Below are 42,290 nucleotides of genomic sequence, written 5' to 3'. Positions count from 1 at the left end.
GGGGGGGGTGCAGACCCGCGGCCCCCCGCCCCCCCCGCCCCCCCCGGGGGGGGGCGCCCCCGCCCCCCCCCCCCGGGGGGCGCGCGGGGGGGGGGGGGGCCCCCCCCCCCCCCGCGCCCGCTTGTACCGTCCCTTCCCGGCCACGCGCAAGCCTTGAGACAGAAAATCCTTGATGTCGCACTAGACTGGCGGGTTGTTTGGCGCTGGACCGGAACAACCTGGGCAGACCCGGGCTCCGCCCGGCGACCCGGAGGCTTCCGGGAACACGACGCGAGGGCCGATGGCAGCCACACCAGAGCACGGTGAAGTCACTCTGCTCGACGACGGAACCGGGCTCGACGGGCTCGACGAAGGGGCCGCGCCCGACGCCGGGGACCGGGCCGCCGAGCCCGGCAAGCAGGCCCTGTTCACGGCCGGACCCGCCGCCCCGGCCCGTACCCTCGTCGACGTCTTCGAGGCCTCCGTACGGGCCCACCCCGACGAGCTCGCCCTGGACGACGGAGCCACCCGGCTGACCTACCGGGCGCTCGCCGTCGAGGTGGAGCGCCGGCGGCGCGCCCTCGCGGCGGCCGGAGTGGGGCTGGGGGACCGGGTCGGGGTCCGGGTGCCGTCCGGCACCAACGAGCTGTACGCGGGCATCCTGGCCGTCCTCGCGGCGGGCGCCGCCTACGTGCCCGTGGACGCCGAGGACCCGGACGAGCGGGCCGACCTGGTCTTCGGCGAGGCCGGAGTACGGGCCGTGCTGGGCGCCGACCAGCGCATCGAGGTCGCCGCGCCGGGCAAGGAACCCGCCCCCGCGAGCGCCCCCGCCGCCCGCCCCGGCCCCGAGCACGACGCGTGGATCATCTTCACCTCCGGCTCCACCGGCAAGCCCAAGGGCGTCGCCGTCAGCCACCGCAGCGCCGCCGCCTTCGTGGACGCCGAGGCCGCGCTGTTCCTCACCGAGGAGCCCATCGGCCCCGGTGACCGGGTCATGGCCGGACTGTCCGTGGCCTTCGACGCCTCCTGCGAGGAGATGTGGCTGGCCTGGCGCTACGGAGCCTGCCTGGTCCCCGTCCCGCGCTCGCAGGTCCGCAGCGGCGCCGACCTCGGCCCCTGGCTGGCCGAGCAGGAGATCACCGTGGTCTCCACGGTGCCGACCCTGGCCGCCCTGTGGGAGCCCGAGGCGCTCAACGAGGTCCGGCTGCTGATCTTCGGCGGCGAGGCCTGCCCGCCCGAGCTCACCCAGCGGCTGGTCACCGAGGGCCGCGAGGTCTGGAACACCTACGGCCCCACCGAGGCCACCGTCGTCGCCTGCGCCTCCCTGCTGACCGGCGAGGAGCCGATCCGCATCGGCCTCCCGCTGAACGGCTGGGAACTGGCCGTCGTCGACGAATCCGGCGAACCGGTGCCCATGGGCGGCAGCGGCCAGCTCGTCATCGGCGGCGTCGGCCTGGCCCGCTACCTCGACCCCGCGAAGGACGCCGAGAAGTACGCCCCGCTGGAATCCCTCGGCTGGGAGCGCGCCTACCGCAGCGGCGACCTCGTCCGCGCGGAACCCGAGGGCCTGGTCTTCCTGGGCCGCGGCGACGAGCAGATCAAGCTCGGCGGGCGACGCATCGAGCTGGGCGAGGTGGACGCCGCCCTCCAGGCCCTGCCCGGGGTCGCCGGCGCGGCCGCCGCCGTCCGCACGGCGCGCAGCGGCAACCAGCTCCTCGTCGGCTACCTGGTCACCCAGGACGGCTGGGACCACGCGGCTGCCGTGACGCGGCTGCGCGCCGAGCTGCCCGCCGCCCTCGTACCGCTGCTCGCACCGGTCGACGAGCTGCCGACCCGCACCTCCGGCAAGGTCGACCGCAACGCACTGCCCTGGCCGCTCCCGGAACTGGAGACCAGCGGACCCACCGAGCAGCTCTACGGCACCGAGGCCTGGCTCGCCGAGCAGTGGAGCGAGACCCTGGGCGTGACCGTCACCGGCGCCGCCGACGACTTCTTCGCGATCGGCGGCAGCAGCCTCGCCGCCGCCCAGCTCACCACCCGGCTGCGCACCCGCTACCCGAGCGCCGCCGTCGTCGACATCTACCAGCAGCCCACCCTGCGCAAGCTCGCCCGGCACCTGGAGAAGTCCGCACAGGACGACGGAGCGGTCCGGACCATCGCGCCCGTGCCGCGCCGGACCGCGGTCATCCAGTCCCTGCTGCTGATCCCGCTGTTCACCCTGGTCGGACTGCGCTGGACGGTGGCGGTGCTCGCCCTGGGCAACGTCCTGCACTGGTTCGGGGCCTACCCGTGGGCGCCCGCCGCCTCCTGGTGGCTCGTCGCCGCCGGCGCCGCGCTGCTCTTCAGCCCGCCCGGCCGCCTCGCGATCGCCGCCGGCGGCGCCCGGATGCTGCTGCGCGGGGTGAAGGCGGGGCGCCACCCGCGCGGCGGAAACGTTCACCTGCGGCTGTGGACGGCCGAGCGGCTGGCCGAGTACTCCGGCGCGACCTCGCTCACCGGCTCCTGGCTGGAGCGCTACGCGCGGGCCCTGGGCGCCAAGATCGGCCCCGAGGTGGACCTGCACTCGCTGCCGCCCGTCACGGGCATGCTCAAACTCGGCCGCGGCTGCGCCGTGGAATCCGAGGTGGACCTCTCCGGCCACTGGCTGGACGGGGACCGCCTGGAGATCGGCGCCGTGAAGGTCGGCGCGGGCGCCGTGGTCGGCACCCGCAGCATCCTCTTCCCCGGCGCCCGCGTCGGAAAGCGGGCCGAGGTGGCCCCCGGCTCCGCCGTGGTCGGCCAGATCCCGACCGGCCAGCGCTGGGCCGGAGCCCCCGCCGGCAAGCTCGGCAAGGCCAAGCGGAACTGGCCCAAGGAGCGCCCGCCGCGCGGTCTGCCCTGGCGCGCCGCCTACGGGGCGGCCGGCTTCTGCCTCACTTCCCTGCCCGTGCTCGCCGCCCTGCCGGCCCTCCTGGTGGCCGCCCGGTTCGTGCCCGCCGACGCCGGAGCGGGCCGGGCCCTGGCCGGAGCGCTGCTCGCCGTGGTGCCCGGGGCGCTCGCCTTCGGGTTCGCGTACGCGGCCCTCATCCTCGTCTCCGTACGCCTCCTCAGCCTCGGTCTGCGCACGGGCGTCCACCCCACGCACAGCAGGATCGGCTGGCAGGCCTGGACGGTCACCCAGCTGATGGACCTCTCCCGGGAAACCCTCTTCCCGCTGTACGCCGGGCTGATCACACCGGTGTGGCTGCGGCTCCTCGGCATGAAGATCGGCCGGGGCGCCGAGGTCTCCACCGTGCTCGCGCTGCCGAGCCTCACCACCGTCGGCGAGGGCGCCTTCCTCGCCGACGACACCCTGACCGCCCCCTATGAGCTGGGCGGCGGCTGGCTGCGGATCGGACACTCCGAGATCGGCCGCCGGGCCTTCCTCGGCAACTCCGGCATGACCGCGCCGGGCCGCTCCGTGCCGGACGACGGGCTGGTCGGCGTCCTGTCCGCCACCCCGAAGAAGGCCAAGAAGGGCAGCTCCTACCTGGGGCTGCCGCCGGTCCGGCTGCCGCGGTCCACCGCGGACTCCGACCAGAGCCGGACGTACGATCCGCCCGCGCGGCTGTTGTGGGCGCGCGGGCTGGTGGAGCTGTGCCGGCTCGTCCCGGTGTTCTGCTCGGCCGCGCTGGGCGTCCTGACCGTGGCCGCGTTCTGCACGCTGGCCGCGGCGGACGGGCCCGGCCCGTGGGTGACCGCGCTGCTGTCCGGTGCGGTCCTGCTCGCCGCCGGGGCGGCCGCGTGCGTGGTCTCGGCGGCCGCGAAGTGGCTGCTGGTCGGCCGGCACCGGACGGGCGAGCACCCGCTGTGGAGCGGCTTCGTGTGGCGCAACGAACTGGCCGACACCTTCGTCGAGGTGCTGGCCGTGCCCTGGCTGATCGGCTCGGTGCCCGGCACGCCGGTGCTGTCCCTGTGGCTGCGCGCACTCGGTGCCCGGATCGGCCGGGGCGTGTGGTGCGAGAGCTACTGGCTGCCCGAGACCGACCTGGTCACCCTGGGTGACGCGGTCAGCGTGAACCGGGGCTGCGTGTTGCAGACGCACCTCTTCCACGACCGGATCTTGAGGACGGATACTGTGGTCCTGCGTGAGGGCGCCACCCTGGGCCCGGGCGGAATCGTCCTGCCCGGGAGCACGGTCGGGGCCCGCAGCACTCTGGGTCCCGCCTCCCTCGTGATGGCCGGGGAATCCGTTCCCGCCGACACCCGCTGGCTGGGCAACCCGATCGAGGCGTGGCGGTCCTGAACGGCGGGTCCGGGCGATCGGAAACGGGCGTCCGGGCCGGGCGGCACCAGCACGTCGTACGAGCACAACGCAGGGAGCGGAAGCGGCAGTGAACGGCCAGAAGACAGCGGCATCGGACCCGTACTTTCCGGCCAACGGCGACCACCGTTACCGCGTGCACCGGTACGAACTCGCTCTGGAGTACCGTCCCGGCCCCAACCGGCTCGCCGGGACGGCCCGCCTCAGCGCGATCGCCGGGCGGGCTCCGCTCACCGAGTTCCACCTCAACCTGGCCGAGTTCAAAATAGGCCGCGTCCTGGTGAACGGCCGCGCCCCGCACTACAGCCACCGCGGCGGCAAACTCCGCATCCGGCCGCCCAAGCCGCTGCCCGCCGGCGCCGCCTTCACCGTCGAGGTGCACTGGGCGGGCAACCCCACACCGGTGCGCAGCCCCTGGGGCGGGCTCGGCTGGGAGGAACTGACCGACGGCGCGCTGGTGGCCAGCCAGCCCGTCGGCGCGCCCTCCTGGTACCCCTGCAACGACCGGCCCGCGGACAAGGCCTCGTACCAGATCTCGGTCAACACCCCCTCCGCCTACACCGTCGTGGCCGGCGGCAGGCTGCTCACACGGACGACCCGGGCCTCCACGACCACCTGGGTGTACGAGCAGCCCGCGCCGACCTCCACGTACCTGGTCGGGCTGTCCATCGGCATGTACCAGACGGTGCTGCTCGGCGACCCCGGGCTCGGCGGGGTCCCGCAGAGCGCCCACGTGCCGGCGCACCTGCTGCCCCGGTTCTCCCGCGACTTCGCGCGGCAGCCCGCCATGATGCAGCTCTTCGAGGAGCTGTTCGGCCCCTACCCCTTCGGCGAGTACGCGGTGGTCGTCGCCGACGAGGAGCTGGACGTGCCGGTGGAGGCCCAGGGGCTCTCGCTGTTCGGCGCCAACCACGTGGACGGCGTACGGGGCTCCGAGCGGCTCATCGCCCACGAGCTCGCGCACCAGTGGTTCGGCAACAGCGTGACCATCGCCGACTGGCGGCACATCTGGCTCAACGAGGGCTTCGCGAAGTACGCGGAATGGCTCTGGTCGGAGCGCTCGGGCGGCCGCACCGCGCACGAACTGGCCGCCGCCGCGCACCGCTTGCTGTCCGGGCAGCCGCAGGACCTCCTGCTGGCCGACCCGGGACGCAAGCTGATGTTCGACGACCGCCTCTACCAGCGCGGCGGCCTGGCCGTGCACGCGATCCGCTGCGCACTGGGGGACGGCCCGTTCTTCCGCATGCTGCGGGAGTGGGCCACCGTGAACCGCCACGGCGTGGTCACCACGGCCGGCTTCACCGCGCACGCGGCCCGCTACGCGCACGAACCGCTGGAGGACCTCTTCAGGGCCTGGCTCTGCGAGCCGGCCCTCCCGCCGATGCCTTCGCGGGTCGGGACGTCCTAGGCCGGGGACTCGTAGGACATGGCCCGGCGGCCGGCTCAGGTTCCGGGGAGGATGCGGCGCGTTTCGTAGGCCCACATCGCGATCTCGACCCGGTTGCGGGCGCCGAGTTTGGCCATCAGGCTGGCCAGATGCGTCTTCACCGTGCTGAGGCTGATGTGCAGAGCGTCGGCGATCTCGGTGTTGGTCAGCCCGCGAGCGACGGCGAGGAGCACCTGCTCCTCGCGGGCGGTGACGGGGGCGACCGGCTGGGTCGCGGGCCGGCCGGCGGGCAGGTCCGCGAAGGCCCGGAGCAGACGGACGGTGACGCTGGGCGCGATGAGCGCCTCACCGTCGGACGCCGACCGGACGGCCTGCGCCAGAAGGTCCGGTCCCGTGTCCTTGAGGAGGAATCCGCGGGCGCCGGCACGCAGGGAGCCGTAGACGTACTCGTCGAGGTCGAACGTGGTGATGACGACCACGGCCAGCGGGTCGGCGACGCCCGGGCCGGCGACCAGCCGGGTGGCCTCGAGCCCGTCGAGCACGGGCATGCGGATGTCGAACAGGCAGACGTCGGGGCGTAGTTCGCGGGCCAGGCGGACCGCTTCCCGCCCGTCGGCTGCCTCTCCGACCACCTCGATGCCGGGCTGGGCGTTCAGCATGATCCGCAACCCGGTGCGGATGATCGTCTGGTCGTCAGCGACGAGGACGCGAATGGACACCGCTCGCGCTCCTCGCTCTCGGCAGTTCGGCTTCGACACGCCAGCCCCGGTCCGGACCCGGGCCTGCTCGTAGTGTGCCGCCGAGCAGGGTCGCGCGCTCGCGCAGTCCGGTAAGTCCGTATCCCTCGCGACCCCGGCCGGTGCGCCGGCCGTTGTCGCGCACGCTCACCCGTACCGTGTGCCGTTCCGCGGCGACCCGAACCACGAGCTCGGTCGCGTCGACCGCGTGGCGCAGCGCGTTGGTCACCGATTCCTGCACGATCCGGTAGACGGCCGCGTCCACGGCCGGGGGCAGCGCGTCCAGTTCGCCGTCGAGCCCCAGGTCGACCCTGAGACGACCACCCGGGGTGCGCACCAGGCGCTCCAGATCCGCGACTCCGGCAGGGGGCGCCAGCTCGGCGCCGACCCCGCGGTCGCGCAGCGCGGCGACCATGGCGCGCATTTCCTCCAGCGTGCGCGCCCCTTCCTCCTCGATCCCCTCCAACGCCTCGACGGCGGCGGACGGTTCGGTGCCCGCGACGACCCGGCCCGCCTGGGCGATGATCACCATGGCCGACACGTGGTGGGCCACCGTGTCGTGCAGTTCCCGGGCGAGCTGCTCGCGCTCGCGGGAGCGCACCTGCTCCAACAGCCGCTCGCGAGCGGTCACCCGGAACCGCACGGCGGCCCCGACCACGCCGGGCAGCAGCAGGAAGAGCAAGGCCAAGACCTTTTCGAGGACCGGGATCTCTTCCGTGACGACACACAGCGCGCCGGCCGCGAGGATCACCGCGCCGCCCAGCACGATCTCGCGTCCCGATCCCCACCGGGTCAGCGCGTACACCAGTACGAGCACGACCGCGCTGGTGTCCAGGCCGACGGGCTCGAGCGGTGCGGCGACGAGCGAGGCCACCGGAAGGAGGATCACCGAGCCGAACGCCAGCGTCACCATCGCCAGCGGGCGGCTCCGGCGCCACAGGGTCAGCAGGCACAGCCATACGGCGACCACCACCGCCACCGGCCGCCACACGAGGTTCTCGCGCAGGCCGGCCTCCAGCGCCACACCGGCAAGGCCCGCGGCGAGCAGCGCCCAGTCCCGCCGCACCCGGGCGGGCGCGTCGGGCGGCCGGGGTTCGGTCCACAGGGTTCGCAGGTCGTCTCGGAGCACGGTTCTCAGCCTAGGGACCGCGGCGCGGCGCGCATCGGCCGAAAGGACGGGTCGTCACTCCGCCCCGGGGCCGGGGGATTCGCGGCCCGCGGGCCGATGCCGCGGAGCGCCGTGGCGACGAGCCTCGGCATCGGTGGCCGTACAAGGACGGCCACCGAGGTGGTTGGAGGACCCGATGCTCTCGAAAGCCCTGTTGCGCCTGGGCGCAAGCGCCGCCCGCCATCCCTGGCGGGTGATCGCGGCATGGCTGCTCGCCGCCGCGCTCGCCGTCCTCGCCGCCGTCGCCTTCGGCGGGCGGACCGCGGACTCGATGACCGTTCCGGGGCTTGACTCCCAACGGGCCGCGGAACTGATCGAACGGGCAGGCACCGGGCAGGAGGGGATGACCGCCCAAGTGGTCGTCACCCCCCTCGGCGCCGGTGCGACGTTCTTCGACGACGGCGCGCGCACCGCTCTCACGCGGCTGCGGGCCGAGGTGCAGCGGCTGCCGCACGTGCTCGGCACGAGCGACCCGGCGGGGGCGCTCGACACGGGCGGGGACACCGCCGTGCGCGGCGGCCTCGTCTCGGCCGACGGGCGGATCGCGGTCGTCCGGGTGCAGTACCCCGACCAGAGCCGGCTGTCGGCCGAGGACCTCGACGCCCTCGTCGATCTCGGCGACCGGATGCGCGCCGAACTGCCCCTGCGCATCGAGATGGGCGGGAACCTCTTCTACGCCTTCTCGGACCCCGACGGCGGCGCGAGCGAGCTGATCGGCCTCCTCGCCGCGGCCGCGATCCTGTTCCTGGCGTTCGGTTCGCTCGTCGCCGCCGCGCTGCCGATCGGCATGGCGGTCTTCGGGCTGACCATCGGGGTCGCCACGATGACGGTGCTGGCGGGGGTCACGGACGTCCCCACCTTCGCACCGGTCCTGGGCAGCATGGTCGGGCTCGGAGTGGGCATCGACTACGCGCTGTTCGTGCTCGCCAGGCACCGGGAGTACCTCGCGTGCGGGCTCGATCCGCAGACGGCGGCCGGACGAGCGGTGGCCACGGCGGGTCGGCCGGTGGTCTTCGCCGGCGGCACCGTCGTCGTGTCGATCCTCGGCCTGGCGGTCGCGAACGTGCCGTTCATGACGGTGGGCGGGGTCGCCGTCTCGATCGTCGTCCTGACGATGGTGCTCGCGTCGGTGACGCTGCTGCCGGCCTTCCTCGGCGCGGCGGGCCCGCGCCTGGCCCGGACCGGCCTGCTGGGCCGGGCCAGGCGGACTGGGAAGCCGGGCCGACTCGCACGGCGGCGGGACCGGGAGGCAGGCGCCGACCGAGCCGCCGGGTGGCGTCGCTGGATCGGGCACGTCAGCCGGCACCCGGTGCCGTACGCGGTCGGCGCGGCAGGGCTGCTGCTGACCGCGACGCTGCCCGTGCTCGGCCTGCGAGTCGGCCTGCCCGACGACGGCTCGATGCCCCCCAGCCGTACCGAGCGCCGCGCCTACGACCTCGTCGCCGAGGGGTTCGGCCCGGGCACCAACGGTCCCCTCGTCATCGCCGCGAACGCCGCTGGTGATCCGGGAGCGCTGGACCGGCTCGTCGGGGCGGTCGCGGCGGATCCGGGCATCGCATCCGTCGCGCCGACGCACATCGACCGGGCCACCGGCATCGCGACCCTCGTGGTGTTCCCGACCACGAGCCCGCAGGACAAGGCCACGGCCGACACCATCGCCCGGCTGCGCGCCGACGTGCTGCCCACGGCGATCGGGCACGGCCCGGCCAAGGCCCACGTCGGCGGCGCCACCGCGAGCCTGTCCGACGTGGGCCGACGCACCAGCCAACGCCTGCCGGTGTTCGTCGGCGCCGTGCTGGCGATGTCGTTCCTGCTGCTGATGCTGGTCTTCCGCTCGATACTCGTACCGCTCAAGGCGGTACTGCTGAACCTGCTGAGCATCGGCGCGGCCTACGGCATCATGGTCGCGGTCTTCCAGTGGGGCTGGGGAGGAGCACTCATCGGGCTGGAAGCGACGGTTCCGATCGTGTCGTTCATCCCGATGTTCCTCTTCGCCATCCTGTTCGGCCTGTCGATGGACTACGAGGTGTTCCTCCTCTCCCGCGTCCGCGAGGAGTACCTGCGCACCGGCGACAACGGCACGGCGATCGTCGAGGGCGTCTCGCGCACCGCCCGGATCATCACCTCGGCCGCCCTCATCATGGTGGCGGTCTTCCTGTCCTTCGCCGTCGCCGACGACCCCTCCACCAAAATGTTCGGGCTCGGCCTGGCCACCGCGATCTTCATCGACGCCACAGTCGTGCGCATGGTGCTGGTACCGGCGACCATGACACTCCTCGGCCGGGCCAATTGGTGGCTGCCGAAGTGGCTGGACCGGATGCTTCCCCGTGGCCCGGTCGGCACCGACGGCACCGACGCGGAATCCACGGGTGGGCGTCCTAGAGCCACCCCTTCTTCTTGACGAAGACGAAGGTGCCCAGCGAAGCGGCGAGGACGGTGCCGAGGAGGACCGGCAGGGCGAAGAAGTTGTCGAAGCCGTACTCGTTGAGGTGCTCGAAGTTGGCGCCCGGGATCGCGGCGAAGGTGGACGGAATGACGAACATGAGGGTCAGGGCCGTCAGCTTGCGGTTCTCGACGGTGGACTTGACCTGATCTTCCGTCAGCTCGTTCAGGCGGTCCATGTCCCGGTTGAAGTCCCGCAGTTCGTCGCGGATCTCGTGCAGCACGGCCAGGGCCTGAGCCTGCTCTTCGGCGGTCGTGGAGGTCGTCGCGGTCGTGTCGGTGATGGCGTGGGTGTTGATGGTCATGAGGGAGCTTCCTTCTGGGTGGTGAGGAAAGGAGAAGGGGAAGAGGGCATGCCGGTGCGCGAGACGTCGCGCGGAGGTGTTGGGGGCATGCCCGGGGAGCCCGCCGGAAGGGCTGGGCGCGGCGGTGCCGGAACGGGCCGGAGAACCGGAAGGGGTGTGACGGCCGGGCGCGGAACGCCTGCGGACCGCCGAGGGGTGGAGAGGGAGCTCCGGCTACGCGAAAACGCGGGTCAGAGCGCGGCGGAGGACGAGGCGACGCGGCGCGGGTGGGTCAGCGGACTCGGACTGTGATCCATGGGGCGATCGCCTCCTCTCGGCAGGGCGTAGGTCATACGCGGTCGCGGCCATCGGCCGTCGAACGGGCGAGCGCAGGGGGCTCACGGGCGGCGACACCTCAACGCTAACAGCAGCTCAGGGGCGCGATCCGGGCCTTTGGTCCCGTCGGCCGGGCCGAAGGTCCCTCCCGGTGGGGGCGCGAAACGCCCCGCCCGGGAGCGCGAAACGCCCCGCCCGGCCCGCCGGGCCCTTGGGGGCGCGGGGGTCGGGCGGGGCGTACGGCGGGCCGGGTCAGTACCTGAGCGCGGTGCCGAGGGAGGCGCGCACCTCGCCCGAGAGCTTGTGGGTGCTGCGCGCCGTCGCGTCCTTGGGCTGCCCGGCGGGCACGTCGGAGACGGTGACGACCACCGTGTCCAGCGGGTTGCCGGAGGCGTCCTTGTAGTCGACCTGGACAGCGAAGGACTTCGTCGACGCGTCGGTGTTGCGGGCCGTGACGGTGACGGCCGACAGTCCGTCGCCGTCGGTGGTGACGCCGCCGAGCGTCACCGCGTCCTTGGCGTCGACACCCTCCTTGACCTCGTCCAGCTTCTTCTTCGCGGCCGCGGTGGCCGAGTCGACCGCGTCGGCGGCCTCCGACTGGACCGAGGCGGCGGCCGAGGCCGCCTTGGACACCCCGCTCGACACGTCGCCGTCCGAATCGGAGCAGCCGGCCGTCGTCGCGAGTAGCGCCACCGCGAGCAGCGCGCCGCAGGCGCCGCGGATCGCCTTCTTGTGGTGCGCGCGGGTCTTGTGGTGCACGGGGGTCAGGGGCATGTGACGCCGACCCGGGCCGCGACGAGGGTCTCGTCGAACTTCTGGATCTGGGGCTTCAGCTGGGTCAGGGCCTCGGATCCGGTGGTGTCGCCGGGCAGGTTCCCGAAGCCGGACTTGAGGTCGCCGACGGCGGTGCCCACCGCCGACTTCTTCGCGGCTTCCAGGTCCTTCAAGGAGGAGGAGACGTTGTCCCAGTCCTTCTGGACCGCGTCGACGGCATCCTTGACCTGGTCCTTCGTCGCGGAAGCCGGGTCCAGGGCCGCCAGTTTGGCCTGGTCGGCCTTCAGGGTGGAGAAGCCGGTGCAGAGCTCCGAGGCGGCCTGGGTCGCCTGCGCCTTGGGGCTCGGGTCGTCCGAGGAGCAGGACGTGAGGAACAGGGCCGCGGTCGCGCCCAGGGCCGCGGTCATCGGGAGACGCTTCATGGAAATCCTTCCCATTCGGAACTTCTGCTCAAAACCTGACATACAAACTAATGAGCTGCATCCGGGGGGAGTTCGGGCAGCCGGCTCCCGGCGGCCGATACCGCCTCGTCCACGGTGCGGTGTATCCCGTGTGCGGCCAGGTGATCGCCCAGCGGATGGCGGGACAGTTCGGCGGCGGCCGGTGAGCGCAGCCGGGCCAGGTGCAGGGCGACGCCCTGCCGGTCGAGTTCCTCGCGGAGTTCCTCCAGGGTGTCCAGGACGGGAACGCCGAGCCGGTAGCAGGCGGTGAGGTCCAGGACCACGGCCCGGGGCGCCACCGGGGCCCCGCGCGTCTGCTCCAGTACGGCCAGCCGCACCCGGTCCACGTTGCCGAAGAAGAGGCTGCCGTCGGGGCGCAGGACGCGTACGGCGGGGTCGGTGGCGGCGTCCTGGTGCCCGGCGGTGTCGCCGTACAGCCGGGTCCCGGGCAGCCGGCCGAGGAGGGCGACGTTGCGCCGGCCGGCCGCGCCGATGAACAGCGCGAGGGAGAGCGCGACGGCGAGCAGCAGCCCGGGCAGCAGGTCGAAGAGGAGCACGCCGAACAGGGAGGTGAGCGCGACCCACAGGCTGCGCCGGTCCAGGCGGAAGTAGCGGCGCAGCTCCCCGACCCGCAGGAAGCCGCGTACGGCGAAGATGACGATGGCCCCGAGGACCGGCTCGGGCAGGTCCGTGAACAGCGGGGTGAGGAAGGCGCCGGTCAGCAGGATCAGCCCCGCCGCGATCAGCGAGACCATCGGGGTCCGGCCGCCCGCTCCGGCGGCGGCCGCGCTGCGCGAGGCGCTGCCGGAGACGACGAAGCCGCGGAAGAACCCGACGGCGATGTTGGCGAAGCCGATGGCGGCCATCTCCCGGTCGGCGTCGACCTCCTGGCCGTGTTCCCGGGCGAAGCGGTTGGCGATGCTGAAGGCCTCGGCGAAGACGACCAGGGCCACGCCCAGGGCGCCGCCGAACAGTGCGATCCAGTCGGCGGCCGGGATCCCGGGCAGGTGGGGGACCGGGACGGCCGAGGGGATGTGCCCGACGGTGTCGACGCCGTGGCCTTCGAGGTCGAGGGCCGCCGACAGGAGGAGCGCCGCCACCAGGACGATCAGGGAGGCGGGCAGGCGCGGGACGAAGCGCTCCAGCAGGAACAGCACGGCGAGCGCGCCCGCGCCGACGGCCAGCGTGACCAGGGACCAGTGCGGGGCTCCGGACAGGACGGTCCACAGCCGCTCGAAGAAGTCGCCGTCACCGCCGGAGACTCCGACGAGCTTGGCTGCCTGCCGGACGACGATGGTCAGGGCCATCCCGAACAGGAAGCCCACCAGGGCCGGTTCGGCGAGGAAGGCGGTGAGGAACCCGAGCCGGGCCAGCCCTGCCGCCAGCAGCACCGCGCCCACGATCACCGACAGGGCGGCCGACAGCCCCACGGCGTCCTCGGGGGCGGCGCCGACGGCCGAGACGGTGGCGGCCGACAGTACGGCCGCGGCCGAAGTGGCCCCGATGAGGAGGAAGTTGGAGCGGCCGAGCAGGGCGTATACGAGCAGGGCCACCGGGGCCGCGTAGAAGGCGTTCTGCGGGGGAACTCCGGCGATCTGCGCGTAGGCCACGCACTCGGGCACGATCAGCGCCCACGCGGTGAGGGCCCCCAGCGTGTCGCCCCGCAGCAGCCTGCCGCGGTAGCGGCGCAGCCAGGGGGCCACGAGGCCCGCCGCTTTCCTGTCCTCGGGTCCTGCCGTCCGCGGAACGCTCACCGCTCGGGCCCCTTCCTCAGCTCGGCGAAAATCCCGCACGGGGCGGCGGTCGCGCCGCCGCGGCCCGGGACCGGGGGAGGGGCCCCCGGTCCCGAGCCGCGGCGGTGTCTCGATGGGTGCCCGCTCAGGCCGCGAAGACCTCGCGGAGCTGCTGCTCCTGCGTGCCGGAGAGGTTGGAGCGGATCAGCTGGGCCTGTCCGCCCGGGAAGGCGTCGCGGACCCGCTCGACCACGGCGTCGGAGGAGAGCAGGAACAGCGCGGAGGTTCCGGGCTTCACCTCGGACTTCACCTCGTCGATGAACTGGTCGTCGATGCCCACGTCGGAGAGGGATCCGCCGATGGCCCCGGCCGCCGCACCCACGGCGGCGCCCAGCAGCGGCACGAAGAACAGGAGCCCGAAGAGCATGCCCCAGAAGGTGCCGGAGAGCGCGCCCGCTCCCGTGAGGCTGTTGAGCTGCTGGGTCTTCGGCTTCTTGGCCTCTTCGTGCCAGGTGACGACGGCCGCGTCGTGCACCTGTATGAGCTGTTCCTTCTGCAGGGCGAGCAGGGCGGACTCCGCCTGCTGCGCTCCCTCGGGAGTGGGGAACTTCCAGACGGTGAGAGTCGTGGATGCCACGTAACGCTCCAGTTCATGGACGGTGTTGCCGGCGTCCAGTACAACCCAGAATCAGACAATTCACCACAATTCCCATAAAGTGACTTGCTGTCACCTGTCGAGTCGTCAGAGTGATTCGCCCGTTCGGCGTACGGGTCGTCGGGGCGCTCGACCGCGAGCGGGTGCCCGACGCGCAGGGTGCGGGCGGCCGGTAGGTAGGCCGTGCGGCGCTGTTCGTCGTAGTCGAAGAGCTTGGGGATCACCGCCGTCAGGGCGCCCCAGTCGGTGCGGTTCCAGATGCCCCAGGTGTCCAGGCGGGAGAAGTGGCCGGTCACGACGGGCGCTCTCCCCGTGTCTCATTTCACCGTCCGACATGTGGGAAGCCGTGCCCGTTCCCCGGTCGGTCGATCTAGTGTGGGCCGCGCAGCTGGTTCGCCCCCGTCCGCCAGGCGGGAGGCGTCGTAAGAGGGAACCCGGTGGGAATCCGGGACTGCCCCGCAGCGGTGAGTGGGAACGACCGCCGTCATACGCACTGGGACCGGAAACGGTCCTGGGAAGCGACGGCCAGTAGGTGCGGACCTTCGTGGTCCGCGCGCCCGCGAGTCCGAAGACCTGCCCGTTGCCCGTGCGCGATCGACCGCGCGCGGTTTCCCGGTGACCTCGTGGGCGGGTCGGCGTGCACCTCAGGCGGGTCCTTCCGTCGCGTACCCCGTCGTACGCGACCCCGGCGGCCCGCCCGTTCCGGCACCCTTCGCCTCCGCGACCCGTCACCGGGTTCATGGAGACACGCTCGCGAAGGAGAGTTCCGTGACCACCGAGTCCGCAGCCGCGCCCGTACGGGCCACCGTGTACGGCTACCCCCGCCAGGGACAGAACCGGGAACTGAAGAAGGCGATCGAGGGCTACTGGCAGGGCCGCGTCACCGCCGAAGCCCTCCGGGAGACCGCCCGCGACCTGCGCCGGGCCAACTGGGCCCAGCTCGCCGAGGCCGGCATCACCGAGGTTCCGACCGGCGACTTCTCGTACTACGACCACGTCCTGGACACCACGGTCATGGTCGGCGCGATCCCCGACCGCCACCGGGCCGCCGTCGCGGCGGACGGCCTGGACGGCTACTTCGCGATGGCCCGCGGCACGCGGGACGTGGCCCCGCTCGAGATGACCAAGTGGTTCGACACCAACTACCACTACCTGGTCCCCGAACTCGGACCCGACACCGTGTTCACCGCCGAACCGGCCCAGCAGGTGGCCGAGTTGAAGGAGGCCTTGGCCCTCGGCCACAGCGCCCGCCCGGTCCTGGTCGGACCGGTGACCTACCTCCTCCTCGCCAAGTCGGCCCCCGGAGTGCTTCCCGGCTTCGAGCCGCTCGCCCTGCTCGACCGGCTGCTGCCCGTCTACGCCCAGGTCCTCGCGGACCTGCGCGCGGCGGGCGCCGACTGGGTCCAGCTCGACGAGCCCGCCCTGGTCCAGGACCGCACCCCGGCCGAACTGAACGCGGCGGCCCGCGCCTACCGCGAGCTCGGCGGCCTCACCGAGCGCCCCAAGCTGCTCGTCGCCTCCTACTTCGACCGGCTCGGCGAAGCCCTGCCCGTCCTGGCGAAGGCGCCCGTGGAGGGGCTCGCCCTCGACTTCACCGACCGGGCCGCCGCCAACCTCGAGGACCTCGCCGCCGTCGGCGGCATCCCCGGCAAGCGACTGGTCGCGGGCGTGGTCGGCGGCCGCAACATCTGGATCAACGACTACCAGAAGTCGCTGACCACCCTCGGAACCCTGCTCGGCCTCGCCGACCGGGTCGACGTGGCAGCCTCCTGCTCCCTGCTGCACGTCCCGCTCGACGCCGACGCCGAGCGCGACATCGATCCGCAGATCCACCGCTGGCTCGCCTTCGCCCGCCAGAAGACCACCGAGATCAGCACGCTGGCCCGGGGCCTCGCCCGCGGCACCGACGCGATCGCGGCCGAACTCGCCGCCAACCGGGCCGACCTGGCCTCCCGCGCCGCCTCCCGGATCACCCACGACCCGGCGGTCCGGGCCCGCACCGCGGCGATCACCGAAGCCGACGTCCACCGCGCCCAGTCCTACGCCGAGCGGGCCGCCGCGCAGCGCGCCCACCTGGGCCTGCCGCTGCTCCCCACCACCACCATCGGCTCCTTCCCGCAGACCACCGACCTGCGCACCGCCCGCGCCGACCTGCGCGCGGGACGCATCGACGCGGCGGCCTACGAGGACCGCATCCGGGCCGAGATCCGCGAGGTCCTCTCCTTCCAGGAGAAGGCGGGCCTCGACGTGCTCGTGCACGGCGAGCCCGAACGGAGCGACATGGTGCAGTACTTCGCCGAGCGGCTGACCGGCTACCTCGCGACCCGGCACGGCTGGGTCCAGTCCTACGGCACCCGCTACGTCCGCCCGCCCGTCCTCGCCGGCGACGTCTCCCGCCCCGACCCGATGACCGTCCGCTGGACCACGTACGCCCAGCAGCAGACGGCCAAGCCCGTCAAGGGCATGCTCACCGGTCCCGTGACCATGCTGGCCTGGTCCTTCGTACGCGACGACCAGCCCCTCGGCGAGACCGCGCGCCAGGTCGGACTCGCCCTGCGCGACGAGGTCGACGACCTCGAAGCGGCCGGCACGTCCGTCATCCAGGTCGACGAGCCCGCCCTGCGCGAAACCCTGCCGCTGCGCGCCGCCGACCACGCCGGCTACCTGGCGTGGGCCACGGAATCCTTCCGCCTCACCACCAGCGGCGTCCGCCCGGACACCCAGATCCACACGCACATGTGCTACGCGGAGTTCGGGGACATCGTCGGGGCCATCGAGGACCTCGACGCCGACGTCATCAGCCTGGAGGCGGCCCGCTCGCACATGCGGGTCGCCGACGAGCTCGCCGGCGCGGGCTACCCGCGCGAGGTCGGCCCCGGAGTCTGGGACATCCACTCCCCGCGCGTCCCCTCGGCCTCGGAAGCGGCTGCCCTGCTGCGCAGGGGACTTGGGGCGATCCCCGCCGAACGGCTCTGGGCCAACCCCGACTGCGGTCTGAAGACCCGCGGCTGGCCGGAGACGAGGGCCTCCCTGGAGAACCTCGTCGAGGCGGCCCGCCGGGTGCGGTCGGAGATCTCGCCGAGCGCCTGAGCCTCAACAGGGCGGCGGGCACACGGAGTTCCCGTGTGCCCGCCGCCCTCCTGTCGCCGGGTCAGTGCACGGACCCGGCGGCAGCCGGCTCCCTGTCCGGGGTGTCGTCCTGGTCGGTGCGGCCGATGTGGTTGAAGGCGAGGTTGAGCAGCACCGCGGCGACGCAGCCGGTGCTGATCCCGGAGTCGAGGATGATGCGCATGCTCTCCGGGAAGCCGTGGTAAAAGCCCTCGCTGGCCATGGGGATCACGCCGACGCCGAGGCTGATGGCCACGATGAGCACGTTGTCGCCGCGCTCGAGCCCGGCCTGGGCGAGGGTCTGGATGCCGCTGGCGGCCACGGTGCCGAACAGGGCGAGGCCGACGCCGCCGAGAACGGGCTGCGGCACCAGGGAGACGACCGAAGCGAGGAACGGGCACAGGCCCAGCAGGATGAGGATGCCGCCGCTCGCGGCCACGACGTAGCGGCTGCGGACCTTGGTGATGGCGACCAGCCCGACGTTCTGCGCGAAGGCGCTGGCGGCGAAGCCGTTGAAGAGGGGGCTCAGCGCGGTGCCCAGGCCGTCCGCGCGCAGCGCCGCGGCGAGGGTCTTCTCGTCCGCGGGCTTGTCGACGATCTGGCCGAGGGCGATGACGTCGGCGGTGCTCTCGGTCATGGAGACGACCATCACGATCATCATGGAGACGATCGCGGCGACGGCGAACTGGGGGGCGCCGAAGTGGAAGGGCGTGGGGAAGCCGATCACGTCGGCGTCGGCCACGGCGCTGAAGTCCGCGAGGCCCAGGGGCAGGGCGATGAGGGTGCCGGCGACGAGGCCGAGCAGGATGGATATCTGCTTGAGGAATCCGCGCAGGACCCTGCGGAGCACCACGGTGATCAGCAGGGTCACCGCGGCGAGGGCGATGTACTCGACGTCTCCGTAGTCAGGGGCCTGCGGGTTGCCGCCCTGGGCCCAGTTGAAGGCGACGGGCAGGAGGGACAGGCCGATCAGCGTGATCACGGTGCCGGTGACGACGGGCGGGAAGAACCGGATGAGTTTGCAGAACCAGGGGGCGAGCAGGAAGCCGAACACTCCGGCCACGATCACGGCGCCGTAGATCACGGGCAGCGCGTCCTCGGGTCCCTCCGCCTTGGCGATGGCGAGCATCGGGGCCACGCCGGCGAAGGAGACGCCGTTGACGAAGGGGAGGCGCGCGCCGATGTTCCAGAAGCCGAGCGTCTGCAGCAGGGTGGCGATGCCGGCCGCGAAGAGGCTGGCGCTCATCAGGAACGCGATCTCGCCCTGGCTCAGTCCCACGCCGATGCCGACGACCAGGGGCGGGGCGACGACTCCGGCGTACATGGCCGCCACGTGCTGGAGGCCGGCGCCGAGGAGCTTCCCGAAGGGCAGGGTCTGGTCGACGGGATGCTTCCCGGCGGGGGCCGCGTCCGGGTCCGGGGCGGGTGCCGGGGTGGGGCTGGGTGCGGCGGTGGACGACATGGAAAGGACCTCCAGGACTGCTGTGGCACGGCGATCGCCGGGGGGAGGGCGCGCTGGGGCGCGGCCTGTGCCTCGGGGGGCCGTGTGGACTGGTTCGAGGACGCAGTCGAGCGGGCGGCAGAAGGGCCCGGGGGCAGGGAAGTGCCCTGAGGTGACGGGGCGCGGAAGAGTTGCCCGAACCGGGGTGCCGTGGGGTGAGCGAGCCCCGACGGCCCTGCCGAAGACTGCATGAACGGATCGTCCACGATGCGGAAAGCAGTTTCCGTATGGCTGGGTGGCTCTAGTGCCTCACGCCGAGGGGGTCGTGTCAAGACCCGGGATCGAGGAGGCGGGTTGAGGCGAGAGGGGGTGGGAGGAGACGGGAGGCGGTCGCGGCGGGATCAGGCCGTCGGCTCCCGCAGTCGCTGCCACAGCTGTTCGTCGATCCGGTCGAGGAAGGCCAGGGCCTCGTGCTCGACGGTTTCGGCGGCGGAGCCGGTCCGGCCGTGGTTGTCGATCCGCTGGTACTCCCAGTGGAGTTGTTCCAGGGCGCGGTGGATCTCCGCCGGTTCCACGGGAGCGATCTTCGCGACGGGGCCCACGTAGTTCGGCCACCACCCGGTGACCGCCTCGCGCAGCAGTACGCGCAACTGCCCCGTCCTGCCGCACGCCGAGACGAAGCAGGCGGGCGGCGGCCGGAGCACCTCGAACAGTGCCTGGGTCTGCCGTCCCGACCCGCGCCAGCGATTGCGCCGTTCCGCTTCGGCGTAGCGGTCGCGCGTCATGCCGACCCCCACGGCAGCCTGCTCCACCGTCAGCCCGAGCAGCGTCCGGCACTGCAGGAGCGTGGCCGGTTCGCCGAGCAGTTCGCCCGGTGAACACCACAACGCGGCGGCCAGCGCCTTGATCTGATGGCCCGTCGGGACCTCTGTGCCCTGCTCCCAGGCCAGCAGCGTGTCGGGGTGGAGTGGATGTCCCTGGAAGGCCGATACGGCCCAGGCGACCTGGCCGGGCGTGAGTCCGAGCCGCTCGCGCACGCCGACGGCGCGGCGCGGGTCCAGCGGGGGGTAGGGGGATATTTCGCCCACGGAGGGGCTGTGGAGATCGTCTTGGGGTGGCATAGCCGCACACCGTAGGGCGAGGGAGCGCCCCCGCCAAGGCCCGGGAGTCCGGCAGGCGCTCGGGGCGGGGGTCCGTGCGCGCCGAAAGGGCGTGGTCAACGGCGATTGTGCGTACATCCAAAGAATCGGAGGAATCGATTCACCGCCCTGGAGGAGTTGACGGCCGGGGGGTCGGTTCGTAGGGTCGCTGTCGTCCACAGTGGAAAGTAAATTCCGCAATGAGGAATCGAGTCGTTCTCCGTACCCCGGAAACCGGCACGACTTCCGTATCCCTCCGGGCAAGTCCGTCCACTTGTCCGGCTCTTCCGGCCGTGCTTCGCCCCCGACCATCCCCGCCGCCCGCCGGCCGGGAGGTCTCTCGGAGGGACTCTCCCCTTGCGCTCCCGTACGCCCTTCCCACACGAACGATCCACCCCGCCCGACCCGCTGCACCCGTCCGGCCGGCCCGTCCCGCCCGACCTGTCCGCGCCGCCCGCCCCGTCCGCCCCCGTCCATCCCGCCGACGAAGTGCTGCCCATGCGGCGGATGGTCCCCGCCGCCCTGCAACACGTGGCCAGCATGTACGCGGGCCTCGCGGCGCCTCCGCTGATCATCGGCGGCGCCCTGGGGCTGACCGCCGCCCAGCTCACCGCCCTCCTCGCCGCGAGCCTGGTGGTCGCGGGCCTGACCACCGTCGCCCAGACGTTCCGCTTCTGGGGCGTGGGGGCCGGACTGCCCGTCACCAACGGCGTCTCCTTCGCCGTGGTGTCCCCGCTCCTGGCCGCCTCCGTCTCGCGGGGGCAGGACGCCCTGCCCCTGGTGTTCGGTGCCACCCTCGTCGCCGGGGCCGTCTGCTTCCTCCTCGCGCCGGCCTTCTGCCGGCTCCTGCGCTTCTTCCCGCCCGTCGTGAGCGGCTCCGTCATCACGCTGGTCGGCCTCTCGCTGCTGCCGGTGGCCGGGGAATGGGCCCGGGGCGGCGATCCGGAGTCCGCCGGCTACGGCTCGCCGTCCAACCTCGCGCTCGCCGCCGGAACCCTCGCCTTCACGCTCCTGCTCCACCGGCTGCTCAGCGGACGCTTCTTGCAGCGGGTGGCCATCCTGCTCGGCCTCGTCGCCGGCACGGCCGCCGCGGCGGCGATGGGCAAGGTCGACTTCCAACCGCTGTCCCAGGCGCCGCTGTTCGCGTTCCCGGAACCCTTCGCCTTCGGCGCACCGCAGTTCGAGGCGCCGGTCATCGCCACCATGCTCGTCATCATGCTCGTCTCCATGACGGAGTCCACCGCCTCCCTGATCGCGGTGGGATCGGTCGTCGACCGCCCGGTCGACGCCCGCGTCATCGCGGGCAGCCTGCGCGCCCAGGGGCTGGGCACCGCACTCGGCGGCGTCCTGGGAGCCTTCGTGAGCACCGCCTACGCACAGAACGTGGGCCTGGTCGCGATCAGCCGCATCCGCAGCCGGTACGCGGTCACCCTGTGCGGGGCGATCCTGGTCCTCATGGGCCTGGTGCCGGTCCTGGGCTCGCTCGTCGCGCTCGTGCCGCTGCCCGTACTCGGCGGGGCGGCGGTGGTCTTCTTCGGCTCGATCACCGTCGCCGGGATCCGGACCCTGACCAAGGCCTCCCTGGCCACCGGGCACAACGGCATCATCGTGTCCGTCGCCCTCGCCTTCGGTCTCTTCCCCGTCACATCGGCCGACTTCTACGAACGGCTCCCCGCGCCCGTCGCCATGGTGCTCGGGTCGGGCATCACGGCGGGCTGCCTCGTCGCCGTCCTCCTCAACCTGCTCCTGAACCACTTCGGACGGGGCAGCGAGGCGAACGAGAGCCACGTCCCCACCGCCCAGGTCGACGCCTTCGGCGGGATGGGCGGCTCACGCGGGGCCGGGGGAGGGGCTGTTCCGTTCCGCTGACGGCGCTTCCGGTCCCGCTGCCGACGGCGCTCTCGGTCCCGCGGCTCACGGCGCTCCCGGTCCCGCCGTTCACGGCGTTCCGGTACGGGCCCAGAGCAGCGGAAACCTCTCCCGGCCCGTCCGATCGACCCACTGGAGGCGCTCCCGTACGACCTCGCGCCGACTTTCCGGGATCCGCTCCGCCAGCCGGCCCAGCAGGTCGTGCATCCTGCGCAGCGCCATCGGGGAACCGGCGGCGGGGAAGAGGAGGTCGTCGACGGCCGTGCGCACGTACCCCTCCCAGTCCGGCACCGGGATCGTCACCCGCAACCGGCCGTCCTCGCCGGTGAACCGGCCGATGTCCAGGTCGTGTCCGGAGAGCCGGGTCAGCAGGTCTTCGAGGCGGTCCAGGCTGTCCGCCGCCGTGGCCGGGTCGTTGATCGCCGGGGAGAGCGCGCGCAGGGCGATGTCGGCGAGGAGCCGGAAGGGCAGATCGGGGTCTTGGTCGAAGGTGCGCTCGACCCCGGTCTCCAGGGCGTCGCGCAGAACGGCCTCGGACAGCTCGCCTCCGGTCACCTCCGCGAGCGTCACGCCCCGGGACACGGTCGCTCCCGGGGCGACGAGGAAGGTGAGGGAGCAGTCGTGCCGCTCGGCCAGACCGACCAGGGCGCGCGCGTCCATCCGCTGCACCACCACCGCCGGGCCGGACCACCGTACGGCGGTGGTGACGGCGCCCGGGGGCGGTGCGGGCGCGGCCGTCGCCGCTTCCGGGTCGTACGGCCGGACGTACAGCTCGTCGAACAGCCGGTGCGCGCGCGTGGCGATCGCGGTCAGGGAATGGCCGAGCTGGATCGAGTGGAAGGCCCTCGTCTGCAGCGTCCGCATGAGGGTGAGCGCGATCAGGGTGAGCACCATGGCGGTACCCGGAACGAGGGTCGAGACGGCCGTCCGGCGGGCACCGATGGCCAGCCCCGAGGTGATGCTGAAGACGAACACGCCGACGGTGAAGGCGAAGGTGCGCCACACGATCGGGTCGTCCCGGAACAGGCCGAGGCGCGGAGTGAAGGTGCTGGCGGAGAACTGGATCACCAGGAACAGCATCGAATAGATGATGCTCACCAGGCTGATGACACCGAATCCGAGGGTGAACAGGAGCGTCACGACGGGCCCGGCATCCACCTCGGGCCCGAGCGAGAGCCTGGGGAGGGCCACCCCCAGGGCCCCTCCGCCGACCGCGCAGACGAGCTGGGCCAGATCCCTGCGCATCGCCCGCGGCGGAGGGCGGAAGATCGCACGCCACCCGCGGCGGCGTTCCCGCCCGCGGAGCCGTGCGGGGTCGTCGGCCGAGCCGGACATCCAGCCTCCTCCAGGTCCCGGTGAACGCACCCCTCTGCTGAGGATGCAACCACGGGAGCCGCGGCAGGTGGCGGCGGCGCGCGACGGAAGACGGACCACGCCCGTACACCTCGCGGCACCGGGGCTGCCGCACGGCGGATCCCGGCCGCCGGATAGGGTCTCGGCATGATCACGGCCCCCGTCGCATCCGGCGCGAAGCGGGCCCGCCGTCCGGCGGGTGCGCTGCGACTGGTGTGGCTGGCCGCCCTGTTGTTCGCGTTCCTCTACACGCACGCCGCCGGAGCCGACAGTGCCTCGGCGCACGTCGCCCGCGGTGCGGTTCCGGTGGCCCACCTGGATGTCATCGGGCTCGACGGCGCGGGCGCGGGCGCGGGCCTTCACGACGAAGCGGCGTCCCGCGGGCAGGATGTCGGCACCGGCCGCGATGACGGCACCGGGCACGGGCATCCCGCCGAGGCGTGCGCCTCCGGTCACCCGCAGCAGGGTGCGGAGCTGCCCGCGCCGCCGCTGGTCCCCCTCGGCGAGCTGTCTCCCGCCGTCGGTGCGATGCGGAAGGCCTCGTGGGAACGGACCGTTCCGTCCGGCCTTCCCCCCTTGCGCAGTGTCCTCGGCTCGGTGGTGCGCCGGGTATAGATCCGGGCCCTTCGCCCCGATCCGACCCGACCCTCATCGAAGACCCGGTCCGCCCCCTCGTGGCCGGCCGGGCGATGAGCCGCGCACGCAGCACCAAAGGAACTCGCACGTGACTTCGCCCCAGCTCTTCGGCACCCGTACCGCGGTCGCCTCACCCGGCTCTCCCGCCACGGGACGCGCCGCCCGCCGCAAACGCCACGCCGGTCCGGCGCGGACCCGGCCCCTGGCCGCCCGGTACCTCGGCTACGTCGGCTATTTCGTCGGCGCCGGCCTCATCAGCGGCGCTGTCGTCCACCACCCGCTCGACCCCGACCGCTACACCCGCATCGCCGCGTACGGGGCCCTCGTCTTCCTCGCCGCCACCGTCCTCAACGAGTTCGTGCTCACCAGGGAGCGTCCGGGACTGCCCCGTCTGCTGCTGGTGATGGGCGCCTCGCTGCTGTTGTCCTTCGGCATCGGCATGCTCAGCGGCGGCCTCCAGCACTTCGACGACTTCCCCGCCCGCGGCGCCGTTCTCGTCCCCGCCGGACTCGTCGTCTCCTTCGTCGCCTACGTGATCAAGGACGCGGACACTCCGGCGCGCCGGGTGTTCGGCCTCGTCGGCCTGGCCGTCCTCGTCACCGCGGCCCTCGCCTTCCTCGGCCTGCGGGAAGTCGCGGCCTCCATGGAGAACGCGCCCGCCGGCGGCCACAGCCACGGTGGGGCCGAAGAACCCGCGGAAGACGGCCACGACCCCGCCGCCACTCCGGCGAGTCCGGCGGCCCCCGCCCCCGGAGCCTCGCCCACCGCGAAGCCCGCTCCTTCGGCGGCGCCGCACACCGACGGCCACGCCCACTGAGTGACCGGGCGGGGTGGGGCGGGATCATCTGCCCTGCCCCGCCCGGCCCCGTGAGGTCGCGGGGCGGGCGGGCGTCGCACGATGTGATTCCGGACGCACACCTTCCGCTTCCGTACGGCTGTGTCCGACTGTGTCCGGCTTTGGCTCGCGATCGCATGGCGAGACGGGCTGGCGGGCGACCCCGGGAATAACTTAGGTTCGCCTTGCCTAACCTTTATCTTGTTCTTACGGAAGAAATCAGCCATGCGAAGATCGCCCGGACGTCGGAATGTCCTCAGTCACCGCCCCGCCGCGTACAAGGCGGCGAGCTGACTCATGGCCCTCTCCGTCGACACGCAGATGGCCGTTCCGGTCGCGCCGGCGCACCGCTCCGAGAGGGACGGACCGCAGCCGACCCCGGTATGGGTGCTCGGAGCGCTCGGGGTCTTCAGTACCGCCGCTCTGACCGGCGCGTGCTGGGTGTCCGGCCATGTCCACGCGGACCCGACGCTCCAGACCACCGCCCGCTTCCTCCACTTGGCCGCCATGGTCGTGGGCCTGGGCGCCGTACTGGCCGTCGACTGGTTCGCCATCCTGTGGCTGCGCGGGCGCCGCCGCCTGGCCGACATCCTGAACACCGCCACCACGCTGCAGGTTCCGATCTGGGGCGGCCTCGCGGGGCTCCTCGTCACGGGTCTCTTCCTGAGCCCCAACATGGAATCGAAGCTCACCCTCACCAAGATCGCCCTGGTCCTGGCCATCACCCTGAACGGCCTCTACGCGCACTGGCTCGGCCAGCGCCTGGAGCGCTACCGGGACACCCGTGTCCCCGTTCGCTTCCTCGTCCAGTCGGGAGCGGCCGCCACCGTCAGCCAGGCCGGCTGGTGGGGCGCCTGCGTCATCGGATTCCTCAACAGCCAGTCCTGACCGGCGCCCCGCCGCGCGCCGGGCGAAGGGGCCCGTGGGCGGGCAGGGGCCACCTCAGACGTCCCGGCGCCGTACGACCGTCACGGCCGTGACCACCGAGACGAGCGCCCAGCCCGCGAGCGCGATCCAGGAGCCGGTGAGCGTGCCCGGGTGGGCGCCCAGAGAGGTGGGGGAGTCCGGGTTCAGGGCCAGCCGGGCCTGGGCGGCGAGCGGCAGGTGGTTGCCGATCTCCTTCAGGAACCGGTACCGATCGCCGCCGAAGAGCAGGGGCATCAGGAAGAGCAGGCCCACGACCGCGACGATCGAGGCCGTGGCGTGGCGCAGGACGGCCCCGAACGCCATGCCGGTCAGCGCGCACACCGGGACGACCAGTGCGTAGGCCGCGACGGCCCGCAGGCAGCCGGGGTCGTGGATCGAGAGCCCGACGTGCCGGGAGGACAGCATCGCGTTGACCGTGAAGAACGAGCTCACGGAGACCACAACGCCCAGCAGGAGCGTGGTCGCGGAGACGAGGACCACCTTCGCGGTGATCACCGCGCGCCGGTCGGGAACGGCGGCGAAGGTGGTGCGGATCATCCCGGTCGCGTATTCGCCGAAGACGGTGATGGCCCCGAAGGCGGCCGCGGCCAGGGCCATGACGTCGGCGGCGACGCTGCTCAGGCCGTGGAACAACGGGTCGTACGCGTAGGGGGTTTCGCCGGGAACCGGGGGATGTGACTGGTCGATGTACGGCAGGTCGGAGTGGACGCCGTTCACGTTGATCGCGATCGCCACGACGGCGCTGAGGGCGAGCACCCAGTAGGTCGACCTGAGCGACCGCATCTTGATCCACTCGGCGGCGAGCAGATCGGTGAAAGCGGCCCGCGCGGGCTCGGCCGTCCGCGCGGACCGCCTGCTGCCGGACGGGGCCCGGCTGCCGGGTGTGGTCATCGGGGGTCTCCCGCGAGGTATTCGGCGTTGTCGGCGGTGAGGGACAGGAACACCGCCTCCAGGGACGAGGCGTGCGGGGCCAGTTCGTGCAGCACGATGCGGTGCCGGTGGGCGAGGTCGCCGATCCGGGCCGCGGTCAGACCGGTGACGCGGACGGCCGGGCCGCCTTCCCGCCGCACGGACCCGCCCGCGCCGACCAGTACGGCCTCCAGGGCCGCCGGGTCGGGGGTGTGGACCGTCACGCCCCGGGAGCCCTGCCGCGCCGAGAACTCCGCCAGGCTCTCGTCGGCGATCAGCCGGCCCCGGCCGATGACGATGATCCGGTCGGCGGTGTGCTCCATCTCGGCCATCATGTGGCTGGAGACGAGGAGGGTGCGGCCCTCGGACGCCAGCCGCCGGAACAGCCCGCGCACCCACAGCACCCCCTCGGGATCCAGGCCGTTGAGGGGCTCGTCGAACAGCAGCACCGGCGGATCGCCGAGCAGCGCGCCCGCGATGCCGAGGCGCTGCTTCATGCCGAGGGAGAACCCGCCGATCCGGCGGCCCGCCGCCTTTCCCAGCCCGACCTCCCGCAGGACCTCGTCCACGCGGGACGGGGGGATGCGGTTGCCGCGGGCCAGGGCGGACAGGTGGGCCCGTGCGCTCCGTCCGCCGTGCACGTCCTGGGCGTCCAGCAGCGCGCCCACGTGGCGCAGGCCCCGTGGGCGGCGGCCGAAGGGGACCCCGTCCACGGTGACACTGCCGCCGGTCGGCGCGTTCAGGCCCAGGATCATGCGCAGGGTGGTGGACTTGCCCGCGCCGTTGGGGCCGAGGAAGCCCGTCACCCGGCCCGGTTCCACGGTGAAGGTCAGGTCGTCGACGGCGACGGTGTCGCCGTACCGCTTGGTCAGCCGAGTCGATTCGATCACGGGCTCCACGCTGCCGGTACGGGCACCGCCCGTGCATCGGCCGGGGGTTCACACCGCCGGGTCCCGCAGGTGGCCCGGGGGATTAGGTCCGTGGGCCAATGCCCCCGCGGGCGGGCGCGGTTACGATCGGCCGATGACCGCAGCCCCTCCTCCACCCCTGCTCAGACGCGTACCACCGGGTGCGTGGGTGGGCGCCTTCTGGGTGACCCTCATCCTCGTTCGCATGCTGCAACGACCGGACGAGCTGAGTCACTTGGTCCAGTACGACGGCAACATCGAGGACGCGCCGCTGCTGGCCACCGCCATCGTCACCACCCTGGGTGCGCTGCTGCTCTTCCGGGCACCGCTGGCGGCCGTGGCCGTCGCGCTCGTGGGCACCGTGTTCTCGATCGGGATGGCGGTGCGGGAGACGACCTTCGTCCTGTTCCTGCTGGCCGACGCGGCCGTGGGCTACACCGCCGCGACCCGCTCACGAAGGCTCTCCGTGCCCGCCGCCGGGCTCTGCCTCGCCACGCTGGCGGGCTACTCGGTCTGGCAGTTGGCCCGAGGCACGTTCTTCAACGCCTCGGCGCCGGCCGGGCTCGCGTCGACCGTCGCCATCGCCTGGCTGATCGGCAACACGATCCGCCAGGACCGGGCCCACACGGAGACGGTGCGCGCCCAGGCCACGCGCCAGGCGATCACCGCCGAGCGGCTGCGGATCGCCCGGGAACTGCACGACATGGTCGCCCACGCCATCGGCATCATCACCATCCAGGCGGGCGTGGGCAGCCGGGTCATGGACACCCAGCCCGCCGAGACGCGCAAGGCGCTCGAGGCCATCGAGGCCACCGGCCGGGAGACCCTCGCCGGCCTGCGGCGGATGCTCGGCGCGCTGCGCAAGGGCGAGGAGGAGCCGGCGCCGCTGGATCCGGTCCCCGGCCTCGCCGCCCTCGGCCACCTGGTGGGGCGGAGCGCGTCCGCCGGTGTCCGGGTCGACGTCCGCCGGCGGGGGGAGCGGCGCGAACTGCCCCCGGACGTCGACCTGGCGGCCTTCCGCATCGTCCAGGAGGCGGTCACCAACGTGGTGCGGCACTCCGGCACCCGGGAGTGCACGGTGACCGTCGACTACGGCCGGAGCGAGCTGGCCGTCGACGTGGTCGACCGGGGCCACGGCCGCGGCGCCGCCGCCGGGGGCTCCGGATACGGCATCGTCGGCATGCGGGAGCGGGTCGGACTGCTGCACGGCGAGTTCAGCGCGGGACCGCTGCCGGACGGCGGCTTCCGGGTGGCGGCCCTGTTCCCGATACCGGTGGAGGCGGAGCGATGATCCGGGTGGTACTGGTCGACGACCAGCCGCTGATCCGTACGGGCCTGCGCGTCCTCATCGCCGACACCCCTGACCTGGAAGTGGTCGGCGAGGCCGGGAACGGCGCCGACGCCGTGGAACTGGTGGCGCGGCTGCGGCCCGACGTCGCCATCATGGACATCCGGATGCCCGGCACCGACGGCATCGAAGCCACCCGCCGGATCTACGCGGAGACCTCGCCGACGGGGACGACGGGGGCGGCGACCCGCGTCCTGATCCTCACCACCTTCGACGACGACGAGTACGTCTACGGTGCGCTCCGCGCCGGGGCGAGCGGCTTCCTCGTCAAGGACATGCCCCTGGAGTCCATCCTCGACGGTGTCCGGGTCGTCGCCGCCGGGGACGCCCTCATCGCGCCGGGCGTCACGCGCCGTCTCATCGCGGAATTCGCGGCGCGGCCCGAACCCGAACCCGAACCGGGACCCGCCCCCGCCCCGGCGCGCCGGGCGGCCGTCGGCGGCATCACCGAGCGCGAGCGCGAGGTGCTGACGCTGGTCGGCCGAGGCCTGTCCAATGCGGAGATCGCCGCGGAGCTCACCATCAGCGTGGCCACCGCCAAGGCCCACCTCGCGCGGCTCTTCACCAAACTCGACGCGCGCGACCGGGTCCAGCTCGTGATCCTCGCCTACGAGATCGGCCTGGTCGCGCCCCCGGCGTGAGAACCCGGCGCGTCAGCCCGACGGGCCGGCGCCCCGGCCCCGGCCCGGGCTCCCGGGGCTCCCCGGTGCGGCCGGGGCGACCAGCCCCGTCTCGTAGGCCGCGATCACCGCCTGGGCACGGTCGCGCAGGCGGAGCTTGCCGAGGATCCGGGCGACGTGCGTCTTCGCCGTGGCCTCGCTGACGTGGAAGCGGACGGCCAGTTCGGCGTTGCTGAGGCCGCGGGCCAGGGCTTCGAGGAACTCCAGTTCGCGCGGTGTCAGCGCGGACAGGTCCCGGTGGAGGGGAGCCGTGCGGTCGTCGGCGGAGGCGAACCGTTCGACCAGCCGGCGGGTGATGGCCGGGGCCAGCAGGGCGTCGCCGGAGCGCACCAGCCGGACCGCGGCCGCCAAATGCTCGGGGGTGACGTCCTTCAGCAGGAAGCCGCTCGCCCCGGCGCTCAGGGCGGCGTACACGTACCGGTCGAGGTCATAGGTCGTGAGGATGACGATCCGGGGCGCCGGGCCCTCGTGCCGCAGGATGCGGCGCGTGGCCTCCAGCCCGTCGGTGCCGGGCATCCGGACGTCCATCAGCACGACGTCGGGCAGGGTGCGCCGGACCACGGCGACCGCCTCCTCGCCGTCGGCGGCCTCGCCGACCACCTCGATGCCGTCGGCGGCGAGGATCATCCGGAAGCCGGTGCGCACCAGGGCCTGGTCGTCGACGATCACCACACGCGGTGCCTCGGTCACGGACCCTCCACCGGGATGACGGCGCGGACCCGGAAACCGCCACCGGGACGGGGGCCCGTGTGCAGGCTACCGCCGTAGAGCGCCAGCCGTTCGCGCAGACCGACCAAGCCGTGGCCACCGCCCGGATCCGGGGGCCGGGCACGGCCGCCGCTGTCGGTCACCTCCACCCGCAGCTCCCCGGGCGCGTACTCCACCAGCACCGACACGGCCGTCGCGCCCGCCGCATGCTTCACCATGTTCGTCAGGGCCTCCTGCACGACCCGGTACGCGGCCAGGTCCACACCCCCCGGAAGCCCGGCCGGAGTTCCGCGCACCGTCAGTTCCACCGGAACGCCGCCCTCGCGCGCCCGATCGGCCAGCTCCGGCAGCCGGTCCAGACCGGGCTGAGGCGCCAGGTCCGCTTCGGCGGCGGGGTCGGGTCCGTCGGAGGTCATGGTCAACAGGCCCATCACATGGCGCAGTTCCGACATCGCCGACCGTCCGGCGGCCTCCACCGCCAGCATCGCCTCCCGGGCCTGGTCGGGGGAGGTGTCCAGCACCTTGCGCGCCGCGCCCGCCTGAATGGTCATCATGCTGACGTTGTGGGTGACCACGTCGTGCAGCTCCCGGGCGATCCGCGCCCGCTCCTGCTCCACGGCCCTCCGCAGCGCCGCCTGCTGCTCCTCCTGGAGGGTCCGGGTCCGCTGCCGCCAGGTGTGGACGCCGTGCGCGGCGAGCCCGACCGGAAGCAGGACCAGTACGGGCACCAACCCCTTGTCCACCTCGGGGACCAGGGGGAAGACCGCGTACAGAACGGCTCCGCCGAGCAGGGAACCGGCCACGGCCTTGCGGTGGGAGCTGTACAAGGCCGCGCTGTACGCCGCGATCAGGCCCGAGGCGAAGGTGACCGTGGTGGCGTCCGCGGCGACCGCCCCCCGGTGCAGCAGCAGCGTCGCGCCCATCACGGCCCAGTAGGCGGCCAGCGGGTACCGGCGGCGGACCAGCAGCGGCAGGGCGGTCAGCACGGCGACCAGGAGTTCCCAGGGCTCCGCGGGAGGCAGGAGGTGCTCGACGACCGGTACGGGATGCGGCACGGGGGGCGGCGACGGGAGCCGCGCCGGGGGCGGAACGGCGATGCCGGGGCCGGCCTGCACCTGCACGTACGCCCGGTTGAGGTCGCCGATGACCGTCCACACGGCGAGCGCCAGGGCGAGCACCGCGTCGAAGGCCCACGACGCGTGCGACAGCCGTGCCGGCCGCGGCGGTGCCCCGATGCTCAGCCCCCGGGCCCGCTGGAGGAGGGCGTCTCGTGTGCTCATCGGACCAGTGTGCCCAGCGCCGGACGGCGGCGGATCATCCGCTGGGACCGGTGGCGTACGCCTCCCGCCTACCCCGCGGGGATGACGCCGCGGGGCATCGCCCCGCCGCGGTACCGAAGATCCGCAACCGGGCCGACGCCGCGCCCGGACCCCGACTCCTAGCGTCGGAAGGGCGAACCGGGAACGGGGCGCGGGACGACCTGACCCGGTCGCCGCCGACCGGGGACGCACCGACCGTGGAGGATCCATGACCGAGAACCACCTCATCGACGTGCGCGGGGTGACCAAGACGTACGACGCCGGCCCGGCCGTGCTGGCCGGACTCACCCTGCGGGTGCGGGCGGGGGAGGCGCTCGCCGTGCTCGGCCCTTCCGGCAGCGGCAAGTCCACGCTGCTCAACCTGCTCGCGGGTCTGGACCGGCCGACCGAGGGCAGCGTGAGCGTCGACGGGGTGCGCGTGGACGAGCTGACCGAGACCGCCTCCGCGAAGTACCGGCGCTCCCGGATCGGCATGGTCTTCCAGTTCTTCAACCTCCTGGACGACCTCACCGTCCTGGACAACGTGCTGCTGCCCGCCCAGCTGGCCGGCGCGCCCCGCGGCCGGGCCGCCGCACGCGCCGCCGAACTCCTGGCGCAGCTGGGCATCGACCGGCACGCCCAGGCCTTCCCCGGCCGGCTGTCGGGCGGCGAGCGGCAGCGCGTGGCGGTGGCCCGGGCGCTGATGAACCGTCCGCCGCTGCTGCTCGCCGACGAGCCGACGGGCGCGCTGGACAGCGCCTCGGGCGCCGAAGTGCGCGACCTGCTGCGGGAGTTGAATGCGGACGGTCAGACGATCGTGCTGGTCACCCACGACCTGGCGCTGGCCGAGGCGTGCGCGACCCGCACCATCGAACTCGTCGACGGGCGCATCGCGCGCGATGTCGCGGCGGTGCGGCGATGACCGGGCCGGCGGTCCGGGAACCGGGCGGGCCGACGGCCCGCGGGGGTGGCCGGCGGCGGGGAGGAGCCCTGGGACGCGTGGTGCGGGCCGGGGTGGGGCGGCGGCGTGCGCAGACCGCCGTGATGGTCCTGACGACGCTCGTCTCGGTCGCCGCTTCGGTGCTCGCCCTCGGACTGCTGGTGGCCTCGCAGGCACCCTTCGACCGGGCCTTCGCCCGGCAGCAAGGGGCGCACCTCACCGTGCAGTTCGACGGTTCCGTGGTGACCGCAGGGCAGCTGGCGGACACCGCCCGGCTCTCCGGGGTCGCGGCCGCGACGGGGCCGTTCGCCGTGGCCTCCGTACGCTTCCTGCCGACGGGCGGTGGTACGCCGCCCGGCTTCCGGCCGCCGCCGCTGACCGTGGCGGGACGGCCGTCGGCCGGGGGCGAGGTGGACCGCGCGGCGCTGGTGGAGGGCCGGTGGGCCGAAGCGCCCGGCGAGATCGTGCTGGAGGCCGGCTCGCGGCAGCCGGGGATGCGGCCCGGGACGCGCTTGGAGACCAGCGGGACGGGCGGGACCGGGGGCAACGGGGGGACCGGGAGCGCTACCGGGACCGGGAGCGCCGCCGGGACGGTGGGGGCCGACGTCCCCGGCGGCGCCACGCTCACGGTCGTCGGCATCGCCGAGTCGGTCGGCGAGAGCGCCGACGCCTGGGTCGTGCCCGCCCAACTGGACGGCCTCGCCGGGGAGCGGGCCGGCTACCAGATGCTGTACCGGCTCACCGACGCCGGGACCGCCGCCGCCGTCGGGGGCGTACGCGATTCCATCGCCGCGGCGCTGGCGCCGGGTGCCGTCACCGGCGCCCAGTCCTACCTCGACGTGCGCCGGGCCGCCCAGGAGAACACGGCCGCCTACATCCCCTTCGTGACCGCCTTCGCGGTGCTCGGCCTGGCCATGTCGATCCTGGTGATCGGCATCGTGGTGAGCGGGGCGGTCGGCGCCGCGACCCGCCGGATCGGCATCCTGAAGGCCCTCGGCTTCACTCCGCTCCAGGTGGGCCGGGCGTACGTGGCCCAGGCGCTGATCCCGGCCGCGGCGGGCGCCGTACCGGGCGTGGCCCTGGGCAACGCCCTCGCCGTACCGCTGATGGCGGAGGTGGCCCGGACGTACGGGACCGGGTCGGTGCTGATCCCGGTCTGGGTGAACCTCGCGGTACCGGCCGGCGCCCTGGCACTGGTGGCGGCCACGGCTTCGGTGCCCGCGCTGCGGGCCGCCGGGCTGCGGACCGCGCAGGTCATCGGCATGGGCCGGGGCGCCGGGGGCGGTCGGGGGCGCCGGGTGCGCAACCTGCTCGGCCGGCTGCCCTTGCCGCGTGCGGTCAGCCTCGGGCTGGCGAGCCCGTTCGCCCGCCCGGCCCGCTCGGCGACGATGGCGGCGGCGGTCGCCTTCGGCGCGCTCGCGGTGACCTTCGCGGTGGGTCTGGGCAGCACGCTCGTCGCGGTCCAGCAGGACGGGGACCCGGACCGGGGCGGCGACGTGACGGTCCGTACGCTGGCCCGGCCCGACGGCGAGGGCCCGGCGAGCACGCCCCCGCCCCCCGCCGACCCCGCGGCGGTCGCCGGGGTGATCGGAGCCCGGCCCGGGACCGCGTCCTCGTACCGGACCGCCAGGACCCAGGTGTCGGTGGCGGGCCTGAAGGGCGGCGCCCCCCTGGTGGCGTACGAGGGCGAGGCGCCCGGCGCCGACCACACGATGGTGTCCGGCCGCTGGTTCGCGGCCCGGGGCGAGGCGGTCGCGGCCACCCGGTTCCTGCAGGTCGCGGGTGTGGCGGTGGGGGACACCGTGGTCCTGTCCGAGCAGGGGCGCACCGTCCGGCTGCGGATCGTCGGGGAGGTGTTCGACCTCGGAGACCAGGGGATGGCGCTGCGTACGGGCACGGATTCGGTCGCGGACCTGGGAAGCCCGTACCTGCCGAGCGACTTCAGCGTGCGCCTCGCCCCCGGGACGGATGCCGGGAGCTACGTCGATTCCCTGAACGCCGCGCTGAAGCCGCTCGGCGCGCGGGCGGAGGCGGCCGGGCCGGGCAAGTCGAGCGTGATCCGCGCGATGCAGGCCCTGATCGGGATGCTCACGCTGATGCTCGTGGCCGTGGCCTGCCTGGGGGTGCTCAACACCGTCGTGCTGGACACCCGGGACCGCGTGCGCGACCTCGGAGTGTTCAAGGCGCTGGGGATGACGCCCCGGCAGACGGTCGCCCAGGTCCTCACCTCGGTGGGCGCGATCGGCCTGGCCGCGGGGGCGGCCGGCGTACCGCTCGGGGTGGCGCTGCACGGCTGGGTGATGCCGGAGATGGGCCGGGCCGTCGGCACCACGATCCCTCCGGCGGACGTGGACGTGTACGGCCCCGTACTGCTGGGCGCGCTGACGCTGGCCGGGGTGCTGATCGCGGTGTCGGGTGCGCTGCTGCCGGCCGGGTGGGCGGCGCGGACGCGGACGGCGCGGGCTCTGCGGGCGGAGTGAGACGGGCGGGCCGCGGCCCTACCGGGTCGGGTCTTGGCCGAAACCTGTCGGTCCGACAGGAGCGGTGCGGCCCCGCCGACTTGGACCTGGGGCCGGGGCGGCGGGGCTCTTCCCGTACGCGGTTCTCGTCTGCGGTTCCCGTGGGCGGAGGAGCCGGGGGTCAGGACTTCGGCACGGTGTTGATGAAGTTGGTTCCGGCGCTGTAGAAGCCGGCGACGGTCTTCTGGACATCCGCATGGGAAACGGCCTCACCGGCCTTGTAGTAGAACCAGTTGACCTTCATGTTCCACGTGCGTGAACCGCCGGTGAAGGGGAGGTCGATGAACCAGTTGCTGAAATGCATGTCCATCTTCTCGCGCGGGACGTATTTGCCGGAACTGGTGAACAGATTCTTGCCGTCCAGTGAATAGGTCACTTTCCCGTCCATGAATGTGACCATCATGATGTGCCAGCCCCCCAGGCGCTGCTTCTTCAGCGCGTGGGTGACCCGGTCCGGCGGATCGGCCTTGAACCAGCTCGTGGTGTCGAGCTGCGGGCCCGGGGCGCCCCAGCCGCCGTTCGGCAGGTACTCGTAGTCGAGCTCGCTGTAGTTCGCCGAGGAGTCCGCGGCCGATATCGGGAAGAAGGTCTCGACGACGTGGTCTCCGCCCCGGCCGGCGGCGGGCTTGTCGCTCAGGTAGACCCGGGCGGCGAATGTTCCCGTGAAGAGCGGGGTGCCGGTGGTCTGCACCTCGACCTGCCGCGTTCCCTGCTTGGTGCCGTCGGTGGAGGACTGCAGCTGCAGGACCCTGCCTCCCTGGGCGGTCGAGTCGGAGGGGAAGCTCGCACCGGCGGCGGACCAGGTGTCCTTGATCCCCGGGCCGCCGCCACCGGTACGGACCTCCCAGCCGTGCTCGCCGAGCGAGGGGTCGTCGGGGCCGCTGTACCGGAAGTCGTCGAACAGGGTTCCCGGCGGTCCGGACGGCGTCGGTGAGGCGCTGGGGGTGCGTGCGCCGGATCCGGCGGCGGATCCGGCGAGGGTGCTTCCGCCGGAGCACGCGGCGAGTGCGCACAGGAGGACGGGCAGCGTGAGCGCGGTCCACGCGCGGCGACGAGGGGTGCGGCGGGGCTGACTCACACGGGCTCCTTGGGGCGTACAAAAGATCAGCGGATCAGTGACTGATCGCACGAGAGGGTCATCCTAAGGTTCGCGATGGCCTCTGTTTCCCCGGCCGTATAGGTGCCGACGATTGTCGGGCAATCGCGCATGCGGGCCTACTTGCCGGTACGGCCAATTGGTATTCCAATCCGATTACGGCACCGGAGCAGAACGCTCCAAAACCGCACATCGGGCCCAAGTCGGTTTGGCCCGGTGCACTAGCGTTCGCCCTGCCATCCAACGGTCTACGTACCCTGCAATGAAAGGCCCCGCAAGGTGCGCTCAGTCAACGGTTCCCTTGATCGCGGATCGGCGTACCCCACGCAGCCTGAAATGTCCGGATCGGACGTCGAGGAGCCCGCTCAGACGCCGGTCTTCGTCGACCAGTCGGGCCTGCGCGGCCGTCTGCTGCGGGGCCTCGGCTGGCCGGTTTCGGTCGTCGGCGCGGTGCTGGCGGTCGCCATGGGCAGCAGCCTGATCGGCATACAGGCGGACGCCCCGACGATGGGGATCCCCACACAGCCCTCACGGCAACCCGCGGCACTGCCCTCGGCCGTACCGCCGCCGTCCCCCGGCTCGTCGGCAGTGCCGTCGGCGTCGCCCGGGCCGTCCTCGCCGCGGCCGGCCTCACCGTCCGCTACACCCCGGCCGAAGCCCTCGGCCACGCCGTCGAAGCCGGTGGTCACCCCACCGAAGCCGTCGGCCGCCCCGTCGAAGTCCGCGCCCGCCAAACCGAAACCCCCGGGGGCCAAGCCGAAGCCCACGGCCACCGGCCCCAAGCCCATGGCCACCACCCCGGACGCCCCGGCCACCGTGGCGCCGCCCGGGGCGAGCCCGGCGGGCCGCCCGGTCAACACCCCCTGATCTTCAGCCTGATCCTCTGCTTGATCTTCTGCCTGATCCCCCGCCTGGTCTTCTGCCTGACCGTCCGCACCACCCATCTCCAGGAGCGTCATTGTCCCGCCATCAGCGCCGCCGGCAGTCCCTGCTCAGGCCGCGCCGACTGGCCGCGCCGCCGCTGCGCTTCTTCATGCCGCTGTCGCTGCTGGCGTGCCTGCTCGCGCTTCTCGTCCTGCGCGGCCTCGCCACCAACGAGGCCTTCCACGACGACCGGATCGCGATCTCGGTCGACAAGACGACCGTGCCGAACAACCTGCTCAAGGGTGGTCCGGTCATCGACGCGCGCGGCAGCAAGAACGAGAAGCCCGTGAGCTATCACATCCCGGACCGCACCGCGGTCCTGAGCTTCGACGACGGCCCCTCGCCGCAGTGGACTCCGAAGATCCTGGACGTGCTCGCGGACCGTGACGTCCGCGCGGACTTCTTCGTGACCGGTGCCATGACCACCCGCAACCCGGAGCTGATCCGGCAGATCGTCGCGGGCGGCCACGAGCTCGGCGTGCACACCTTCACCCACCCCGACCTGGTGTACCAGTCCAAGACCCGGATCAGCTGGGAGCTGGCGCAGACGCAGCTCGCGCTGGCCGGCGTCGCCGGCGTGCACAGCGCGCTGTTCCGCCCGCCGTACTCCTCCGACGCCACGGCGATGGACGACTGGAACTACCCGGTGATCAAGTACGTCGGCGCACGCGGCTACCTCACCGCGTTCATCGACCGGGACACCGACGACTGGAAGCGCCCCGGTGTCGAGGAGATCGTCAAGGCGGCGATGCCGTCCAAGCCCGGCGCGGGCGCGCTCATCCTGCTGCACGACGCGGGTGGCGACCGTACCCAGACCATCGCCGCGCTCGAGCAGATCATCGACAAGCTGAAGGCCCAGGGCTACCGCTTCACCACCATCTCCGACGCGCTCGGCGCCTCCAGCGCCACCGTGCCGGTGACCGGGTACCAGCTGTGGGCGGGCAAGGGCTACATCTGGGCCACCCAGTTCGCCGTGCACACCCTGCCGGTGCTGGTCGGGCTGCTGGCCCTCGTGGGCTTCCTCAACTTCGGCCGGTTCGGCCTGATGCTCGTGCTCGCACCGCTCCACGCCCGCCGCGCCAAGAAACGCGACGCCTGGGGACCGCCCGTCACCGGGACGGTCACCGTGCTGGTCCCGGCGTACAACGAGCGCGAGTGCATAGCCAACACTCTCAACTCCCTGGCCGTCAGCGATCATCCGATCGAGGTGATCGTCATCGACGACGGCTCCTCGGACGGCACCGCGGACATCGTCGAGGCGATGAACCTGCCGTTCGTCCGCCTGATCCGCCAGGCCAACGGCGGCAAGTCCAGCGCCCTCAACACCGGTATCGCGGCCGCCTCCCACGAGATCATCGTGATGATGGACGGGGACACCGTCTTCGAACCGTCCACCGTGCGCGAGCTGGTCCAGCCCTTCGGCGACGAGGCGATCGGCGCGGTCGCGGGCAACGCCAAGGTCGGCAACCGCGACAGCCTGATCGGCGCCTGGCAGCACATCGAGTACGTCCTCGGCCACAACCTGGACCGCCGGATGTACGACATGCTGAACGTCATCCAGACCATCCCCGGCGCCGTCGGCGCCTTCCGCAAGGAGGCCCTGCGGCGGGTCGGCGGGATGAGCGAGGACACCCTCGCCGAGGACACCGACATCACCATCGCGGTGCTCTGCGACGGCTGGCGGATCGTCTACGCCGAGCACGCCCGCGCCTGGACCGAGGCACCCGTCAGCCTCCAGCAGCTCTGGTCCCAGCGGTACCGCTGGAGCTACGGCAGCATGCAGGCGATGTGGAAGCACCGCCACGCGGTGACCTCCAGCGGCCCGGCCAAGCGCTTCGGCCGGATCGGGCTGCCGCTCGTCGTGCTGTTCGGCGTGGTCGCCCCGCTGCTGGCGCCGCTGGTCGACATGTTCCTGCTGTACGGCGTGTTCTTCGGGGACGCGGGCATCACCCTCGCCAGCTGGGGCGGCTTCATCCTGCTCCAGGCGGCACTGTCCTGGTACGCCTTCCACCTGGACGGCGAGAAGCCCTGGTACCTGATCAGCCTGCCGATCCAGCAGCTGGTCTACCGGCAGCTGATGTACATCGTCCTGCTGCAGTCCGCGATCACGGCGATGACCGGTGGCCGCCTGCGCTGGCAGAAGCTCCGGCGCACCGGTGAGGTCGCCGTACCCGTGGAGGTCCGACCGTGAGCGCGTACACCGACCCCGGGCGCATCCGGGACACGGTCCAGCTGAGGGTCCTCACCCTTCCGCTCCAGGGGCCGGGTGCGGATCCGGCGCCGGATCCCGATCCGGATGTCACCGCGGATCCGGCCCCGCGCAAGGGCGGCCGGGACCGTTACCTCGACCTGCTGCGCGCACTGGCCCTCGTGCGCGTGATCTTCTACCACAACTTCGGCTGGTTCTGGCTGCCCCTCCTCTTTCCGTCGATGGGCGTGATGTTCGCGCTGGCCGGCTCGCTGATGGCCCGCTCGCTCAGCCGTCCCGCCCTCGGCGTGATCCGCGGCCGACTGCGCCGCCTGCTGCCGCCGATGTGGCTGTTCGGCGCGGTCCTGATCGCCCTCCAGCTCCTCGACGGCTGGGGCCCCGACTCCGACGGCCACCCCACCTGGTGGTGGGCCAAGATGGCGTTCTGGATCCTGCCGCTGAGCACCCCGCCGTACGCGGAATCCCTGCCCGGTCTCGGGCTGACGGAGGGCGGCTGGGCCCTGCAGGTCACCGTCCCGCTCTGGTACCTCCGGGCGTACCTGTGGTACGTGCTGCTCTCCCCGCTGATGCTCCGGGCGCTGCGCAGGCTTCCGTGGGTGACGCTGTTCAGCCCCCTGGCGGTGCTGATCGTCATGAACTCGTTCTTCCCCGACCAGGAGTTCGTCTACGGCCGGGTCTGGGAGACCGCCAACGACTTCGCCATGTTCGGCTCCTGCTGGATCCTCGGCATGGCCCATCAGGAGGGGCTGCTCAAGAGGATCCCGCAGTACGTCCTGCCGTCCATCGCACCGCTGGTCATGGTGGCCGGCCTCTGGTACCTGCAGACCCGGCCGGTCGACCCGACCGTGCCGACCGACATCGAGGCCTGGCCGATCGCCCAGGCCCTGTGGTCCCTGGGCTTCGTCGCCATCCTGCTCCACGTCAGCCCGTCCTGGGACCAGTGGCCCAGAGTTCTGGAACGCTGGAACGGCTTGGTCAGCCTGCTCAACTCGCGCGCGGTCAGCGTCTACTTGTGGCACCAGGTGGCCCTGGTTGCCGCGATCCCGCTGATCGACCCGCTCTGGAGCGTCCCCTTCGTCTACGACAACCTCAAGTGGCTGCTGTCCAGCCAGTGGTTCACGCTGCTGGTGGCGATACCGCTGGTCGGTCTGCTGGTGCTGACCTTCGGCTGGGTCGAGGACGTGGCCGCCCGACGCCCGCCCCGGCTCCTGCCGTACCCGCGCCGCCGGCGGGGCAAGCGCCGGTCCGCCTACTGACGGGGGCCGCCGGGGCGGCCCCCGTCGCCGAACGCGTCACCTGGTCAGCCCGTCACCCCGTACCGCCCGGCCGGCGGCCCGGATCACGCCCGCTCAGCCCGACCGCCCGGTCGAGAAGCGGGGCGTCGTCCGGTACGGGGACGACGGGGCCGAAGATGCCCCCGCCGCCGCCCTCTTCCTCCGCCGTCGCCCGGAGGAACGCGTACGAGCTCCGCAGCGCGGCCTGATCGGGCGCGTACTCCTGGCCGGTGGCCCGCGCCAGGTCCCAGCCGTGGATGACCAGTTCGTTGACGGCCACCCGACCCGCGATCTCGCCCGGCAGGTTCACGCCGCCCGCACGGGTCATGCCGGTCCAGGCCTCCGGATCCCTCCAAGCCTCCGCCAACTCGGCGAGCACCCTGGGCAGTTCCTCCCGCCAGCCGGCGGGCAGGGCGAGTGCGGCCGTGCCGGGGGCCGTGTCCGTCGTGGGGCCCAGGTCCTTGCGGCCGGCGTCACGGAAGGCGACGGCCAGCCCCGTGACGTGGCCCAGCAGGTCGCGGACCGCGTACTCGGGGCAGGGCGTCGGGCCGGTGAGCAAGGCGTCCGGGACGCTCGCCGCGAGCCGGGCCACGATCCGGCACTGCGGTTCGAGGTCGATCATCGTCGTATCGGTCATCTGCCGCTCCTTCGGGGTGCGGTGCCAACGGTCAGGGGCAGCTGACGCGGGTGTCGCCCGGGTCGGTGGCGCAGGTGTCGGTTCCCATGCCGCCGTTGGCGGTGTCGTTGGCGCCGACGCCGTCCGTGGTGGTCAGACGGTCGTTGCCGTAGTAGCCCGTGAGGGTGTCGTTGCCCGGACCGCCGACCAGCGTGTCGTCGCCGAAGCCCCCGTCGATGTCGTCGTTGCCCGGGCCGCCGTGGACGGTGTCGTTGCCGTAGCTCGCGCGGACGGTGTCGTTGCCGCTGAGGCCGCAGATCACGTCGTTGGAGTAGCCGCCGTTCAGCGTGTCCGTACCGCTGGTGCCGATGATCGTGCAGCCGCGGGAGTTGTTCACCGAGGTCGACGCGCCCGCGCTGTTGTTGCCCGCGTTCGGGTCCTGGGTCGAGGCGGTGACGGAGGCGTCGTCCGTCAGGGTGCCCGTGGCACGCGGCTCGGCCGTCACCGTGACCGTGGCGCTCGCCCCCGGTGCGAGGCTGCCCAGAGCGCAGTTCGCCCCGGTCGCCGTGGTCGTGCAGGTGCCCTGGGAGGGAACGGCCGATAGGAGGGTGCCGCCGGCTCCCGAGAGCGTGTCGGTGAGGGTCACGCCCGTCGCGGTCACGGTGGACGTCGCGGCGCTGGAGACCCGCACCGTGTAGGAGGCCTGGTCGCCGATGCTCACGGTCGTCGTGCCGGTCTTCGTCACCGACAGGTCGGCCGTCGGGAGCGGAGGGGGAGTGCCGCCGCCCCCTTCGTAGCGGGCGATGCCGAAGGCCCCCAGCCCGGCCAGGCCCGCCGCCACGGTCTTCCCGTCGGGCTGCACGAGCAGGCCCCGGATCTCCTCCCCGCCCAGCATGCCGGTGTACACCCGGCCGTCACCGCCGCCGAAGCCGGTGTCCAAACTGCCGCCGGGCAGGTAGCGGGCGAGGGCGAAGTCGGAGGCCTCCTGGCTGTCCGGGTCGTCGGCCGTGCCGCCGACGAGGATCTTCCCGTCCTGCTGGAGCGCCATGTCGTACGCCACCGCCGTGCTGAGGGGCCAGACGGTGGTGACCTTGCCGCCGGTGCCGAAGGCGGGGTCGGGACTGCCGCCGGCGGTGAACCGGCCCAGTGCGAAACCGGTGTTGGTCGACCCGGCGGCGACGACCGCGCCGTCGGACTGGACCGCCACGGCCCGGCCGAAGTCCGTGCCGCCGAAGTCCGCGGTGGCCATGCCGTCGCCGCTGAAGGACGTGTCGAGGCTGCCGTCGGACAGGTAGCGGGCCACACCGAAGTCGAAGGCGGTACTGCCCACGTAGCC

32 protein-coding genes and 1 riboswitch (1 of these 33 only partly in view) are annotated in these 42,290 nt (G+C 73.0%); of the genes, 14 read left to right on the top strand and 18 right to left on the bottom strand.

Annotated features, from left to right (window positions below; genetic code table 11):
- Window positions 1-280 precede the first annotated feature (280 nt).
- Complete coding sequence (locus ACFYYB_RS22680; RefSeq protein ID WP_389437062.1) at window positions 281-4,243, top strand: Pls/PosA family non-ribosomal peptide synthetase; 3,963 nt, start codon at window positions 281-283, stop codon at window positions 4,241-4,243.
- An 88-nt stretch (window positions 4,244-4,331) separates the two neighbouring features.
- Window positions 4,332-5,669 (top strand): M1 family metallopeptidase, encoded by a 1,338-nt coding sequence (locus ACFYYB_RS22675; protein ID WP_389437060.1) that lies wholly within the window; start codon window positions 4,332-4,334, stop codon window positions 5,667-5,669.
- A 35-nt stretch (window positions 5,670-5,704) separates the two neighbouring features.
- Here the strand turns inward: ACFYYB_RS22675 and ACFYYB_RS22670 are convergent, their stop codons facing one another.
- Both ACFYYB_RS22670 and ACFYYB_RS22665 read right to left on the bottom strand, forming a co-directional pair.
- On the bottom strand, window positions 5,705-6,367 hold the full coding sequence (locus tag ACFYYB_RS22670) for a response regulator (protein WP_389437058.1): 663 nt from the start codon (window positions 6,365-6,367) through the stop codon (window positions 5,705-5,707).
- The gene (locus ACFYYB_RS22665) at window positions 6,342-7,514 is read right to left on the bottom strand and encodes a sensor histidine kinase (protein WP_389437056.1); all 1,173 of its coding nucleotides are present in this window, start codon (window positions 7,512-7,514) and stop codon (window positions 6,342-6,344) included. The genes ACFYYB_RS22670 and ACFYYB_RS22665 overlap by 26 nt, the downstream gene beginning before the upstream one ends.
- A 175-nt stretch (window positions 7,515-7,689) precedes the next feature.
- Here ACFYYB_RS22665 and ACFYYB_RS22660 point away from each other — a divergent pair, with 175 nt between their 5' ends.
- Window positions 7,690-9,954, top strand: a complete 2,265-nt coding sequence (locus ACFYYB_RS22660) for an MMPL family transporter (RefSeq protein ID WP_389437055.1) — start codon at window positions 7,690-7,692, stop codon at window positions 9,952-9,954.
- Here ACFYYB_RS22660 and ACFYYB_RS22655 read toward each other — a convergent pair.
- From ACFYYB_RS22655 to ACFYYB_RS22635, 5 genes are all read right to left on the bottom strand, one after another.
- Entirely contained in the window at window positions 9,932-10,300 is a 369-nt protein-coding gene (locus ACFYYB_RS22655; protein WP_389437054.1) for a hypothetical protein, read from the bottom strand. The two genes, ACFYYB_RS22660 and ACFYYB_RS22655, sit on opposite strands and share 23 nt — an antisense overlap.
- 567 nt (window positions 10,301-10,867) lie before the next feature.
- Window positions 10,868-11,389, bottom strand: a complete 522-nt coding sequence (locus ACFYYB_RS22650) for a hypothetical protein (RefSeq protein WP_389437053.1) — start codon at window positions 11,387-11,389, stop codon at window positions 10,868-10,870.
- Window positions 11,380-11,811, bottom strand: coding sequence for a hypothetical protein (locus tag ACFYYB_RS22645; RefSeq protein ID WP_389437051.1), 432 nt, complete (start codon window positions 11,809-11,811; stop codon window positions 11,380-11,382). The genes ACFYYB_RS22650 and ACFYYB_RS22645 overlap by 10 nt, the downstream gene beginning before the upstream one ends.
- 47 nt (window positions 11,812-11,858) lie before the next feature.
- Entirely contained in the window at window positions 11,859-13,583 is a 1,725-nt protein-coding gene (locus ACFYYB_RS22640) for a SulP family inorganic anion transporter (RefSeq protein WP_389437049.1), read from the bottom strand.
- Window positions 13,584-13,707: 124 nt separating this feature from the next.
- A complete protein-coding gene (locus tag ACFYYB_RS22635) occupies window positions 13,708-14,199 on the bottom strand; it encodes a DUF1269 domain-containing protein (protein ID WP_389437048.1) in 492 nt (163 codons plus the stop codon).
- A gap of 390 nt (window positions 14,200-14,589) precedes the next feature.
- Window positions 14,590-14,813: riboswitch (cobalamin riboswitch) on the top strand.
- A 172-nt stretch (window positions 14,814-14,985) separates the two neighbouring features.
- Here ACFYYB_RS22635 and metE point away from each other — a divergent pair.
- Window positions 14,986-17,307, top strand: coding sequence for a 5-methyltetrahydropteroyltriglutamate--homocysteine S-methyltransferase (gene metE / locus ACFYYB_RS22630; protein WP_389437047.1), 2,322 nt, complete (start codon window positions 14,986-14,988; stop codon window positions 17,305-17,307).
- A 61-nt stretch (window positions 17,308-17,368) separates the two neighbouring features.
- On the opposite strand, the gene ACFYYB_RS22625 is transcribed toward metE, so the two are convergent.
- Both ACFYYB_RS22625 and ACFYYB_RS22620 read right to left on the bottom strand, forming a co-directional pair.
- On the bottom strand, window positions 17,369-18,787 hold the full coding sequence (locus tag ACFYYB_RS22625) for a nucleobase:cation symporter-2 family protein (protein ID WP_389437046.1): 1,419 nt from the start codon (window positions 18,785-18,787) through the stop codon (window positions 17,369-17,371).
- A 380-nt stretch (window positions 18,788-19,167) separates the two neighbouring features.
- On the bottom strand, window positions 19,168-19,854 hold the full coding sequence (locus tag ACFYYB_RS22620) for a helix-turn-helix domain-containing protein (protein WP_389437044.1): 687 nt from the start codon (window positions 19,852-19,854) through the stop codon (window positions 19,168-19,170).
- 408 nt (window positions 19,855-20,262) lie between these two features.
- Between ACFYYB_RS22620 and ACFYYB_RS22615 the strand changes: the two genes are divergently transcribed.
- Window positions 20,263-21,774 carry a nucleobase:cation symporter-2 family protein gene (locus tag ACFYYB_RS22615; protein ID WP_389437043.1) on the top strand — a complete coding sequence of 504 codons (1,512 nt, stop codon included), beginning with the start codon at window positions 20,263-20,265 and terminating at the stop codon, window positions 21,772-21,774.
- Window positions 21,775-21,843: 69 nt separating this feature from the next.
- Here ACFYYB_RS22615 and ACFYYB_RS22610 read toward each other — a convergent pair whose 3' ends face one another.
- Window positions 21,844-23,109 carry a DUF2254 family protein gene (locus tag ACFYYB_RS22610; RefSeq protein ID WP_389437042.1) on the bottom strand — a complete coding sequence of 422 codons (1,266 nt, stop codon included), beginning with the start codon at window positions 23,107-23,109 and terminating at the stop codon, window positions 21,844-21,846.
- A 165-nt stretch (window positions 23,110-23,274) separates the two neighbouring features.
- On the opposite strand from ACFYYB_RS22610, the gene ACFYYB_RS22605 reads away from it, so the two are divergent.
- The 3 genes from ACFYYB_RS22605 (at window position 23,275) to ACFYYB_RS22595 (ending at window position 25,486) form a co-directional block, all read left to right on the top strand.
- Window positions 23,275-23,742, top strand: coding sequence for a hypothetical protein (locus tag ACFYYB_RS22605; protein ID WP_389437041.1), 468 nt, complete (start codon window positions 23,275-23,277; stop codon window positions 23,740-23,742).
- 109 nt (window positions 23,743-23,851) lie between these two features.
- Complete coding sequence (locus ACFYYB_RS22600) at window positions 23,852-24,580, top strand: hypothetical protein (protein WP_389437039.1); 729 nt, start codon at window positions 23,852-23,854, stop codon at window positions 24,578-24,580.
- A gap of 315 nt (window positions 24,581-24,895) precedes the next feature.
- Complete coding sequence (locus ACFYYB_RS22595) at window positions 24,896-25,486, top strand: hypothetical protein (RefSeq protein ID WP_389437038.1); 591 nt, start codon at window positions 24,896-24,898, stop codon at window positions 25,484-25,486.
- A 54-nt stretch (window positions 25,487-25,540) separates the two neighbouring features.
- Here ACFYYB_RS22595 and ACFYYB_RS22590 read toward each other — a convergent pair whose 3' ends face one another.
- Window positions 25,541-26,416 carry an ABC transporter permease gene (locus tag ACFYYB_RS22590; protein WP_389437037.1) on the bottom strand — a complete coding sequence of 292 codons (876 nt, stop codon included), beginning with the start codon at window positions 26,414-26,416 and terminating at the stop codon, window positions 25,541-25,543.
- On the bottom strand, window positions 26,413-27,324 hold the full coding sequence (locus ACFYYB_RS22585; protein WP_389437036.1) for an ABC transporter ATP-binding protein: 912 nt from the start codon (window positions 27,322-27,324) through the stop codon (window positions 26,413-26,415). The genes ACFYYB_RS22590 and ACFYYB_RS22585 overlap by 4 nt, the downstream gene beginning before the upstream one ends.
- Window positions 27,325-27,547: 223 nt before the next feature.
- Between ACFYYB_RS22585 and ACFYYB_RS22580 the strand changes: the two genes are divergently transcribed.
- Entirely contained in the window at window positions 27,548-28,633 is a 1,086-nt protein-coding gene (locus ACFYYB_RS22580) for a sensor histidine kinase (protein WP_389437035.1), read from the top strand.
- Window positions 28,630-29,331, top strand: a complete 702-nt coding sequence (locus tag ACFYYB_RS22575; protein ID WP_389437034.1) for a response regulator — start codon at window positions 28,630-28,632, stop codon at window positions 29,329-29,331. The genes ACFYYB_RS22580 and ACFYYB_RS22575 overlap by 4 nt, the downstream gene beginning before the upstream one ends.
- 12 nt (window positions 29,332-29,343) lie before the next feature.
- On the opposite strand, the gene ACFYYB_RS22570 is transcribed toward ACFYYB_RS22575, so the two are convergent.
- Window positions 29,344-30,060: a response regulator gene (locus ACFYYB_RS22570; RefSeq protein WP_389437033.1), complete on the bottom strand. Its 717-nt coding sequence runs from the start codon at window positions 30,058-30,060 to the stop codon at window positions 29,344-29,346.
- Window positions 30,057-31,358, bottom strand: coding sequence for a sensor histidine kinase (locus ACFYYB_RS22565; protein WP_389437032.1), 1,302 nt, complete (start codon window positions 31,356-31,358; stop codon window positions 30,057-30,059). Before ACFYYB_RS22565 ends, ACFYYB_RS22570 begins: the two co-directional genes overlap by 4 nt.
- A gap of 247 nt (window positions 31,359-31,605) precedes the next feature.
- Between ACFYYB_RS22565 and ACFYYB_RS22560 the strand changes: the two genes are divergently transcribed.
- On the top strand, window positions 31,606-32,298 hold the full coding sequence (locus tag ACFYYB_RS22560) for an ABC transporter ATP-binding protein (RefSeq protein ID WP_389437030.1): 693 nt from the start codon (window positions 31,606-31,608) through the stop codon (window positions 32,296-32,298).
- A 77-nt stretch (window positions 32,299-32,375) separates the two neighbouring features.
- Window positions 32,376-34,796: an FtsX-like permease family protein gene (locus ACFYYB_RS22555; RefSeq protein WP_389437029.1), complete on the top strand. Its 2,421-nt coding sequence runs from the start codon at window positions 32,376-32,378 to the stop codon at window positions 34,794-34,796.
- Between the two features lie 160 nt (window positions 34,797-34,956).
- Here ACFYYB_RS22555 and ACFYYB_RS22550 read toward each other — a convergent pair whose 3' ends face one another.
- On the bottom strand, window positions 34,957-35,913 hold the full coding sequence (locus tag ACFYYB_RS22550) for a hypothetical protein (RefSeq protein WP_389437028.1): 957 nt from the start codon (window positions 35,911-35,913) through the stop codon (window positions 34,957-34,959).
- A 383-nt stretch (window positions 35,914-36,296) separates the two neighbouring features.
- Window positions 36,297-36,890: a hypothetical protein gene (locus ACFYYB_RS22545; RefSeq protein WP_389437027.1), complete on the bottom strand. Its 594-nt coding sequence runs from the start codon at window positions 36,888-36,890 to the stop codon at window positions 36,297-36,299.
- 62 nt (window positions 36,891-36,952) lie between these two features.
- Between ACFYYB_RS22545 and ACFYYB_RS22540 the strand changes: the two genes are divergently transcribed.
- Both ACFYYB_RS22540 and ACFYYB_RS22535 read left to right on the top strand, forming a co-directional pair.
- A complete protein-coding gene (locus ACFYYB_RS22540) occupies window positions 36,953-39,046 on the top strand; it encodes a bifunctional polysaccharide deacetylase/glycosyltransferase family 2 protein (RefSeq protein WP_389437238.1) in 2,094 nt (697 codons plus the stop codon).
- The gene (locus ACFYYB_RS22535) at window positions 39,043-40,320 is read left to right on the top strand and encodes an acyltransferase (RefSeq protein WP_389437026.1); all 1,278 of its coding nucleotides are present in this window, start codon (window positions 39,043-39,045) and stop codon (window positions 40,318-40,320) included. Before ACFYYB_RS22540 ends, ACFYYB_RS22535 begins: the two co-directional genes overlap by 4 nt.
- A 52-nt stretch (window positions 40,321-40,372) precedes the next feature.
- Here the strand turns inward: ACFYYB_RS22535 and ACFYYB_RS22530 are convergent, their stop codons facing one another.
- Window positions 40,373-40,975: a TIGR03086 family metal-binding protein gene (locus ACFYYB_RS22530; protein ID WP_389437025.1), complete on the bottom strand. Its 603-nt coding sequence runs from the start codon at window positions 40,973-40,975 to the stop codon at window positions 40,373-40,375.
- Window positions 40,976-41,006: 31 nt separating this feature from the next.
- On the bottom strand, window positions 41,007-42,290 hold the 3' portion of the coding sequence (locus ACFYYB_RS22525; RefSeq protein ID WP_389437024.1) for a calcium-binding protein. 738 nt of this gene lie beyond the right edge of the window; 1,284 of the gene's 2,022 nt are visible here — the last part of the coding sequence; the start codon falls outside the window, past its right edge — the gene reads right to left on this strand; the stop codon is at window positions 41,007-41,009.

The sequence above is a fragment of the Streptomyces sp. NPDC002886 genome (genome assembly GCF_042888445.1).
Lineage (GTDB): Bacteria > Actinomycetota > Actinomycetes > Streptomycetales > Streptomycetaceae > Streptomyces.
The sequence above is the reverse complement of the archived record's forward strand: the minus strand, read 5'-3'. Positions and strand labels throughout refer to the sequence as shown.

What these genes read in the sequence shown, in the direction of transcription:
- ACFYYB_RS22680 (WP_389437062.1), top strand. Translation starts at nt 281, where the DNA reads ATGGCAGCCACACCAGAGCACGGTGAAGTCACTCTGCTCGACGACGGA.
- ACFYYB_RS22560 (WP_389437030.1), top strand. Translation starts at nt 31,606, where the DNA reads ATGACCGAGAACCACCTCATCGACGTGCGCGGGGTGACCAAGACGTAC.
- ACFYYB_RS22590 (WP_389437037.1), bottom strand. Translation starts at nt 26,416, where the DNA reads ATGACCACACCCGGCAGCCGGGCCCCGTCCGGCAGCAGGCGGTCCGCG.
- ACFYYB_RS22575 (WP_389437034.1), top strand. Translation starts at nt 28,630, where the DNA reads ATGATCCGGGTGGTACTGGTCGACGACCAGCCGCTGATCCGTACGGGC.
- ACFYYB_RS22530 (WP_389437025.1), bottom strand. Translation starts at nt 40,975, where the DNA reads ATGACCGATACGACGATGATCGACCTCGAACCGCAGTGCCGGATCGTG.
- ACFYYB_RS22605 (WP_389437041.1), top strand. Translation starts at nt 23,275, where the DNA reads ATGATCACGGCCCCCGTCGCATCCGGCGCGAAGCGGGCCCGCCGTCCG.
- ACFYYB_RS22660 (WP_389437055.1), top strand. Translation starts at nt 7,690, where the DNA reads ATGCTCTCGAAAGCCCTGTTGCGCCTGGGCGCAAGCGCCGCCCGCCAT.
- ACFYYB_RS22655 (WP_389437054.1), bottom strand. Translation starts at nt 10,300, where the DNA reads ATGACCATCAACACCCACGCCATCACCGACACGACCGCGACGACCTCC.
- ACFYYB_RS22595 (WP_389437038.1), top strand. Translation starts at nt 24,896, where the DNA reads ATGGCCCTCTCCGTCGACACGCAGATGGCCGTTCCGGTCGCGCCGGCG.
- ACFYYB_RS22545 (WP_389437027.1), bottom strand. Translation starts at nt 36,890, where the DNA reads ATGACGCTCCTGGAGATGGGTGGTGCGGACGGTCAGGCAGAAGACCAG.
- ACFYYB_RS22650 (WP_389437053.1), bottom strand. Translation starts at nt 11,389, where the DNA reads ATGCCCCTGACCCCCGTGCACCACAAGACCCGCGCGCACCACAAGAAG.
- ACFYYB_RS22625 (WP_389437046.1), bottom strand. Translation starts at nt 18,787, where the DNA reads ATGTCGTCCACCGCCGCACCCAGCCCCACCCCGGCACCCGCCCCGGAC.
- ACFYYB_RS22580 (WP_389437035.1), top strand. Translation starts at nt 27,548, where the DNA reads ATGCTGCAACGACCGGACGAGCTGAGTCACTTGGTCCAGTACGACGGC.
- ACFYYB_RS22610 (WP_389437042.1), bottom strand. Translation starts at nt 23,109, where the DNA reads ATGTCCGGCTCGGCCGACGACCCCGCACGGCTCCGCGGGCGGGAACGC.
- ACFYYB_RS22645 (WP_389437051.1), bottom strand. Translation starts at nt 11,811, where the DNA reads ATGAAGCGTCTCCCGATGACCGCGGCCCTGGGCGCGACCGCGGCCCTG.
- ACFYYB_RS22565 (WP_389437032.1), bottom strand. Translation starts at nt 31,358, where the DNA reads ATGAGCACACGAGACGCCCTCCTCCAGCGGGCCCGGGGGCTGAGCATC.